This window comes from Streptomyces sp. NPDC058576, assembly GCF_042718715.1.
In the GTDB taxonomy this organism is placed as follows: Bacteria; Actinomycetota; Actinomycetes; order Streptomycetales; family Streptomycetaceae; genus Streptomyces.
In genome coordinates this window covers 1-52,542 of the sequence record NZ_JBHXPF010000051.1, presented here as the reverse complement: position 1 = coordinate 52,542, position 52,542 = coordinate 1, and the positions used below count along the sequence as shown (strand labels likewise).

At 72.8% G+C, this 52,542-nt stretch carries 43 protein-coding genes and 1 pseudogene; 25 read left to right on the top strand and 19 right to left on the bottom strand.

Translation table 11 applies throughout. The features are described from left to right. Nucleotides 1–57: 57 nt before the first annotated feature. Both ACFWRV_RS28295 and glyA read right to left on the bottom strand, forming a co-directional pair. Complete coding sequence (locus ACFWRV_RS28295) at nt 58–384, bottom strand: hypothetical protein (protein WP_384338556.1); 327 nt, start codon at nt 382–384, stop codon at nt 58–60. Nucleotides 385–498: 114 nt separating this feature from the next. Next, on the bottom strand, nt 499–1,809 hold the full coding sequence (glyA, locus tag ACFWRV_RS28290; RefSeq protein ID WP_384338555.1) for a serine hydroxymethyltransferase: 1,311 nt from the start codon (nt 1,807–1,809) through the stop codon (nt 499–501). Nucleotides 1,810–2,100: 291 nt separating this feature from the next. Here glyA and ACFWRV_RS28285 point away from each other — a divergent pair, with 291 nt between their 5' ends. Further along, the gene (locus tag ACFWRV_RS28285; protein ID WP_384338554.1) at nt 2,101–3,873 is read left to right on the top strand and encodes a hypothetical protein; all 1,773 of its coding nucleotides are present in this window, start codon (nt 2,101–2,103) and stop codon (nt 3,871–3,873) included. A 134-nt stretch (nt 3,874–4,007) separates the two neighbouring features. Here ACFWRV_RS28285 and ACFWRV_RS28280 read toward each other — a convergent pair whose 3' ends face one another. Then, entirely contained in the window at nt 4,008–5,165 is a 1,158-nt protein-coding gene (locus tag ACFWRV_RS28280) for a Ku protein (protein WP_384338553.1), read from the bottom strand. 94 nt (nt 5,166–5,259) lie between these two features. Between ACFWRV_RS28280 and ligD the strand changes: the two genes are divergently transcribed. From ligD to ACFWRV_RS28230, 10 genes are all read left to right on the top strand, one after another. After that, on the top strand, nt 5,260–6,150 hold the full coding sequence (gene ligD, locus ACFWRV_RS28275; protein WP_384338552.1) for a non-homologous end-joining DNA ligase: 891 nt from the start codon (nt 5,260–5,262) through the stop codon (nt 6,148–6,150). Between the two features lie 297 nt (nt 6,151–6,447). Then, nucleotides 6,448–8,724, top strand: a complete 2,277-nt coding sequence (locus ACFWRV_RS28270; protein ID WP_384338551.1) for a HEAT repeat domain-containing protein — start codon at nt 6,448–6,450, stop codon at nt 8,722–8,724. Further along, entirely contained in the window at nt 8,721–9,038 is a 318-nt protein-coding gene (locus ACFWRV_RS28265) for a zinc-ribbon domain-containing protein (RefSeq protein WP_065491185.1), read from the top strand. The genes ACFWRV_RS28270 and ACFWRV_RS28265 overlap by 4 nt, the downstream gene beginning before the upstream one ends. Nucleotides 9,039–9,166: 128 nt before the next feature. Further along, on the top strand, nt 9,167–9,919 hold the full coding sequence (locus tag ACFWRV_RS28260) for a hypothetical protein (RefSeq protein WP_384338550.1): 753 nt from the start codon (nt 9,167–9,169) through the stop codon (nt 9,917–9,919). Beyond that, nucleotides 9,916–11,298: an ATP-binding protein gene (locus ACFWRV_RS28255; protein ID WP_384338549.1), complete on the top strand. Its 1,383-nt coding sequence runs from the start codon at nt 9,916–9,918 to the stop codon at nt 11,296–11,298. Before ACFWRV_RS28260 ends, ACFWRV_RS28255 begins: the two co-directional genes overlap by 4 nt. Before the next feature lie 93 nt (nt 11,299–11,391). Then, nucleotides 11,392–11,892 carry an SH3 domain-containing protein gene (locus ACFWRV_RS28250; RefSeq protein ID WP_384338548.1) on the top strand — a complete coding sequence of 167 codons (501 nt, stop codon included), beginning with the start codon at nt 11,392–11,394 and terminating at the stop codon, nt 11,890–11,892. 191 nt (nt 11,893–12,083) lie between these two features. After that, the gene (locus tag ACFWRV_RS28245) at nt 12,084–13,463 is read left to right on the top strand and encodes an FtsW/RodA/SpoVE family cell cycle protein (RefSeq protein ID WP_384338547.1); all 1,380 of its coding nucleotides are present in this window, start codon (nt 12,084–12,086) and stop codon (nt 13,461–13,463) included. After that, nucleotides 13,460–14,917, top strand: a complete 1,458-nt coding sequence (locus ACFWRV_RS28240; RefSeq protein WP_384338546.1) for a peptidoglycan D,D-transpeptidase FtsI family protein — start codon at nt 13,460–13,462, stop codon at nt 14,915–14,917. Before ACFWRV_RS28245 ends, ACFWRV_RS28240 begins: the two co-directional genes overlap by 4 nt. 165 nt (nt 14,918–15,082) lie before the next feature. Then, the gene (locus ACFWRV_RS28235) at nt 15,083–16,204 is read left to right on the top strand and encodes an amidase family protein (protein WP_384338545.1); all 1,122 of its coding nucleotides are present in this window, start codon (nt 15,083–15,085) and stop codon (nt 16,202–16,204) included. After that, entirely contained in the window at nt 16,201–16,686 is a 486-nt protein-coding gene (locus ACFWRV_RS28230; RefSeq protein WP_384338544.1) for a DUF3291 domain-containing protein, read from the top strand. Before ACFWRV_RS28235 ends, ACFWRV_RS28230 begins: the two co-directional genes overlap by 4 nt. 72 nt (nt 16,687–16,758) lie before the next feature. Here ACFWRV_RS28230 and ACFWRV_RS28225 read toward each other — a convergent pair whose 3' ends face one another. The 3 genes and pseudogenes from ACFWRV_RS28225 to ACFWRV_RS28215 form a co-directional block, all read right to left on the bottom strand. Further along, nucleotides 16,759–17,661, bottom strand: a complete 903-nt coding sequence (locus tag ACFWRV_RS28225) for a hypothetical protein (RefSeq protein ID WP_384338543.1) — start codon at nt 17,659–17,661, stop codon at nt 16,759–16,761. Nucleotides 17,662–17,764: 103 nt separating this feature from the next. Then, a pseudogene (locus ACFWRV_RS28220) lies at nt 17,765–18,657 on the bottom strand (ADP-ribosylglycohydrolase family protein). A 65-nt stretch (nt 18,658–18,722) separates the two neighbouring features. Then, entirely contained in the window at nt 18,723–19,835 is a 1,113-nt protein-coding gene (locus tag ACFWRV_RS28215; RefSeq protein WP_384338542.1) for a ferritin-like domain-containing protein, read from the bottom strand. A 237-nt stretch (nt 19,836–20,072) separates the two neighbouring features. On the opposite strand from ACFWRV_RS28215, the gene ACFWRV_RS28210 reads away from it, so the two are divergent. The 5 genes from ACFWRV_RS28210 (at nt 20,073) to ACFWRV_RS28190 (ending at nt 26,757) form a co-directional block, all read left to right on the top strand. Then, nucleotides 20,073–21,008, top strand: coding sequence for a diiron oxygenase (locus ACFWRV_RS28210; RefSeq protein WP_384338541.1), 936 nt, complete (start codon nt 20,073–20,075; stop codon nt 21,006–21,008). Nucleotides 21,009–21,042: 34 nt separating this feature from the next. Continuing rightward, nucleotides 21,043–21,819, top strand: a complete 777-nt coding sequence (locus ACFWRV_RS28205) for a TetR/AcrR family transcriptional regulator (protein WP_384338540.1) — start codon at nt 21,043–21,045, stop codon at nt 21,817–21,819. A 4-nt stretch (nt 21,820–21,823) separates the two neighbouring features. Further along, entirely contained in the window at nt 21,824–22,099 is a 276-nt protein-coding gene (locus ACFWRV_RS28200; RefSeq protein WP_384338539.1) for a hypothetical protein, read from the top strand. Nucleotides 22,100–22,224: 125 nt separating this feature from the next. Then, on the top strand, nt 22,225–25,266 hold the full coding sequence (locus ACFWRV_RS28195; RefSeq protein WP_384338538.1) for a PQQ-binding-like beta-propeller repeat protein: 3,042 nt from the start codon (nt 22,225–22,227) through the stop codon (nt 25,264–25,266). Between the two features lie 171 nt (nt 25,267–25,437). Next, the gene (locus ACFWRV_RS28190) at nt 25,438–26,757 is read left to right on the top strand and encodes an NlpC/P60 family protein (RefSeq protein WP_384338537.1); all 1,320 of its coding nucleotides are present in this window, start codon (nt 25,438–25,440) and stop codon (nt 26,755–26,757) included. A 73-nt stretch (nt 26,758–26,830) separates the two neighbouring features. Here the strand turns inward: ACFWRV_RS28190 and ACFWRV_RS28185 are convergent, their stop codons facing one another. The 5 genes from ACFWRV_RS28185 to ACFWRV_RS28165 are packed head-to-tail and all read right to left on the bottom strand — an operon-like array spanning nt 26,831 to nt 32,999. After that, complete coding sequence (locus tag ACFWRV_RS28185) at nt 26,831–28,066, bottom strand: styrene monooxygenase/indole monooxygenase family protein (protein ID WP_384338536.1); 1,236 nt, start codon at nt 28,064–28,066, stop codon at nt 26,831–26,833. A gap of 50 nt (nt 28,067–28,116) precedes the next feature. After that, complete coding sequence (locus tag ACFWRV_RS28180) at nt 28,117–28,788, bottom strand: ATP/GTP-binding protein (protein WP_384338535.1); 672 nt, start codon at nt 28,786–28,788, stop codon at nt 28,117–28,119. Next, nucleotides 28,769–29,185: a DUF742 domain-containing protein gene (locus ACFWRV_RS28175; protein ID WP_006127542.1), complete on the bottom strand. Its 417-nt coding sequence runs from the start codon at nt 29,183–29,185 to the stop codon at nt 28,769–28,771. The genes ACFWRV_RS28180 and ACFWRV_RS28175 overlap by 20 nt, the downstream gene beginning before the upstream one ends. Further along, entirely contained in the window at nt 29,182–29,673 is a 492-nt protein-coding gene (locus ACFWRV_RS28170; protein WP_384338534.1) for a roadblock/LC7 domain-containing protein, read from the bottom strand. Before ACFWRV_RS28170 ends, ACFWRV_RS28175 begins: the two co-directional genes overlap by 4 nt. Next, complete coding sequence (locus tag ACFWRV_RS28165) at nt 29,670–32,999, bottom strand: nitrate- and nitrite sensing domain-containing protein (RefSeq protein ID WP_384338533.1); 3,330 nt, start codon at nt 32,997–32,999, stop codon at nt 29,670–29,672. The genes ACFWRV_RS28170 and ACFWRV_RS28165 overlap by 4 nt, the downstream gene beginning before the upstream one ends. Before the next feature lie 364 nt (nt 33,000–33,363). Between ACFWRV_RS28165 and ACFWRV_RS28160 the strand changes: the two genes are divergently transcribed. Then, a complete protein-coding gene (locus tag ACFWRV_RS28160; RefSeq protein ID WP_384338532.1) occupies nt 33,364–34,158 on the top strand; it encodes a hypothetical protein in 795 nt (264 codons plus the stop codon). A 32-nt stretch (nt 34,159–34,190) separates the two neighbouring features. Here ACFWRV_RS28160 and ACFWRV_RS28155 read toward each other — a convergent pair whose 3' ends face one another. Then, nucleotides 34,191–34,673 (bottom strand): MarR family winged helix-turn-helix transcriptional regulator, encoded by a 483-nt coding sequence (locus ACFWRV_RS28155; protein WP_384338531.1) that lies wholly within the window; start codon nt 34,671–34,673, stop codon nt 34,191–34,193. Nucleotides 34,674–34,915: 242 nt separating this feature from the next. On the opposite strand from ACFWRV_RS28155, the gene ACFWRV_RS28150 reads away from it, so the two are divergent. Continuing rightward, nucleotides 34,916–35,668, top strand: coding sequence for a polysaccharide deacetylase family protein (locus ACFWRV_RS28150; protein ID WP_384338557.1), 753 nt, complete (start codon nt 34,916–34,918; stop codon nt 35,666–35,668). Between the two features lie 111 nt (nt 35,669–35,779). Here ACFWRV_RS28150 and lon read toward each other — a convergent pair whose 3' ends face one another. Further along, nucleotides 35,780–38,212 carry an endopeptidase La gene (lon, locus tag ACFWRV_RS28145; RefSeq protein ID WP_384338530.1) on the bottom strand — a complete coding sequence of 811 codons (2,433 nt, stop codon included), beginning with the start codon at nt 38,210–38,212 and terminating at the stop codon, nt 35,780–35,782. 279 nt (nt 38,213–38,491) lie between these two features. Between lon and ACFWRV_RS28140 the strand changes: the two genes are divergently transcribed. The 5 genes from ACFWRV_RS28140 to ACFWRV_RS28120 all read left to right on the top strand — a co-directional run bounded on the left by ACFWRV_RS28140 (nt 38,492) and on the right by ACFWRV_RS28120 (nt 45,620). Next, nucleotides 38,492–39,211 (top strand): spermidine synthase, encoded by a 720-nt coding sequence (locus tag ACFWRV_RS28140; protein ID WP_384338529.1) that lies wholly within the window; start codon nt 38,492–38,494, stop codon nt 39,209–39,211. 235 nt (nt 39,212–39,446) lie between these two features. Then, complete coding sequence (locus ACFWRV_RS28135) at nt 39,447–40,184, top strand: response regulator transcription factor (protein ID WP_006127534.1); 738 nt, start codon at nt 39,447–39,449, stop codon at nt 40,182–40,184. Further along, the gene (locus ACFWRV_RS28130; RefSeq protein WP_137233469.1) at nt 40,181–41,257 is read left to right on the top strand and encodes a HAMP domain-containing sensor histidine kinase; all 1,077 of its coding nucleotides are present in this window, start codon (nt 40,181–40,183) and stop codon (nt 41,255–41,257) included. The genes ACFWRV_RS28135 and ACFWRV_RS28130 overlap by 4 nt, the downstream gene beginning before the upstream one ends. Nucleotides 41,258–41,539: 282 nt before the next feature. Then, the gene (locus ACFWRV_RS28125; protein ID WP_384338528.1) at nt 41,540–45,313 is read left to right on the top strand and encodes a multifunctional oxoglutarate decarboxylase/oxoglutarate dehydrogenase thiamine pyrophosphate-binding subunit/dihydrolipoyllysine-residue succinyltransferase subunit; all 3,774 of its coding nucleotides are present in this window, start codon (nt 41,540–41,542) and stop codon (nt 45,311–45,313) included. 121 nt (nt 45,314–45,434) lie between these two features. Beyond that, complete coding sequence (locus ACFWRV_RS28120) at nt 45,435–45,620, top strand: DUF6104 family protein (RefSeq protein ID WP_003966321.1); 186 nt, start codon at nt 45,435–45,437, stop codon at nt 45,618–45,620. A gap of 18 nt (nt 45,621–45,638) precedes the next feature. Here the strand turns inward: ACFWRV_RS28120 and ACFWRV_RS28115 are convergent, their stop codons facing one another. Continuing rightward, the gene (locus ACFWRV_RS28115) at nt 45,639–46,469 is read right to left on the bottom strand and encodes a hypothetical protein (protein ID WP_384338527.1); all 831 of its coding nucleotides are present in this window, start codon (nt 46,467–46,469) and stop codon (nt 45,639–45,641) included. 163 nt (nt 46,470–46,632) lie between these two features. Between ACFWRV_RS28115 and ACFWRV_RS28110 the strand changes: the two genes are divergently transcribed. After that, complete coding sequence (locus tag ACFWRV_RS28110) at nt 46,633–47,490, top strand: DUF4097 domain-containing protein (RefSeq protein WP_384338526.1); 858 nt, start codon at nt 46,633–46,635, stop codon at nt 47,488–47,490. 1 nt (nt 47,491) lies between these two features. Beyond that, nucleotides 47,492–48,541, top strand: coding sequence for a helix-turn-helix transcriptional regulator (locus tag ACFWRV_RS28105; RefSeq protein ID WP_384338525.1), 1,050 nt, complete (start codon nt 47,492–47,494; stop codon nt 48,539–48,541). Nucleotides 48,542–48,578: 37 nt separating this feature from the next. On the opposite strand, the gene ACFWRV_RS28100 is transcribed toward ACFWRV_RS28105, so the two are convergent. The 5 genes from ACFWRV_RS28100 to ACFWRV_RS28080 all read right to left on the bottom strand — a co-directional run bounded on the left by ACFWRV_RS28100 (nt 48,579) and on the right by ACFWRV_RS28080 (nt 52,402). Continuing rightward, nucleotides 48,579–49,163, bottom strand: coding sequence for a Clp protease N-terminal domain-containing protein (locus tag ACFWRV_RS28100; protein ID WP_384338524.1), 585 nt, complete (start codon nt 49,161–49,163; stop codon nt 48,579–48,581). Continuing rightward, on the bottom strand, nt 49,163–49,372 hold the full coding sequence (locus ACFWRV_RS28095; RefSeq protein ID WP_006127526.1) for a sigma factor-like helix-turn-helix DNA-binding protein: 210 nt from the start codon (nt 49,370–49,372) through the stop codon (nt 49,163–49,165). The genes ACFWRV_RS28100 and ACFWRV_RS28095 overlap by 1 nt, the downstream gene beginning before the upstream one ends. Nucleotides 49,373–49,403: 31 nt before the next feature. Beyond that, nucleotides 49,404–49,943 carry a GNAT family N-acetyltransferase gene (locus tag ACFWRV_RS28090; RefSeq protein WP_384338523.1) on the bottom strand — a complete coding sequence of 180 codons (540 nt, stop codon included), beginning with the start codon at nt 49,941–49,943 and terminating at the stop codon, nt 49,404–49,406. Further along, on the bottom strand, nt 49,921–51,345 hold the full coding sequence (locus ACFWRV_RS28085) for a cellulase family glycosylhydrolase (protein WP_384338522.1): 1,425 nt from the start codon (nt 51,343–51,345) through the stop codon (nt 49,921–49,923). Before ACFWRV_RS28085 ends, ACFWRV_RS28090 begins: the two co-directional genes overlap by 23 nt. An 88-nt stretch (nt 51,346–51,433) precedes the next feature. Then, nucleotides 51,434–52,402 (bottom strand): zinc-binding dehydrogenase, encoded by a 969-nt coding sequence (locus tag ACFWRV_RS28080; protein WP_384338521.1) that lies wholly within the window; start codon nt 52,400–52,402, stop codon nt 51,434–51,436. Between the last annotated feature and the right edge of the window lie 140 nt (nt 52,403–52,542).

Here is a 52,542-nt window from a genome sequence, read left to right as displayed (position 1 = left end):
GGCACACGGTTGTGTGCCGGCCCCCCTCGGCGCTCTCACCCGTTCACGAGCGGGTGCTCACGGCAGGGTGGGGGGCTCGGCGGCCCGCTCCCCCTCGGTGACGTCGGCGAACGAGAGGTCGAGGGCACACTCCGCCGGGATCTCGGCGGCAGAGGTGGCGCACTTCTCGGGTCCCGCCACGCTCTGCCCGTTCAACTCGGGGCCGTCCGCTTGGCGCTCGCCCGTTTCGATCTTCCCCTCCTGGCCGCCTGCGGGGGCCGGCGCGGTGGCGGGGGCGGCTGGCCGGTCGGCGTCCGTGGCATCCGGCGAGGACGAACAGGCCGCTGCGCCGACCGTGGCGCACAGGACGAGTGCGGCCGAGGCCGCGACGGTACGAAGTCGCATGACAGTCCCCCCTACGCGGATGCCCGGAGATCCGGATCATCAGTCGATCCACGGTGCCACAGAGGGTGGTTGGGAGGGCGGAGAACAGGTGAAGAAGGCGCACAGAGTGGCTCGTCAGAACACGGGCAACCCCGGTGCCGGGTAGGCGTCCATGAGGTCCTTCACCTCTTCCCGCACCTTCGTGATCGCGGTCTCGTCGCCCGTGCGCGCCGCTTCGACGGCCGTGTCGATCCAGGCGGCGACCGTGCCCATCGCGGAGGCGGGGACGCCCCGGGAGGTGAGTGCCGGGGTGCCGATCCGGATGCCGGAGGGGTCGAACGGCTTACGGGGGTCGTAGGGGACGGTGTTGTAGTTGACGACGATGCCGGCCCGGTCGAGGGCCTTGGCCGCGGTCTTGCCGGGGACGTCCTTGTTCGTGAGGTCGATCAGCAGGAGGTGGTTGTCGGTGCCGCCGGAGACCAGGTCGAAGCCGCGGGCGGCCAACTCCTCGCCCAGCGCGCGGGCGTTGGCCACGACCTGGTGGGCGTAGGAGCAGAAGCCGGCGGTGGCGGCTTCGCCGAGGGCGACGGCGATGGCGGCCGTGGTCTGGTTGTGCGGGCCGCCCTGGAGGCCGGGGAAGACCGCGCGGTCGATGGCGCGGGCGTGTTCGGCGGTGGAGAGCAGCATCGCGCCGCGCGGGCCGCGCAGGGTCTTGTGGGTGGTGGTGGAGACGACGTCCGCGTGACCGGCGGGCGAGGGGTGCGCGCCGCCCGCGATCAGGCCGGCGATGTGCGCGATGTCCGCGACCAGGACCGCGCCCGTCTCGCGGGCGATCTCCGCGAAGCCCGCGAAGTCGATCGTGCGGGGGACGGCCGTGCCGCCGCAGAAGATGAGCTTGGGCCGTTCGGCCAGGGCCAGGTCGCGGACCTCGTCCAGGTCGATCCGGCCGGTGTCGCGGCGGACGCCGTACCGGACGCCGCGGAACCAGCGGCCGGTGGCCGAGACGTCCCAGCCGTGCGTGAGGTGACCGCCCATCGGGAGGGACATGCCGAGGACGGTGTCGCCGGGCTGGAGGAAGGCCAGGTACGCGGCGAGGTTGGCCGGGGAGCCGGAGTACGGCTGGACGTTGGCGTGGTCCATCCCGAAGAGGGCCTGGGCGCGGCGGACCGCCAGCGTCTCGACCTGGTCGATGATCTGCTGGCCCTCGTAGTACCGCTTGCCGGGGTAGCCCTCGGAGTACTTGTTCTGGAGCACGGTGCCCGAGGCTTCGAGCACGGCGGCGGAGACATAGTTCTCACTGGGGATCAGGCGCAGGGTGTCGGCCTGGAGCCGCTCCTCCGCGCCGATCAGGACGGCCAGTTCCGGGTCGGACGCGGTGAGGGCCGGATGGCGTGGCGCGGCGGCGGGGGTGGCTGTGCCGGTGGCGGTGATGGTCCGGGCGGTCATGGAAGAAGTCCTTCCGGGTCGGCCGCTGTACGCGGCGTGGACCCGGATGCCCAGGCGGACGGCTCTCCGGAGATGACGCCCCGGGCGCACCCGGGGTGTGCCGCTTCCTCGTGGTCGGTTCCACGGAGCGCCCCTGCCGGGGCACGCGCCAGTCGCGGCGTTCGGCAGTTTAGGGGGTGAGGCGGGGCGGCGGTGGCCCGACGCACGAAGAGGCCGCCGCGAACGTGCGTGATCGGTGACAGAACGGGGCAGATTCCCGGTGACTTTTCGGCTCGGCGGTGGGGGGACCGTATGGAGTCCGGTGATCGGTATGCGGCTGCGGGGCAGGGAGGAGCCGGCGGGGCAGGGTTCGGCGGGGACGTGCCGCCGCCTCCGGACGGGCCGCCCGCGTTCGGGTCGTCCGGGTTCGGGTCGTCCGGGTTCGGGTCGTCCGGGTTCGGGTCGTCCGGGTTGGGGCCACCGCCCTCCCGTCCACCGACCGTCGGGCCGCCGCCGCCCGGTGCTCCGTTACGGGCGGTCGCCGTCGCGTTGCTCAATCTGACCGGGCTCGGGCTCGGTTACGCCCTGTTGGGGCGCTGGGCTCGGGCCGCCGTGTGCTGGGCGGCCGCGGCGGTGCTGCTGTGGGTGGCGTTGCCGGCCGATCCGGACGGGGTGCCCGGGGGCGTGCTCGTCGGGTATCTGCTCGTTCTGGTGCTCGCCGCCGTCGACGGGGGCCGGATCGCCCGGCGTTCGGTGCTGGGCGGGGCGTGGCGGCCCGGTCTGGCGGTGGGGCTGGGCGTGGTGCTGCTGGCCGTGCCGGCGGGCGGGGCGGTGGTGTACGGCTCCGCGCGGGACGAGGCGCGGGAGCAGATGCTGCTGGAGAGGCTGGAGGCCGGGGACGAGCGGGTCGCCACCGCCTCGCAGCAGCCGTTCGGTGCGGCGAAGGGCGAGTACGGGAAGGCCCTCGACGTCTATCGCACGCTCGGCGAGGACCACCCCGACTCGCGGGCCGCGAAGCTCGTCCCGGATCGCCTGAAGGCGTACTACGACGCGGTCTCCGCCCCGTACGCGAGAAAGCGGCACTGCGAGGCCGTCGCGCCGTTGACCCATCTGCGGACGCTGCCGGACTCGGTGGACGGAAAGCTGCTGGGTGACCTGGCCGCCTGGCCCGACGAGCCGCTCGCCGAGTCGCTGTACGCGTGCGGTGTCTCGCGCCTCGGCGGGTCGGGCGGCGGCAGTGGGGACGGCGGCAGCGGTGATGGCAGTACGGAGCTGGGCGAGCTGTTGCGTACGTTCCCCGATTCCGTCTCCGCGCGGCAGGTCGGGCCGGCGATCGGCGAGCGGATCACGACCCAGGTCGCGGCGTTGAAGGGGGCCGAGCCGTGTGCGGCCACCCAGGTGCTGCGCGGCCTCGGCGCCACTGCCTCGCAGCTTCCCTCCGAGGGAGTGAAGGCGCTGAGCGCCGATGCCGACCAAGGCGTCGTGGACGGGGTGTACGCCTGTGGAGTCGACCAGTTCAAGGACGAGAAGTTCGGCGACGCGCGCACCACGCTGACCGACTTCGCGCGGACGTACCAGAGCGACGGGCGGGTGCGGCAGGCGCGGAACATCGCGATAGCCGCGGAGATAGCCGACGACCGGCCGGCCGCGGGCAAGCGGCTGCCGCCGTCGAAGCGGCCCGGCGGGGCCCGGATGGAGCTGGTCATCAGCAATGACGCGCCGAACACGGTCGAGGTGCTCTACACCGGCCCGGTCACCGGCACCGTCAGCCTGAAGGCTTGCGCCGGGTGCGAACGGTACAGCGCCTCAGAAGGGCCGCGACGGGCCTGCAAGGCGAGCGGCAGGAGCTACCCGAAGGCGCGGCTCCAGCTTCCCGCCGGGGAGTACCACTTCCTCTACAAACACGGCACGGGCGCGACCGCCGGCGTGGACAGCTACTCCTCGGGGTCGAAGGTCCAGCCGGGCTACACGTACACCAGCTGCACCTACGTCATCGAGCGGGATCCGTTCGGGCTGGACCTGCCGCTCCTGCCGGATCCGGTCGAGCCGGTGTTCAGCCCTGGGGGCGGGGGTTCTTCCCGATGACGCTGCCGTCCGGTTCGGCGGTGAGGAAGGCGCCGCCGTGGGCGTCGGAGACCTGGTCGCGTAGTTCCGGGGGGCGGATCGCCTCGCCTCCCGGATGCGGATCGTCCTGCCTCCCGGCTCCGCCCGTCCCGCCGTCAGGCCGAGGCGCGTTTGCGGGAGGACGCCGTCTTCTTCGCCGAGGTGCCGCCGCTCGACGACGTCCGCTTCTTCGCAGCGGTCTTCGACGCGGTCTTCTTCGCGGTCGTCCGGCCCCCGCCGCTCCCCCCGCTACCGGCGGACTTCTTCGCCGTCGACGTGGACTTCTTCGCGCCGGTGGACTTGGGCGCGGACTTCTTGGTCGTGGAGCTGCCGGAGCGGGTGACCGTCTTGCCGGTCGGCGTGCGGTGCGTCGTCTTCTTCGTGGTCTGCGCGGACGACTTCCCCGACGTCTTCCCGGCGGACTTTCCGGACGTCTTCTCGATGGGGTGGACGTCGGCGATGTCGCCCTCGTCCTCCGTCCCGGCTCCCCCCTCGCCCCGGGACTTCCTGGCCGCCCGCACGCTGTTCTCCAGGGCCGCGACCAGGTCGATGACCTTGCCGCCGCCGGCGTCCTCGGACTCGGCCGGGCGCGCGCTCTCACCGGAGGCCTTGGCGGCGATGAGTTCCTCCACCGCCTCCCGGTAGTCGTCGCGCAGGCTGTCCATGTCGACCTCGCCGAGCGTGTCCATCAGGGCGTCCGCCAGGTCGAGTTCGGCGTCCCGGACCGTGACGTCGCCGTCCGGGGCGACACCCTCGGGGGCGCGGATCTCGTCCGGCCACAACAGGGCGTGCATGGCGATCACGTCGTCCACCACGCGGAGCATGCCGAGCCGTTCGCGGCCACGCAGGGCGTACTTGGCGACGGCGACCTTGTTGCTGCGCCTGAGGGCCTCGCGGAGCAGGGTGTAGGGCTTGGCGGCCGGGACGCCGTTGGCGGAGAGGTAGTACGCCGCGTCCATCTGGAGCGGGTCGATCTGGTCCGCGGGTACGAAGGCGACGATCTCGATCGTCTTCGCCGTGGGCAGCGGGAGCTGGGCGAGGTCCTCGTCGGTGATCGGGATCATGGTGCCGTCGGCGTCCTCGTAGGCCTTGCCGATGTCACCGCCGGCGACCTCCTCCTCGTCCAGTTCGCAGACCTTGCGGTACCGGATCCGGCCACCGTCGGCGAGGTGGATCTGCCGGAAGTGGATCGAGTGGTTCTCGGTGGCGTTGACCAGCTTGATCGGGATGCTGACCAGCCCGAAGGAGATCGCGCCGTTCCAGATGGACCTCACCGTTCACCCCTGCCGATCGTGATGGACTCTCGACCATGAAGGACTCTTGGGCGCTTAGAAACGCTTTGGCATGATTTCGTGTGACTCTTATCGTATGACGCCGATCACCGAGGTGGAGGGGCGACGGGTCTCGCTCAGCAATCTCGACAAGGTCCTGTATCCGGCCACCGGAACGACCAAGGGCGAGGTGCTGCACTACTACGCGGCCACCGCGGGCGGTGTGATCCTGCCTCATCTGCGCGACCGGCCCGTGTCCTTCCTGCGGTATCCGGACGGGCCGGGCGGCCAGCTCTTCTTCACCAAGAATCCGCCGCCCGGTACGCCCGCCTGGGTGGGGACCACCCCGGTCCCCCGGAGCGAGGACCCGGGCGCCCGGCAGGTGGTCGTGGGCGATCTGGCCTCGCTGATGTGGGCGGCGAACCTGGTGGTGGAGTTCCACACCCCGCAGTGGCGTGACGACGCGCCGGAGATCGCCGACCGGATGGTCTTCGACCTGGACCCCGGCTCCCCCGCGACCGTCGTGCAGTGCTGCGCGGTGGCGCTCTGGCTGCGGGAGCGGCTGGCGGCGGACGGGCTGCTCGCGTACGGGAAGACGTCCGGGTCCAAGGGGCTGCACCTGCTGGTTCCGCTGGAGCCGACCCCGTCCGGCGAGGTGTCCGCGTACGCGAAGCGGCTCGCCGTGGAGGCGGAAGAGGCCCTCCCTGGGCTCGCCCTGCACCGGATGAAGCGCGCTCTGCGGCCGGGCAAGGTGTTCGTCGACTTCAGCCAGAACGCCGCGTCGAAGACGACCGCCACGCCCTACACCCTGCGCGCCAGGCCCGAGCCCACCGTCTCGGCCCCGGTCACCTGGGACGAGATCGCGGGGTGCCGGGAGGCCGGCGCCCTGGTGTTCCGCGCCGAGGACATGGCCGCCCGGCTGGACCGGCTCGGCGACCTCCTCGCGCCGCTGAACGACCCGGAACAGGCACGTCCGCTGCCCGCGTGACACCCCCGGGAGACGTCCTGAGCCCCCCGGAGCCTCCGGGAGACCCGCCGGGACGTTCCCGGAGGCGGCACCGTTCACCGGGATCTCCCACGGACCTCACGGCCGAAACGTCTTGATGGGGTCATGACCTGGTTACGGGCCGAGGAAAGGCCACAAGTGGCGGGTGGATTGTCGGACCGGTGGTGCACACTCTGCGCAGGCGCTTTCTACGGGGCGCGCCGGGAGGGGTGTGACGGACAGGGCGCGGCACGGGGCGCTCCGGTCCGGGCGCTGTCGTGGTCGTGGGGAGGGGATGGCGTGTTCTCGGGGATCGACGAGGTCGACTGGGCCTCGATGGAGCATGCCTACGGGCCTGCCGACGATGTGCCGGAGCTGCTGCGGGGGCTGGCGTCCGACGATCCGGCGGAGCGGGAGGCCGCGCTCGACGGCATGTACGGCGCGGTGCACCACCAGGGCGATGTGTACGCGTGCACGCTCGCGTGCATCCCGTTCCTGTTCGAGCTGATCGTGGCCCCGGGGGTGCAGGACCGGGGCAGTGTCGTCGAACTGCTCACCAGCATCGGCGGCTTCGACCTCGACGAGGACGACGAGGCGGAGATCGACGAGGACGAGATCGAGGGCGCCGCGAACTACGCGATGGCGGCGGCGGCGGTCACCGCGGGCGCGGGGGTGTTCTTCGAGCTGATCGCCGACGAGGACCCCGGGGTGCGGCTCGCGGCCCCGCTGGCGCTCGCCACGCTGCACCGGCACCCCGTGCGGGTGCTCGCGCTGCTGCGGGAGCGGCTTCCGGTGGAGCCCGACGAGGAGGTACGGCTCGCCCTCGTGGAGGCGGCCGGGCGGGTCGCGCTGCGGCACCGGCCGCTGGCGGGACGGGTCGCGGAGTGGCTGGGCCGGCTGGCGTCCCGGGCGCACTCCCCGAGGCTGCGGCTCGCGGCCCTGGCCCAGCTGGCGCGCTGTTCGCCCGACGGGCTGCCCGACGACGTGGTGCCGGTGGTCTCGGGGCTGCTGCGCGAGATGCGTACGGCGCCGGAGGAGTGCGCCGCCCCGGAAGGCGACGCCGCACGGGAAGGAGCCGATCCGGGCCCCGGCCGGACCCCCGACGCGGAGTCGTTCGAAGCGGAGGCGTTCGAAGCGGAGGCGTTCGAAGCGGAGGCGGTGGACGCGCAACCGGTCGACTCGGAGCCGGTGGACGCCGAGCCCGTCGACGCGGAGCACGTGACCGCGGCGGAGACCTGTCGGGGCGAGCACGTCGCGACGCCGACGCTCGTGGGGCAGCTGCGGTCGCTCTCCGCCCAGGAGAACGCCGGACGCGGCGCTCCCTGGGCCGCTGATCTGCTGCGCACCCTGCACGTCGGCCTGGACGACCGGGTCGGCGACCGCACAGCGCTGCTCGCCGACCAGTTGCGCAGCCCCGACCGTCGGCAGCGCATCGACGCTGTACGGATGAGCGGCGGGCTGATACGGGCCTGGCGCGGCCCGTACGAGGAGTTGGTGGCGCTCGTCGGCGAGCAGCTCTCCGACCCCGAGCCCCGGCTGGCCGAGGCCGCGTCCCATGTGCTGGAGGAGCTGTTCGGCCTCGCCGCGCCCGCCGCGGACGCCCTGGCCGCCCGGCTGGCCGCCGACCCCGGGAGCTGGGTGAAGACCTGGGCCAGCGGTCCGCCCGGGCTCGGCTCGACCGTGAAGGCCCTGGCGCGGCTCGGCGACGCCCGTGCGGTGCCCGCGCTCGCGGCGGCCCTGGAGCTGCCGCAGGTGGCGCACGACGTGGGGTTCGCGGTGGGCCACCTGGGGGCGGTGGCCCGGCCGCTCGCCGGGGCGCTGCGGCGCAGGCTCGCGGAAGTGGTTCTGGACGAGGGCGCCTACGACCGGGCGAGCCCGCTGCTGGCCGGGCTGACCGGGCTGCGCGCGGGCGAGGCCGCCCCCGAGGTGCTGCGGGTGCTGCGCGGGGCGCCGGAGTACCGGGGCGAGTGGCTGCGTACGGCGGCGCTGCGGGCGCTGGGGTCGTTCGGGCCCGCCGCGCGGGAGGCCGTCCCGGAGCTGCGGGCGCTGATCCGCCGCCCGGGGACGGCCTCCGCGACGGAGGCGGCCGAGGCGCTGTGGGCGGTCTCCGGGGACGCGGAGGCGGTGTTGCCGGTGCTGATCGAGGGCCTCCAGTCGGACCAGGTGCACGACCGGCGGGCGGCGGCGGTGGCGCTGGGGGCCCTGGGGCCGCGTGCCGCGGTGGTCGCGCCAAGGCTGCGCGGGCTGCTGGCACACGAGGAGCTGTGGCTGCGGGTGGATGCGGCGATCGCGCTGTGGGAGGTGTCCGGCCGGTCGCGGGAGACCACCGACGCTCTGCTCACCGCCTGGGAGCAGAGCCGCCATGTCCGGGTCCGGGTGGCAGAATGCCTGGCACGGATGGGGCCGGTCCCGGAGGGGTCGGCCGCGGCACACGTCCTGCGGAGCGAACTCGCCTCCGTACGCCGTCACAACGCGATGGACGGCGGGTACGGCAGTCATGACATCCACGAGGACGAAAAGCTCCTGGCGCTGTGCCGACAGGCACTCCGGGGGACGGGGAAAGGGACCACGACATGATCATTTTCGGTACCAAGGGCTACCTCTACCAGCTGGCCGTCCTGACGATGGTGTGCGGCTGGTGCGGCAATCCGGCGGCGCACACCCTGCGCAAGCGGGTCACGAAGTTCACGCTGTTCTTCGTGCCGCTGTTCCCGTTCTCGACGAAGTACGCCACGCAGTGCACGTTCTGCGGCGGGGAGCGGCAGATACCCAAGGAGGAGGCGGACCAGCTGCTCGCCCAGGCCGCGGCCGGGCAGGACGGCAACGCCTACGGTCAGGCCCCGCAGCAGCCCGGCGTCACGCCGCCCGGGCAGAACCCGTACCAGCGCTGACCCGTACCGGCGCTGACCCTGCGGCGAACGTAGAGCCACGCACCGTTACACGATGGTGCGAACCGGGCATTGCGCGCGGACGTCCGATTAGGGTGTGAGATCGCTGTCGTCGGAAGAGGAGGCGAGCCGTGCGCCCGCACCGCGCCCCGGCGGCGACCCGCACCGCCGTGTCCGCCGTCGCCGCGCTCGCCCTGCTGTCCGGCTGCGGCGCGGCCGGCGGGCTGAAGAGCGCGGGGGACGCGCCGTCGGCCGTCGAGCCCAAGAGCCTCTGGCCGGATCTGCCGCCGGCCTCCGCCGCCCCGTACGACTACGGCGAGGGCGAGACCGCCCGCATCCCGGGGATCCGGGTGACCGGCGGTGATGTGCGGCGGCTGGACCCGGTGGCCGTGGCTCAGGCCGGTCTGAAGGCGAAGACGGACCGGGACAGCGGCCTGGACGAGCTGCCGGACGGCACGGTCCGGCAGATCCAGGCGTGCCGGACCGCCCCGGACGACTGCCCGGTCCTCCCGCCGTACTACCGCGATCTGACCGGCGACGGCAGAGACGAGCTGGTGCTCGGCATCCGGATGCCCGACCGGCAGCTCGCCGTGCGCGTCTACATGCCGGACGGGGGCGGGCTGACCCGGATCATGTCCACCTACGACGCCGTGATCAGCGTGGAGCTGGCGGGCCGGGACCTGATCATGCGGGCGCCCTCGGTGATCCCGGGGTACGAGTACCGCACCGCGTGGTCCTGGGACGAGCGGCAGCGCGCGATGCTGGCCACCCGTGACGAGATCCTGCGGACGCCCGAGCACCGGAAGGCGCCGGGGGCGACGCGCCCGCCGACGCCCTCCGCCTCCTCCCGTACGCCTTCGGAATCCACCGCGGGGGCGCGATGAGACGTCGGCGCCGGTTCCGCTCGCCCTCCTGGACGGCGAGCCTGACCTGGAAGTCGGCGGTCCTCCTGACCGCCATGTGCTGCACCCTGGCCGCCCTCCTCGGCCTCCTGGTGCACACCGCGGTCACCCGGCAGACGGTCGAGCACGCCCGCGAGAAGGCGCTGAGCCGGCTGGAGGTCGTCACCGACGCGTACGAGGCCGGGGAGCCGCTGCCCCGGGGCTCCGGCATCGACCCGCCGGGCCTGCCCGCCTCGCTGCGCGCCCTGGCCGCCGACGGCGAGCGGGGCACCCTCGTCGCGGACGGACCGCACCCGCCGGGCGACCCGGACGGGCAGGGCGGCCCCGCCATGTGGGCGGCGGGCCCGGCGGACGGGCGGGCGCTGGCCACCTGGACGGACTACAGCCACAGCGCCCGCACCATCGGCGGGCTGGACCGGGCGATCATCGGCTCCTCGCTGCTGGCCATCGCCGCCACCCTGCTCGTCGGGCTGTTCGCCGTCGGCCGGGTGACCCGCAGGCTCCACCAGAGCGCCCGGGTGGCCCGCCGGATCAGCGCGGGCGACCTCGACGCCCGGGTGGCGGACCCACGGACCGCGCGTCCGGTCCGCGCCCAGGACGAGGTGGCGATCGTGGCGGGCGCGCTCGACACGATGGCCTCGACCCTCCAGCGCAAGCTCCAGACCGAGCAGCGGTTCACCGCCGACGTGGCGCACGAGCTGCGCACCCCGCTGACCGGTCTGTCGGCCGCCGCCGAACTGCTGCCGCCGGGCCGCCCGGCGGAGCTGGTGCGCGACCGGGTGAAGGCAATGCGGGCGCTGACGGAGGACCTGCTGGAGATCTCCCGCCTCGACGCCCGTACCGAGCAGGTCGACCTCGCCGTGCACGACCTCGCGCCGGTGGCGGAGCGGGTCGTGCGGGCGTCGGGCACCGACACCGAGGTACGGGTGAGCGGCGCGGCGCGGGTGGAGACCGACCGGCGGCGCCTGGAGCGGGTGATCGGCAACCTGGTGGCCAACGCCCATCGGCACGGGGGTCCTCCGGTGGTGCTGAGCGTGGACGGCCCGGTGGTCTCCGTGACGGACCACGGCCCCGGGTTTCCGGCGTATCTGCTGGACGGCGGGCCGCAGCGGTTCCGCACGGACGGCGCGGGCAAGGGGCACGGTCTCGGGCTGACCATCGCCCTCGGCCAGGCCCAGGTCATCGGCGCCCGGCTGGACTTCGACAATCCGCCGGACGGCGGCGCGCTCGCCCGGTTGACCCTGCCGGAGTACGTGAGGCTCGGTGACGGCGACGGTGACGGGAATCCCGGTGGTGACGGGGGTCCGGAGGGCCCGGACGACCCGGACGGCTCAACGAGGAGCGCCCCTCACGCATCGTGACGCGTTGCAGACCGTGAGTGGCGAATTTAGCGTGACGATCACGAGCCCAGCTCGTGTCCCCCACGGTCCCTTTCCTCATCGCATGGAGGCAGCATGTCCCCCCTGTCCCGCTCCTCGCGGCTCCGCCGGCTCGGTCTCTGCGTCGCCACCGGCACGCTCGCGGCGCTCACGGCCGCCGCTCCCGCCGCGCTGGCGGCCGACCCCCAGCCCGTCGGCCAGCGTACGGAGGCCACCGCTCCGGACCCGATGTCCGACGAGCTCTCCGCCTCGGCGCTGCAGCGCGAGCACGAGGCGCAGCAGAAGGAGGCCCGCCAGGAGGCGCAGGCCCAGGGCCAGGCGCGGCCCCAGGCGGCCAAGCGGACCTACAAGGGACGGGTCATCGCCAAGCCGTACCTGCTGCTCCGTGACAAGCCGACCCGCAGCAGCCGCGTCGTCGGCTCGGTCAAGTACGGCTCGTACGTCAACATCTTCTGCAAGACGCAGGGCGACAAGGTAGACGGCAACAACCGCTGGTACCTGCTGACCGACGGCACCTGGGCCTGGGGCTCGGCCCGCTACATCGAGAACATCGGCTCCGCGCCGAAGTGGTGCTGACCTCGCGTCACCCGTACCCCGCCCATCCGCCCGCCCGCGAAGCCCGGCCGTGTCGCCGCGCGCTTCGCGGGCGGGCGCGTGCGCGGAGGGGGCTCCGACGTGGGCGGGGACCCGGCGCGAGACGGGGGCCTGACATGAGCAAAGGTGTGACATAAGGGAAATACCGTCCACCTCTTGCTACGTTGCGGGGCATGACCGCAACGACGGCGGACGCTCCCCCGCCCGAGCTCCGCCTGCCCAAGCGGCGCGGGGTGGAGCTCGCCCTCCTCGTCGGGGCCGTCCTGATCTCTGTCTTCGGCTATGCGGCGGTCGGCCTCGCCCACGACAGCGCCGTGCCCCCCGATGTCGCCGGGTACGGCGCCGGGCTCGGGGCGCTCGCGCTGCTCGCCCATGTGGCGGTCCGCTTCCGGGCCCCGTACGCCGATCCGCTGCTGCTGCCGATCGCCGTCCTGCTCAACGGTCTTGGCCTGGTGCTGATCTACCGGCTCGATCTGGAGACCCCCAGGGACCAGGCCGCACCCACCCAGCTCGTCTGGTCGACGCTCGGCGTCGCGCTGTTCACCGCCGTGGTGGTGCTGCTGCGGGACCACCGGGTGCTCCAGCGGTACGCGTATCTCTCGGTGGCCGCGGCGCTCGTGCTCATGACCGTGCCGATCTTCTTCCCGGCGGTGAACGGGGCGAAGATCTGGATCCGGATCGGCGGACTCTCCTTCCAGCCCGGGGAGTTCGCCAAGATCCTGCTCGCCGTGTTCTTCGCCGCCTATCTGGCCGGCAACCGCAACGCGCTCGCGTACACCGGCCGCACGGCGTGGAAGCTGCAACTGCCCTCCGGCCGGGTGCTCGGGCCGATCGTGGCGATCTGGCTGCTGAGCGTCGGGGTGCTGGTACTGGAGCGTGACCTCGGCACCTCGCTGCTGTTCTTCGGGCTCTTCGTGATCATGCTGTACGTGGCGACGGGCCGGACCGGCTGGATCGCGGTCGGCCTGCTCCTGGCCGCCGTCGGGGCCTTCGTCGTGGGCTCCTTCGAACCGCACGTCCACAGCCGGGTGCAGGACTGGCTGGACCCGTTCGCCTCGATCGACGCGGGGCAGGGCCCGGGCCAGCTCGCCCAGTCGCTGTTCGCGTTCGCCGCGGGCGGGATGCTGGGTACCGGGCTCGGCGCCGGCCAGTCCATCCTCATCGGCTTCGCCGCCAAGTCCGACTTCATCCTGGCGACCGCGGGCGAGGAGCTGGGACTGAGCGGGCTGACCGCGATCTTCCTGCTCTACGCGCTGCTCGTGGCGCGCGGCTACCGGGCCGGGCTCGCCCTGCGCGACCCGTTCGGGCAGCTGCTCGCCATCGGTCTCGCCTCGATCCTGGCGCTCCAGGTGTTCGTGATCGCGGGCGGGGTCATGGGGCTGATCCCCCTGACCGGGATGGCGATGCCGTTCCTGGCGCAGGGCGGCTCGTCCGTCGTCACCAACTGGATCATCGTGGCGCTGCTGATCCGGGTCAGCGACGTCGCGCGCAGACCTCACCCGGAGCAGGTGGAGACCGGGGTCATCGCGGCGGCCGGGGAGGAGGACCGGTGATCCGCTACATCCGGCGGGCCGCCGCCTTCTGTCTGCTGCTGCTCGTGGCGCTGCTGGTCAACGCGGCCCGCGTCCAGCTCTTCGAGGCCGACGAGCTGGACGACAACCCGGCCAACCGCCGCAGCTCCATCGCCCGTTACGACCAGCCGCGCGGCAACATCCTGGTCGGCGACCGGCCCGTGACCGGCAACAAGGAGACCGGCGAGCAGCTCAGCTTCGAGCGCACCTATCTGCACGGCCCGCTGTACGCGCCGGTGACCGGATACGCCTCGCAGACGTACGGCACCACGCTGATCGAGAACGCCGAGGACGCCGTGCTGTCCGGTACGGACTCGCTGCTGGCGCCGGTGCCCTTCTGGAACGAGTTCACGCGGGGGCGGCAGCCGGGCGGCGATGTCGTCACCACGATCAAGGCGTCGATGCAGCAGGCCGCCTACGAGGGGCTGCGCGGGCGGCGGGGCGCGGTGGCGGCCCTGGATCCGTCGACGGGCGCGATCCTGGCCCTGGTCTCCACCCCGTCGTACGACCCCGAGCGGCTGTCCGGGACCGGCTCCGCGGTGACCGACGCGTGGACCCGGCTGAACGCGGCCAAGAGCCTGCCGATGCTCAACCGGGCCATCCGGCAGACCTATCCGCCGGGCTCCACCTTCAAGATCGTGACGGCGGCCGCGGCCCTGGACGCCCGCGAGGTGACGGACGCCGACGCGGCCACGGACACCCCGTCGCCCTACGTCCTGCCGGGGACGCGGACGACGCTGCCGAACGAGGCGAGGGGCTGCGAGGAGGCGTCTCTGGCGGACGCGATCCGGGTCTCCTGCAACACCGTGATGGCCCATCTCGGGGTGGAGGTCGGCCTGGACGGGATGGTGGAGACGGCGGAGAAGTTCGGCTTCAACGACACCGGGCTGCGCATCCCGTCCGGGGTGGCGCGGAGCAACTTCGACACGGACATGAGCGAGGACCAGCTGGCCCTGTCCTCGATCGGGCAGTTCAACACGACGGCGACCCCGCTCCAGATGGCGATGGTCGCCTCGGCGGTGGCCAACGGCGGGGATCTGCGCCGTCCGCATCTGGTGGACCGGGTGACCACGAACGACGGGGACACCGTCCGGCAGCAGGGGTCGGAGTCGTACGAGCGGCCGATGAACCCGGCGACGGCCGTGCAACTCCAGCGGATGATGGTCGAGGTGGTGGAGAACGGCACCGGGTCGAACGCGGCGATCGACGGGGTGACGGTCGGCGGCAAGACGGGCACCGCCCAGCACGGCGTCGACAACTCCGGTCTGCCGTACGCCTGGTTCATCTCCTGGGCCCAGGCCCCCGACTCCGGCCGTCCCGCCGTCGCGGTGGCGGTGGTGGTGGAGGACGCCGCCGCCGACCGGGCCGACATCAGCGGAGGCGGCAGCGCGGCCCCGATCGCCCGGGCCGTGATGGAGGAGGCGTTGGAGGAGTGACCCGCCCGGCGTCGGGCGGTGCGGGCAGACTGGGGCCATGACGCGTACGACCTCCGCCGTGGCCAGGGCCTGTGTGACCCTTCGCGTCGTCGTCCGCAGGGCGGCCGCGCGGCGTCAGGTGCGTGCTCTCGGCGTGCCGGCCCCGGGCCGTCGTACCGGACGTACGTGGCTCTGGGGTCGCTGCGGCGAGAGTGCGTGCACGGCGTGGTGAGGCGGACGGGAAGGGTCGGCCAGGCCCTGCGGCGGATCGAGGAGCTGGACCCGGCACTGCACGCGTTCGTCGAGGTCTGGCCGGGCGAGTCGCTCGCCCGGGAGCGGGAGGCCGTGGCGCGGCGACTCCCGCTGGGCGGGCTGCCGTTCGCGGTGAAGGGCCCCTCCGGCATCCGGTCGTACGCGGCTCGCCGGCTGATCGCGGCGGGCGGGGTCCCGGTCGGCGCGACGTCGGTGCCCGGGCCCGGCACCTACTGGCAGACCTGGGGGCAGGGGGCGCACGGCCGTACGGTCAACCCGTGGCGGGCGGACCGTACGCCGGGCGGATCGTCGGCCGGGGCGGCGGTCGCGGTGGCGGCGGGGATGGTGGAGCTGGCGACGGGCAGCGACGGGGCCGGGTCCGTGCGCATCCCGGCCGCCTGGTGCGGGGTGTTCGGGCTGAAGACGACGAGGGGGCTGCTGCCCTCCCCCGACCGGTCCGGGCTGGCCTCCGCCGGTGTGCTGGCGCGGTCGGCGGCCGGGGCGGAGCGGTATCTCCGCCATGTCCTGGACGGGTACGAGCCGCCCGCCGCCCCTGCCCTTCCGCTGCCCGCCGTCTACAGCGAGGACCTCGGCTTCGCCGACGTCGACCCGGAGGTTGCGGGCATCGTCCGGGCGGCCGTGGACCGGCTCGTCGCGGCGGGAACCGTACGCCTGCTGGACGCCGACTGCGCTCTGCTCGACCCGGTGCGGGCCTGGCAGGCGGTACGGGGCGGGACGCCCGGGGACCCGGAGGCAGTGGCGGTCCGGCGGGCGAACGACGGCCGGCTCGATGACCTCTTCGCCGCCGCGCCCCTGTTGCTGAGCCCGGTCACGCCGAACCGGCCGCACGGCCACGAGGGTCCGGGCGACCTCTACTCCACCGCCCTGACCTGGGCGTTCAACCTCAGCGGCCATCCGGCGGCCAGCCTGCCCGCCGGATTCACCGGAGACGGCTGTCCGGTGGGGCTCCACCTGGTGGCGCGGCGCGGGGCGGACGTCTCGCTGCTCGGAATGGCCCGCGCGGTGGAGAACACCCTGCCTACCGTGCGGTCATGACCTTCATGGAGACGAAAAACGGCAGCGGGAACCACGAGTTGGCCCAGGTGAACATCTCCCGGCTCAGCTTCCCGCTGGATTCACCGCAGTTGAAGGACTTCGTCGACGGGCTGGACCCGGTGAACGCGGTCGCCGACCGGGCCGAGGGGTTCGTCTGGCGGCTGCGCTCGGACTCCGGGAACGCCACGGACGTCCCGGTCTTCGGGGACGACTGGATGATCATCAACATGTCCGTGTGGCGGGACGCGGAAGCGCTCACCGCCTTCATGTACGCCGGGCGGCACCGGGAGCTGATGCGCCGGCGCCGCGAGTGGTTCGAGCAGATCCGGGAGGCGATGACCGCCCTGTGGTGGGTGCCCGCGGGGGAACGCCCGACGGTCGCGGACGCCGAGGAGCGCCTGCTCCACTTGCGCGAACACGGCCCGACCGAGCGGGCGTTCACCCTGCGCACCCGTTTTCCGGCGCCGGCCGGGGTGCTCTGATCCACGCCGGGCGGACGGCCTGGGCCGGTGACGGGCCCGGCCCCGGCCCGGTCGCACCCGGACCGCGACGGGTCAGCCGGCCGGCCGCCGGATCTCCTCGCGGATCTCCTCGCGGATCTCGGCGGTCTCGGCCGCCGCCGCCTCCAGGTCGATCGCCGTGGCGTCCTCGACGGCCGTCTCGGGACGGATGATCCCCACGGACGCCCCCGTGTTGTCGTCGCCCCAGGCGCACATCGGGATGTTCGCCCTGACGCCGTTCTGGTTCGACTGGAGCACCTGGCACTTCAGCGTGATGTCGTGACCGGCGGGGGTGAACTCCTTCGGGGGGACGGCGACGGTCGCGCCCTGCCCTTCGGCCCCGCCCTCCATCATCTTGCCGCTCATCGCCTCCGGCTCGGTGAACCGCCCGTACATCCCGGAGATCACCAGGGCTCCGCCCTCGGCCGAGCCGTACTGGCCGACGACGGCCTTCGCGTCCCGGACGGAGGGGTCGTACATGTCCTCGATCTTCTTGCCCTCGGACGACGACAGGTCCTGGGCCAGGGTGAACTCGCCGTCCAGCACCTTCTGCCGCAGGACGAGCTGGTACTCGGCCTCCGGGAACGCCGCGTCGGCGGTCCTCCCGACCAGCTGGGAGACCCCGTAGGTGATGCCGCCCGCCGCCAGGACCGCGCCGGCCACGATCCCCACGATCAGCACGGGCCGCTTCCTGCGCGGCGGCTGCGGTCCGTGGGGCGGCCAGCCGGGAGCGCCCCCACCGGGTATGCCGGGCTGCTGCCCCCAGCCGGGTTGCCCCCAACCGCCGCCCTGCTGGGGCGGGGCAGGAGGCTGCTGCGGGTAGCCGTAGGGCTGTTGCGGCTGTCCGTAGGGCTGTTGCGGCGGTGCCCCCGGAGCGGCGGCGGGCGGGCCGTAGGGGCTCTGCGGGGGCGTGGGCGGCGGCGGCGGCCCGTACGGGCCCTGCGGCGGGGTGGTCATGCGCTCACGGTACGACACGTGCGCGAACGGAATTTCGACGCGGCCGGTATGGGTACCGGGCCGCGACGGACCGCCCTCTTCCGGGCCGGACGCCCCGCGCACCTCACCCCAACGGCTCGCGCCTGCACAGCCATTCCTCCGGCGCCCCCGCCACCCCGGTCGCCGCCCCGACCACTCCCCCGTGATGGCGCACGTGGTGTCGACGTCGCCGAGGCCCTCCGCGGTCGCCCAGAGCGCCGCTTCCAGGTCGTCCCGGTGGCGGGCCGCGGTCCACAGCGCGAAGGGCACGGTGTCGTCGGCCCGGATGCGCTGCCCGTTGCCGAGGAGGTCCGCGGCCTTCCACGGTTGCGTGGTGAACGGCGTCCGGGCCGCGCGTCGCACACCGTCGCGCAACGGCCCTTCGGGCGTCCGGCCGGCGACCGCGTCCAGCGTCAGTTCGCCGCGGGCGGAGAGCGCCGCCGCCACCGCGACGGCCACCGCGCCCGCGACACCGTCCGGGTGGGCGTGGGTGACGGCGGCGGAGAGCGCGGCCTGCTCCACGACCCGGTCCAGGTCCTCGTGGAAGCGGGCGCCGAGCGGGGCGACCCGCATGGCCGCGCCGTTGCCGAGGCTGCCGCCGTCGAAGAGTTCGGGGGCCAGGGTGCGCCAGTCGGCCGGGGACACGAGCAGGTGGGGCAGCAGGAGATGCATGCCGTGGCCGTATCCGCGGGCCTGGTCGGCGTCGAAGGCCAGCGCGTAGCAGAGGGCCAGGTGGTCCTGGTCGACGTGGCCGCGCTCGTCCAGGCAGCGGTTCAGGGCGAGCGCGAGGGCCGTGTCGTCGGTCCAGTGCCAGCGAGGCTCCGGCGGGGTGCGGCGGGCCCGGATCTCTCTCACGGCCTGGCGGGGCTCACGGAAGAGGGGGAACCAGCGCTCCCCGAACGCGTCGCCGAGCGCGAGGGCTTCGAGACTGCGACGGGCGGCCGCGTGACCGGCGGCGGTTGCGGGCGGGTGCGTCATCATGCCTGCATCGTGGCTGCCGTGGCCCGGTCCCGTATATCCATTATCGGTCCGCCCTCGGCCGCTCAGGCGGCGTCGGACGCGCCCTCCTCGACCGCCTCCGCGACCTCCGCCACCCGGGCCTCCTCCTCCGCGGCGAAGCGTTCGCGGTCCAGTTCCTCGGCTATCTCCTCGTCCTGCGACATCAGCAGGTCGAGGTTGGAGTCGCCGAGTTCGAGGACGCCCATGTCGACGTACGCCTTCTGGAGCCGCGGGCCCCACAGGCCGATGTCCTTGACGCACGGGACGATCCGGCTGAACAGAAGCTTGCGGAAGAGCTGGAGGAACTCGGAGTGCTCCGAGAGGTCCTTCGCCTCCTGCTTGCCGATGCCGAAGTTCTCCAGGACCTCGACGCCGCTGAGCCGGTCGCGCATCAGGTAGCAGCCCTCGATGACGAACTCCTCGCGCTCGCGCAGTTCGGCGTCGCTGAGCTGCTGGTAGTAGTCGCGCAGCGCCATCCGCCCGAAGGCGACGTGCCGGGCCTCGTCCTGCATCACGTACGCGAGGATCTGCTTGGGCAGGGGCTTGGTCGTGGTGTCGCGGATCATTCCGAAGGCGGCCAGCGCCAGACCTTCTATCAGGACCTGCATGCCGAGGTAGGGCATGTCCCAGCGGGAGTCGCGCAGGGTGTCGCCCAGCAGCCCCTGGAGGTTGTCGTTGACCGGGTAGAGCATGCCGATCTTCTCGTGCAGGAAGCGGCCGTAGATCTCGGCATGCCGGGCCTCGTCCATGGCCTGGGTGGCGGAGTAGAACTTGGCGTCCAGGTCGGGGACGGACTCGACGATGCGCGCCGCGCACACCATCGCACCCTGCTCGCCGTGCAGGAACTGGCTGAACTGCCAGGAGGTGTAGTGCTTGCGCAGCTCGCCCCGGTCCTTCTCCGTCATCTTCGCCCAGTGCGGGGTGCCGTACAGGGTGAGCGCCTCGTCGGGGGTGCCGAGCGGGTCGGTGGGGTCGACCTCCAGGGACCAGTCGATGCGCTTGTTGCCGTCCCACTGCTTGTCCTTGCCCTTCTGGTAGAGGGCGAGAAGGCGTTCGCGGCCGTCGTCGTAGTCCCAGCTGAACCGGGCGGCTCCGGTGGCGGGGACCTGCCAGATCCGTTCGGCCGGCGGGGTGGTGTAGAGGTCATGGGTGGACACGGACGGCTCCTTCGCCTCGACTGGCTCGACGTGATCGACAAGTTCCGTGACTCAGCGGGCAGTTGAGCGCGTACGCCAGCCGCCTCCCCGGCAGGTTCACACGTTGGTAGACATCGGGTCAACAAGTCGCACGGAGTCGCGCGCAAGGGATTGACTGCCTTGCTGACAGGCAGTCTCATAAGGAGCGACCGTCGGTAACTTCCGTGCCCGGCAATCCCTGTGTGAGGTGCTTCCGCCATGACGACCGTCACCGCTCGCGATGCGACCGTGCTCCGCGACGCGCTCGGGCCGCTCCGCGACCGCGAGCAGATCGCCCTGCGGCTGCTCGAATCCTCGGCCAAGCACTCCTTCGACCCCGACACCGAACTCGACTGGGACGCGGCCGTCGAGGAGGGCAGGTGGTTCTGGCCGCCGGAGCTGCTCTCGCTGTACGGAACCCCGATGTGGGACCGCATGTCCGAGGAGCAGCGCCTCGACCTCTCCCGGCACGAGGGGGCCGCGCTGGCCTCGCTCGGCATCTGGTTCGAGATCATCCTGATGCAGCTGCTGGTCCGGCACATCTACGACAAGCCGGTGACCAGCAACCACGTCCGCTACGCGCTCACGGAGATAGCCGACGAGTGCCGGCACTCGATGATGTTCGGCCGCATGATCGACTGGGGCGGCGCCCCGACGTACCCGGTGCCGCGCGTCTACCACAACCTCGCGCGGGTCCTGAAGACCGTCTCCACCACCCCCGGTTCGTTCGCCGCGACCCTGCTCGGCGAGGAGATCCTCGACTGGATGCAGCGCCTGACCTTCCCGGACGACCGCGTGCAGACCCTGGTGCGCGGCGTGACCCGGATCCACGTCATCGAGGAGGCCCGGCACGTCCGGTACGCCCGGGAGGAACTGCGCCGCCAGATGGTGACCGCCCCGCGCTGGGAGCGCGAACTGACCAAGGTCAGCTGCGGCGAGGCGGCCCGGGTCTTCTCCGTCTGCTTCGTCAATCCGCAGGTGTACGAGAACGTCGGCCTGGACCGCCGCGAGGCCGTCGCCCAGGTGAAGGCGAGCGGCCACCGCAGGGAGGTCATGCAGACCGGCTCCCAGCGGCTGACGGACTTCTTCGACGACATCGGCCTGCTCAACGGCGTCGGCCGCCGGCTGTGGCGAAGCTCCGGTCTGCTGGCCTGAGGTGTACCGCGGGTCAGCGCTTAGGCTCAGTGGCATGACCTCCACCGCCGCAGTCCCGCCGCCCCGGGCGACGTACCGCAGGCTCAGCGTCGAGGAGCGGCGCGCCCAGCTGCTGCTCGCCGCGCTCGGCCTCTTCGCCCACCGGGCGCCCGACGAGGTCTCGCTCGACGAGGTCGCGGTGGCGGCCGGGGTGTCCCGGCCCCTCGTCTACCGCTACTTCCCGGGCGGGCGGCAGCAGTTGTACGAGGCCGCGCTCGGCTCGGCGGCCGACGAGCTGACGCTGTGCTTCACCGAACCGCCGGTGGGCCCGCCGACCGAGCGGGTCGCCCGGGTCCTGGACCGCTATCTGCGCTTCGTCGACGAGCACGACACCGGGTTCAGCGCCCTGCTGCGCGGCGGCAGCGTCGTGGAGACCTCCCGTACGACGACGATCGTGGACGGGGTGCGCCGGGCGGCGGCCGACGAGATCCTGCGCCACCTCGGGCGGTTCGGCGGGTCCGGCGAGCGGCCCGCCGGGCCGAGGCTGCGGATGATGGTGCGCAGCTGGATCGCGGCTGTCGAGGCGGCCTCGCTGATCTGGCTGGACGACGGGAAGCAGCCGGCCGCGGCCGAGCTGCGCGGCTGGCTGGTCGACCACCTGATCGCCCTGCTCGCCGCGACCGCCGCCACGGACCCGGAGACCGCGGCGGTGGTGAACGACCTGTTGGCCCTGGAGACCTCCGACGGCCCGGCCGGGCAGCTGGCGGAACGGGTGATTCCGGTCGTCGCCGAGGCGGCACACCTGCTGCCCGCGTCCACTGCGTCAGACTGACCGGGTGAAGAGCGAGAACACCCCTTTCCGCGGCGGCCCCCTGGACGGCCGGATCCTGCCGATCCTGCTGGGCCCGACCGGCCACCCGCCGAAGTGGTACGAGGTCCCGGTGCCCTCCCCCGACGGCGGCCCCGCCGCGGTGTACGCCTACCAGCGGGTCCCGGCCGGCTACACCAAGCGGCTCGGACTCCAGCGCGGCTGGGTGTACGAGTACGCCCCCGGCGGCCGGGAGCACCGCGCGCTCAAGTGGCCCTGGTCCAAGCCGCCGAGCCGGGACTGAGCGGCGGGCGGGCCACGACTGTGCGGCGGAGGGGCCGTCCGCGGGGCCGCAGGCCCTAAGATCGACGGTCAGGCGCCGGGGACGGGCCATCCGGTCGCCGTACAACGGTCACAAGGGGGTGCGCCATGGAGGCGCTGCGTCAGGACGATCCACGCCGCTTCGGCCGCTTCACCGCGCTGGCCCGCTTCGACGAAGGCGCGAGCTCCGTGCGGTACGTGGCCCGGGACGCCGCGTCCGGCGAGGTGGCCCTCATCACCGCCGCACGCCCCGAGCTGGCCGCGGTACCGGTCTTCAGGCGCCGCTTCCAGGCCGAGGCCCGCACCGCCGAACGTCTCGCGGGCGGCTGGGTGGCCCCGCCCCTGGACACCGGCGATCCGGCGGAGACGCCCGCCGACGGGACGGAACCGCTGTGGACGGCGGCGGGTTACGTCCCCGCACTGCCGCTGGCGGAGGCGATCGGCATCGCCGGTCCGCTGCCCGAGCGGGCCCTGCGGATACTGGGCGCGGGCATCGCCGAGATCCTCTCCCGGGTGCACGCCGCCGGCTCCGTGCTCCAGGGACTGGCCCCCAGCACGGTGCTGCTGGCCGCCGACGGCCCCCGCCTCACCGCTTTCGGCCCGCTGGGCGCGGCCGCCTCGGCGGAGGCCCGGCCAGGCGGCCAGCTCTCGGTACGGCTGGGCTATCTGACGCCCGAGCAGATCGAGGGCAAGGAGGTCTCGGCCGCCTCCGACCTCTTCGTCCTGGGGCTGCTCCTGGCGTACGCGGCGACCGGGACGACCCCGTTCACGGAGGGCCCGGCCGAGGAGGCCGCCCGCCGGATCGCCGAGGACGAGCCCGAACTCGACTCCGTACCGCAGGAGTTGCGCGAGCTGGTCGCCAGCTGCCTGGCGAAGGACCCGGCCGAGCGCCCCACGGCCGGCGCGGTCGCCGCCGAACTGGCCCTGGAGGGCGCGGCGGGCCTCGCCCGGGGCGGCTGGCTGCCCGAACCGCTCGCGGCGGCGGTCGCGGACCAGGAGGCGCGGGTCCTGGCGCTGGAGGCGCCGGAGGAGGAAGCCGGGGTGGCCGCTGTCGGGGAGGCCGAGAAAGCGGACACGGCCGGCCGGGCCGACACCCCTTCCGCTCCCGAGGACGCCCGGCCCGAAGACCCCCGCACGGCCCAGGAGCCGGTGAGCGTGCACAAGGCCCCGGAGCCCGAGGACGCCCGGCCGCCGGATGCGCCGGTGTCCCCGGTGGACGCGCCCGCGCCGCCTAAGGAAGCCGCCACGGCCCCGGAAACCGTACAGAGCCCCGCGACCCCGGGACCGCAGGACACCCGGCCGTCGGACCCGCCGGTGTCCCCGGTGGACGCGCCCAAGCCGCCTAAGGAAGCCGCCACGGCCCCGGAAGCCGTACAGAGCCCCGCGACCCCGGGACCGCAGGACACCCGGCCGTCGGACGCGCCGGTGTCTCCGGTGGACGCGCCCGCGCCCCGGGACCCCGCCGGTGCGCCGGTGCCCGCGTCCGCCTCCCCGGGCGACGGGGACATCGGTGAGGGCGAGGACCGGGGCACCACCCGGTTCCTCAACACCGGGCCACGGCCGCCGCGGAACGACCGCCCGACCACCCAGCTCGCGCTTCCCCACCAGCTCACCGCGCCCCAGGCCCCCGGCGCCCTCCCGGCGGGCCACCCCGCGCAGCCCGCCCTGCCCGCCGCACCCGTCGCCCCGCGGCAGCCGGGCCACACGTACGGCGGACCCGCCCCGTATCCCGCCGCCGCCCTCCCGGCCGGGCCCGCGGGTCCGGGCGGCCCCGGCGGCGGCCCGATGGTGTCGTTGCCGCTGCCGCCCGCACCGGCCCCGGCGCCCGACCCCGGCGCGAGCCGCCGGACCCTGCTGACCATCGCGGCGGCCGCCGTCGGCGGGCTGATCGTGGGCGGCGGTTCGGTCGCCGCGCTCGGCTCCGGGGACACCGCGGCGGCGACGGACGACAAGCCCGCGCCCAAGCCCCGCCGTACGATCCCGGGGCAGGCCCCCGAGCCGCGCTGGATCTACGCGCACCCGGCATCCGAGTCGGCCCCGCTCACCACTGCCGTCTGGCAGGACAAGCTGCTCGTGGTGACCAGCGAGAGCCAGGCCAGCGCCGTGGACCTGCGCACCGGCAAGCGGGTGTGGCAGCGCGCGGACGCCGCGGAGGGGCAGGCCGCGCTGGCGGCGGGCGCCGATCTGGTCTTCGTGGCGAGCCCGACGGAGTTCCTGTGGCTGTCGCCGAAGAACGGCAAGGTCGCGCACCGCGTGCGCTACACCGACGCCTTCGAGGACCTGCCGGATCTCACCGTCGGGCGGCTGGCCGGCAGTTCCGGGCCGGTCATCTGGTTCACCGGGTCGCACACGGTCACCGTGAAGGCTCCGAAGCCGAAGAAGGGCAAGAAGAGGGGCAAGGACAAGAAGGTCGTCGAGGCCTACTTCTTCGCGTACGACATCGTGCAGCGCAAGGAGCTGTGGCGGACCTCCGTGCCGGCGGGCCGCGACCCCGGCACCCCCGCCTACCGGGTGGTCGCGGAGCGCTCCGCCGACGTCCTCGTACGACAGGACGCGGTCAGCCTGACGGCGGCCGAGGTCAAGAAGGCGAAGGGGAAGGGGTCGGTCCGCTCGTTCGACCAGAAGACCGGCAAGCTGCTGTGGACCAAGCAGTACGGCGCGGCCTCCCCCCAAGCGGCCACCGCGGGCGACGAGGACGGGACGCTGTACGCGGCGGTCGGCACGGATCTCCAGGCCTTCGAGGCGGACACGTCCAAGCCGCTGTGGCGCGTCGAGGGCGGCGACGACTCGGTGTTCGGCACCCCCCTGGTCGCCGGACCCCTGATCCACACCACCGAACGCAACCGGCTGATCGGCGCGGTGGAGCGGGAGAGCGGCCGGCTCGTGTGGCGGCGCTCCACGGAGGTGCCGGGCATCGGGAACGCCCCGTCGCTCACCCTGAGCGGCAGCGAGAAGACCCTGATCGCGGCCGACGCCGTCCAGGTCACGGCGTTCTCGGCGGCCGACGGCGAGCGACTGTGGAAGTTCCAGGACATCGGGTCGGCCGGTCCGAAGGGGGCGACGGTCAGCGCGTGGTACCGGGTGCTCGCCGTCGGGGAGACCGCCGTCGTCCAGCGGGGCAGGACCTTCTACGCCTTCCCGGTGGCCTGAGCCCCGGGCCCTTCGCCACGAGCACCACGGCCACCGCCGTCCGGGGGGATCTCAGGACGGCGCGCCTTTCGGTGCTTGCATCACCTGACGACGAGTGACCGGATGAAGGGGATTCGCTCACTTTTGGACGAGCCTGCTGCCGGGCTGCGTCTCCGTAACGGAGGTGATGTCGTGTCAGGCAGGCTCCTGCGCGCGGTCTGCACGACCGCGCTGGCCGCGGCGCTCACGGTCTCCCCCGCCACCGCGTCGGCCGAGCCGGGCCCCGTACCGTCCGAGGATTCCGCACCCCGCGCGGAGGAGACGGCCGACACGGACGCGACGGAGGAGGCCGACGGGACGGACGCGGCGGAAGCGGAGGAAGCCGACGGGACGGACGCGGCGGAAGCGGAGGAAGCCGACGGGACGGACGCGGCGGAGGTCGACGCCGAGACCGCCCTCGCCGCCCCCGAGGCGCCCAAGAGCGTCGTCGCCCTGCTGCGTGAGCTGCAGACCCGCTACCGGGCGGCGGAGGAGGCGAGCGAGACCTACAACGCCACCGCCGAGAAGCTGAAGCAGCGCACCGCGCAGGTGAAGAAGGTGAACGCGGGCCTGGCGAAGGCGCGGGCCGCACTGGAGGTCAGCCGCGGGGACGCCGGGCGGCTGGCCAGGGAGCAGTACCGGGGGCGCACCGAGTTCTCCGCGTATCTCCGGCTGCTGCTGGCCCACGACCCCCAGCGGGCCCTGGACCAGAGCCATGTCGCGGGGCGGCTGGCCGCGAACCGCGCGGCGACGGTGGACCGGCTCACCGATACCGCCCGGCGGGCCGACACGCTCGCCGCCGCCTCCCGCAAGGCCCTGGACCAGCAGAAGAAGCTGGTCGCGCGGCAGAAGAAGCAGCGCGATGCCGTGAACGGCAGGCTGAAGGAGGTCGAAGGGCTGCTGGCCACGCTCTCCGAGGAGCAGATCGCCCAGCTCGCCGGTCTCGAACAGCAGGGTGTGGAGAAGGCTCAGCGCGAGCTGGTGGCCTCCGGGGCGCTCAGCTCCGCCCGGCCGCCCACCCGGCAGGGCGGCGACGCCGTGGCGTACGCGGTCCGGCAGATCGGCAAGCCGTACGTGTGGGGGGCCGAGGGTCCCGATACCTTCGACTGCTCCGGGCTCACGTCCCAGGCCTGGTCGGCGGCGGGGCGGGGAATCCCGCGCACCTCGCAGGAGCAGTGGAAGGAGCTCCCGAAGGTACCGGTGTCGGCCCTGCGCCCCGGGGACCTGGTGATCTACTTCCCGAAGGCGACCCATGTGGCGCTGTACATCGGCGACGGCCTGGTGGTGCAGGCGCCCCGCCCCGGCACGAAGGTCAAGGTCTCACCGCTGGCGTCGAACCCGCTGCTGGGAGCCGTACGCCCCGACCCGGGCGGCGCGCCGCTGTCCGCGTACACGCGCCCGGAGCTGCCCGAGGGCGCCCGCGACGGCGCGGACACCGGCTACAGCGCGGACACCGCGCCGGACAGCCCGTAGCAACGGCCGCGCAAAGACCCCGGCGGCCGGACCGGCGGTGCGGGTCCGGCCGCCGAGGCGGTGATCGGGAGGCTCAGGCCCCGGCGACCGAGGCCAGGTAGGCGTTCGTCTTCTCGGGCTCGTAGAAGAAGTTCTCGAAGTCCGCGGGGTCGTTGAACCCGTTGGCGAAGCGGTCCGCGACCGGCTGGAGCTGACCGGCGGCGCCGATCAGGTTCAGCACGTGCTCCGGCGGGGCGCCGAGCATCGCGTTGGTCCACTTCGTGACGTGCTGCGCGGTCTCCCAGTAACGGTCGAACGTGGACTGCATCCACGCCGCGTCGAACTCCTTCTCCCCGTGCTCGATGATCGAGTCCAGGTACGCGTTCGCGCACTTGGAGGCCGAGTTGGAGCCCTGGCCGGTGATCGGGTCGTTGGCCACGACGACGTCCGCGACGCCGAGTACCAGGCCGCCGCCGGGCAGCCGGCCGATCGGCTTGCGGACCGTGGGGGCGTAACGGCCGGCGAGGGTGCCGTTGGCGTCGGTCAGCTCGACCTTGGTGGCGCGGGCGTACTCCCACGGCGTGAACCTCTCCATCAGCTCCAGCGTCTTCGCCAGGTGCTCGGAGGGGTCCTTGATGCCCTGGAAGGCGTCCAGCGGACCGCCCGGGACGCCCTCCCAGAAGAGGATGTCGGCGCGGCCGGAGGTGGTGAGCGTCGGCATCACGAACAGCTCGCCGACGCCCGGCACCAGGTTGCAGCGGACCGCGTCGAACTCCGGGTGCTCCGGGCGCGGGCCCATCCCGTGGACGTACGCCACGGCCAGCGCTCGCTGCGGGGCGTCGAACGGCGAACGGGCCGCGTCCCGGCCGAACATGGACACCAGCTCGCCCTTGCCGGCCGAGACCATCACCAGGTCGTAGGTGCGGGAGAAGTAGTCCAGGTCGGAGACGGCCGCGCCGTGGATGACGAGCTGCCCGCCGCGCTGGGCGAAGGTCTCCATCCAGCCGGCCATCTTCACGCGCTGGTCGACGGACTGGGCGAAGCCGTCCAGCTTGCCGACCCAGTCGATGGCGCGGGAGGAGTCGGGGGCGGCGACCGAGACGCCGAGGCCCTCGATCCTCGGTGCCTGGGACTCCCAGAAGTTCAGCTGGTAGTCCCGCTCGTGCTGGAGCGCCGTGTGGAACATGCACTGCGTCGACATGACCCGGCCGGTGCGGATCTCGTCGGCGGTGCGGTTGGACATCAGGGTGACTTCGTAGCCTCTGGACTGCAGCCCCAGGGCGAGCTGGAGCCCGGACTGGCCGGCTCCGACTATGAGTATCTTCCGCATCGCGGCTCTCCGTTGTCTCTGAAATTCGAGGAGGTCTAGGACACCGGGCCCTAGGCGGGGGTGACGTCGAGAGCGTGGCCCACCAGGGCGAGCAGCGACTCGACGACCGTGATCCTGTTACGCGCGTCCATGATCACTATCGGTACCTGCGGGGGTACGGTCAGGGCCTCCCTGACGTCCTTCGCCTCGTAACCCGGCGTCCCCTCGAAGTGGTTGACCGCCACGATGTACGGCAGGCCGCAGCTCTCGAAGTAGTCGAGCGCGGGGAAGCAGTCCTCAAGACGCCGCGTGTCGGCGAGGACGACCGCGCCGATCGCCCCACGCACCAGGTCGTCCCACATGAACCAGAAGCGCTGCTGGCCCGGGGTGCCGAAGACGTACAGGACGAGGTCGTCCTCCAGCGTGAGCCGGCCGAAGTCCATCGCCACGGTGGTGGTGGTCTTGTCGGGCGTCGCGGAGAGGTCGTCGGTCTCCTCGCTGGCCTGGGTCATCAGCGCTTCGGTCTGCAGCGGCGTGATCTCGGAGACCGAGCCGACGAACGTCGTCTTGCCGACGCCGAATCCGCCCGCCACCACGATCTTGGTGGCGGTGGGCGCGCGGGTGTGGTCGAGCTGCCAGGCCTGGAGAGACTCCTCGGCCTGGTCCGAGGGCCGTGACGCCGGGCCCCGGGGCCCCTGCTGGCGCGGGGCGAAGAGCGGCGCCTCAGAGACGGCGGAGTCCATTGAGCACCCTTTCGAGCAGTGCGCGGTCGGGCTGACCGGTTCCGTGACCGGTTCCGTACACGCGGATCTTTCCTTGGTCGGCCAGGTCGCTGAGGAGCACCCGGACGACTCCGAGCGGCATCTTCAGCAGGGCCGAGATCTCCGCGACCGTACGCATCCGGCGGCAGAGTTCGACGATGGCCTGGAGCTCCGGCATGACCCGCGAGGCGAGGTTGCCGTTGGTGAGCTCGCGGCGCTCCTCGGGTGCTTCGAGGGCCGCGACGAACGTCTCGACCAGCAGGACGTGCCCGAACCGGGTGCGGCCGCCGGTGAGGGAGTACGGGCGGACCCGGGCGGGGCGCTTGTCGGCCCCGCGGACGGGGAGCCGGGGGGCGGGTTCTGCGGCGGCGGTGGTCACTGGGCGCTCTCCAACGATGTGCGCAGCTCGCTGCGGAGTTCGGGGGTGAGTACGTGTCCGGCCCGGCCGACGAAGAGGGCCATGTGGTAGGCGACGACGCTCATGTCGCAGTCCGGGGTGGCGTGGACGCCCAGGAGGGAGCCGTCGCTGATCGACATGACGAAGACGCTGCCCTCGTCCATGGCGACCATCGTCTGTTTGACGCCGCCGCCGTCCATCAGCTTCGCGGCTCCGACGGTCAGCGAACCGATGCCGGAGACGATCGTGGCCAGGTCGGCGCTGGACCCCTTGGGCCCGTCCGACATCCCGGCGGCCTGTGCGGCCGCCTTCGCGGTCAGATGGCCGGGGTCGGAGGAGAGCAGCATCAGGCCGTCGGACGAGACGACGGTGACCGAGTGGACCCCTGGCACCTCCTCCACGAGATTGCTCAGCAACCAGTGAAGGTTCCGGGCCTCGGTACTCAGCCCGAATGTGCTGGGCGCAGTCAACTGCGTGCCTCCTCGACTGTGTCCCCCGTCTCTTCGTTCCGGCCGTCCGCCCGGCCGCCGGTCTCGGCGTCCCGTGCGGTCCTTGCGTTCCGTGTGTCCTGTGCGGTGCCTGTGGTGGGTGCGGTGGTGGTCTCGTGCCCGGCGCGGTCGGTGGGTACGCCTCCGGGGGCGGCGACGGCGATACCGCCGGTCCCGGCGATCTCCGCCTCGACGTCGCGCCGGCCTTCCTTCGCCGCCTGGTGGAAGCTGCCGAGCCGGCGGCGCAGGGCGTCCCGGTCGAGGCTGCCGGTGCGCCCGGGGGCGGGGGTCGTGTCGGGCCGGGCCCCCTTGGGGGTGCGCTTCGGCAGCCCCTTGTCGGTGATCCGCCCGGCCTCGGGGCGGCGGGGACCGGGAACGGTGTCGGCGGGGGCGTCAGCCCCTTCGGCGCGGGGCGCGGGGCGGAACGCGGGCCCGTCCGGGTCCTGGTCGCCGGGGCCGGTCTCGGCCGGGCGCTCGTGGCGGTCGGGGCCGATGGCGTACGGGTCCGCTGTCGCCGGGGCGGCCGGGCCCGGCAGGGTCTCCGGGACAGCCGGGGCGACCGGGTCGGCCGGGGGCTTCGGCAGTCGGACCTGCAGCGTGATCTCGGAGTCCGGCCCGGCGTCCGGCCCGGCGTCCGGCCCGGCGTCCGGCCCGGCGTCCGGCCCGGCGTCCGGCCCGGCGTCGGGTCCGGTTGCGGCGGCGGCCTCGGCTTCGGGCTCGGCTTCCGTGACAGGCTGCTGGGCTGCCTGCTCCGGCTCCGGCTTCTGCTCCCGCTCCTGCTTCTGCTCCTGCGGCGTTACGGCGGTGGCTTCCGGGGTCTCGTCGTCGACTCCGGCGTCCTCGCCCGTGGCGTTCTCACGGATCGTCCGCTCGGCGGCGGCGATCATCGGGTCGACTGCGGGCAGAGCCTCGGTCACCGGCTCGGTCACCGGCTCCCGGGCGTTCTCCGCGTCGCGGTCCGACGGGTCCGACGCGGCCTCGGCGAGCGGCTCGGCGGCCGGGTCGGCCGCCGGCGCCTCGGGCTCCGGGGCCGGCGTCGCCTCGGCTCCGGCGGGCGCACCCGGCTCGGGCAGCGCGGCGGGCAGCGGTGAACGGCTCGGCAGGGCGTTGGAGTTGGCCTCCGCCACCGAGCCCGGCAGGTTGAGCGTGGGCGCGTCACCGGGCAGCTGCACGGCGGGCGGCGACGCGGCGGGCAAGGTCTTGGGCAGCAGGGCCTGCGGCAGGACGACGACGGCCGTCACACCACTCCCCTTCTGCTCGCGCAGCTGGACCCGCACTCCGTGCCGGGCGGCCAGCAGCGACGTAACCTGGAGACCGAGTCCGGCCCCGGTCATGTCGACGTGCCGTTCTCCCGGCTCGAACGAGGCCGGGTCGGCCAGCCTGGCATTCAGCTCGCCCATCCGGACCGTCGACATGCCGATGCCCTCGTCCGACACGGAGAGCATCACCTCGCCGCTCTCCAGCAGCCAGCCGGACAGCTCGACATGGGAGTCGGGCGGCGAGAAGGAGGTCGCGTTCTCCAGGAGTTCGGCCAGGAGGTGGGACAGGTCGTCGGCGGCGAACCCGGCGATCTGGGCGTGCGGCGGCAGGGACTGGATGGTCACCCGCTCGTACCGCTCGATCTCGCTGACGGCCGCGCGCGCCACGTCGACCAGCGGGATCGGCCCGGGGTGGCCGTGACCGTGCTCGGCGCCGGCGAGGACGAGCATGTTCTCGCTGTGGCGGCGCATGACCGTGGCCATGTGGTCCAGCTTGAACAGCGTGCCCAGGCGCTCCGGGTCCTGCTCGCGCTCCTCCAGGCCCTCGATGACGCCGAGCTGCCGCTCGACCAGTCCGAGGGTGCGCAGGGAGAGGTTGACGAAGGTGTGGTTGACCGTGTTCCTCAGCTGCTCCAGCTGGGTGGCCAGCTCGGCGGCCTGCTTCTGGAGTTCGGCCCGCTGGGCGACGAGGGTCTCCCGGCCCGTGATGAGCTTGGACCGCTCGCCGGTGAGGCTCTCGACGCGTCCGCCGAGGTCCTGGTGCAGGGTGGTGAGCCTGCCGTGCAGGGTGTTCATCGACCGTACGACCTGGGCGAACTCGTCGTTGCGGCCGGTGTAGCGGACCGGTTCGGCGCTCTCGGGGTCCTCGGCGAGGCGGGCGGCGCCGATGCGCAGGACGGCGAGCGGCTGGGTGAGGGTGCGGGCGACGGCGGTGGAGACGCCGACGGCGAGCAGGAAGCAGCCGCCGAGCAGCGCGATGCTCAGTTCGAGGGCAGTGACGTCGTCGTCGCGCAGGCCTTCCAGGTGCCGGACCTGGCCCGTCGTCAGAGCGGACTCGACGCTGCGCATCCGGTCGACGCGGGCGGAGAGCGCGGCCTCCAGCTTCTCGGGGCTGACCCCACGCTCCGCGTCCGAGAGCTCGGGGCGGTCGGTGAGGCGGGTGAGGTACTTCTCCGCGTTGTTGACCTCGGATCCGGTGACGGTGGCGGAGAGCTTGTCGCGGGCCTCGGGGTCCGCCGCCTGGTCGAAGTCGGCGAGCGCGGCCAGTTCCCGGACGCGGGCCTGCTGGGCGGCGGCGCTCAGCGCGTCGCGTTCGCGGTCGGCCCGGGCGACGCCCTCGTCCTGGGTCTGCACGGGCAGCCCGGTGAAGGGGTCGGTCTGCGGGGTCGTGGGCTCGGGGCTCGGCACGGCGAGCGCGGCGAGGAGGAGCCCGCGGGTGGCGGAGGCCTGTTCGGACGCGCCGCCGAGGGTGAGCGGGGCCCGGGTCGCGTCGGCGGCGCGCGGCGGGGTCTTCTCCGCCAGTTCGGCGGCGATGCCGTGCAGCTTGGCGATGAGGTCGGAGTACGCCTGGTGCGCCTCCAGGGCCGAGCCCTTGCCGGTCAGCGCGGAGCGGCGCAGTGAGGGAACCGTCGAGAGGTCGCGGCGCAGGGCCGCGGGGGCCGCCTCGTGGATCTCGTCGATCTGCTGGTCGACGCGGGTGCTGCGGGCGGCGCGGTTCTTCGCGCCGTCGTCGCCGTCGGCCTGCTCGTTCCGGCCGTCGGCGATGTACGCGGTGACGGAGTCACGCTCGTCGGCTAGGGAGTGCCCGAGGGTGACCGCCTGCTGGTTCAGCTCGGCGAGGGTGACCAGCCGCTGGGACTCGTTCAGATCGCTGGAGGCCCCGAGCACGGCGGGGGCGCCCGCCGCCACGACGATGACGCCGACGACCGCGACCCCGGCGACCAGTCGGCTGCGCACCCGCACGGTCCGCTTGTCCGCACCGGGCGCCGGAGGCGTCGCCCCGGAACCGTCGCGCGTCGTGCCCTTGCTCCGCGGCCGCTTCTTCTGCACCGGTGCTCGCAATCTTGACTCGTCCACCCTTGAAGCAGAGGTGACGCACGGTCACATGGAAGGGCGCCCCGCTCCTGGTACGGCTTCTGACCATTCCAGCGCTTTTGAGAGGGGGGCGCGCATCAACCGCTCCGCCACTCGAAGGAGTGAACATCACTCTGGAGTTGGCGAACAAGTCTCCCCAGGCGCACCTCTGACCATGCGTGGACCACCGGGTGGAACTTCCGCTCCGCCTTTGGCAGGATGCCCGCCCGCACGTGGTTCGGAGCCGGTCCTTCCGCCTGGCTCGCCCGCGTTGACCTGCTGGTGAGGGCCCTGTCCGGTCGCGTGCGGGGCTGGTGAAGGGCTCGTGCAGACTGGCGGCATGCGCATCGAACTCGCCACCGCGCCCGGCAGCCCCGAACGCCCCAACGAGGACTGGGCCTCCGGGACCCTTCCCGCGTCCGGCCAGGGCGGTGCGCTGGTCCTGCTCGACGGCGTCACGCCGCCGCGGGGGGACGACGGTTGTGTGCACTCGGTCCCGTGGTTCACCGCACGGCTGGGCGGCGCGCTGGTGGAACTGTCCGGTTCCCGCCCCGACCTGACCCTGACGGAGATCCTGGCCGCGGCCATCTCCCGTACAGCCGACGCCCATCGGGTCACCTGTGACCTTTCTCACGTGCGTACGCCTCAGGCGACGGTGGCCCTGGCGCGTTGGAGCGAACACCGGATCGAGTACCTGGTGCTGTCCGACTCGGTCCTGTTGCTGGAGTCCCGCGACAGCGCGGTCCGGGCGGTCCTCGACGACCGGCTGAACCGGCTCCCGCCGGGCTCGCTCGCCTCGAACGAGATCGCCGATGCCACGGTGCGCAACAAGGAGGGCGGCTTCTTCACGGCCGCCGCCGACCCGTCGGTGGCCTCGCGGGCGGTGACGGGCAGCATCCCGGCGGCCGGCGTACGGGCCTTCGCCGCGCTCACGGACGGCGCGGCTCGCTGGACGGAGGTGTTCGGCGAGGGCGACTGGGCGGGCGCGCTGGGGCTGCTGCGGAAGGCGGGGCCGCAGGGGCTGATCGACCGGGTGCGGGAGCTGGAGCTCGCCGACGCGGAGGCGGGGCGCGTACGACTGGGGCGCGGCAAGACGCACGACGACGCCACGGCGCTCCTGGTGGAGCTGGACTGACCGGGGAAGGCTGACCCGGATTCGGCGCCGGGTCAGCTCTCGGCGCGGGCGTTCAGCTGGTGCAGGAGCCGGGCCAGCTCGGCGACCTCGGCCCGGTCCCAGTCGGCCAGCTTGCGCACGTAGCGCCCGCGGCGGGCGTCCCGGACGCTGCGGAAGCGGGCCAGACCGTCGTCGGTGAGGTGGACGAGCCAGGCGCGCCCGTCGGCCGGGTCGGGTTCGCGGGCCACCAGTCCGAGGTTCTCCAGGGAGTGCAGCTGGCGGCTCATGGTGGCCTTGCCGACGCCGAAGTAGGCGGCCAGCTCGGTGGCCCGCTGCCGGCCCGCCGCCTCCAGGCGGACGAGCAGGCCGTAGGCGGCGGGCTCCAGTTCCGGGTGGACCTCCCGGGCCATCTCGCCCGAGCTGGCGCGCGCCCGGCGCAGGAACACGGCCAGCTCACGCTCCAGCGCCAGAAACTCGTGGTCGACGCCCTGTGCGTCCGGGGTGCCCGGCTCCGGCTCGCTGTCGTTCCCGCGCACGTCAGTACCCCTCGTACGGTTTCCTGCCGATGAAAGCTTCCTCCGCGACCGGTCGACGCCGCAGCTCGGCCAGTATTTCGCAGGAGTGGGCCGACGGCGGCAGCCCGGCCCCGGATCCCGGGCTTCCCGGCGCCTCGAACCCCACTATGCACTCGATGTATACGCACTATGTATAGTCATCGGCGTACCGCACGCCTGTGCGGATTTCCCGCACAGAGGAGTGATGTGTCGTGCCCGGAAAGATGCCGTTGTCGAGACGGGGGTTGGCCACGGCGCTGGTGACGGCGCTCACACTGACGCTGGGCGGCTGCTCGATGGACACGACCGCCCCCGGCTCGGCACGCGGGGAGGCGGCGTCCGACGCCAAGGGCGCGTTCGGGCCCGCGGACTGCCGCAAGGCCAAGTGCATCGCCCTGACCTTCGACGCGGGCCCGGGCGAGGACACACCGAGGCTGCTCGACATCCTCAAGGAGAAGAAGGTGCACGCCACCTTCTTCCTGCTCGGCAAGCACCACGTCGTCAAGCACCCCGAGGTGGTGCAGCGCATCGAGGACGAGGGCCACGAGGTCGCCAACCACACCTGGACGCACGAGATCCTGACCGACCGGAAGCCGGACGAGATACGCGCCGAGCTGGAGAAGACGCAGCTGGCCATCGAGAAGATCACCGGCAAGAAGCCCCGGCTGATGCGGCCGCCGCAGGGCCGGACCGACGACACGGTCTCGGAGATAGCCGAGGACCTGGGGCTTTCCCAGGTGCTGTGGAGCGCCACCGCCAAGGACTACTCGACGAACGACTCCGCGCTGATCAAGAAGCGGATCCTGGACCAGGCGAGCAAGGACGGCGTCATCCTGCTGCACGACATCTACAAAGGCACCGTTCCCGCCGTGCCCGGGATCATCGACGCGCTCCAGAAGGACGGCTACACCTTCGTGACCGTCCCCGAGCTGATGGCTCCCGCCGAGCCGCGGCCGGGCACGATCTACCGCCCCTGAGCGCCCCGGCCGGCCATCACGGCATGCGGAACGGCCCGCCCCCGTTGACTCGGGAAGCGGGCCGTCCGTACCGGTCGCGCACCTGTCACCGCGTCCGTCACAGCGTGGTGCTCAGGCCGCGGCCGGGATCTTGTCCCCGGCCCTGCCGCCGGTCCTGGCCGAAGCCGGGCTGAGGGCGATCTCCAGCACCTGGCGGACGTCGGTGACCGGGTGGACGTCCAGCTTCTCCAGCACCTCGGCCGGGACGTCGTCCAGATCGGCCTCGTTGCGCTGGGGGATCACCACGGTGGTGATGCCCGCCCGGTGGGCGGCCAGCAGCTTCTGCTTGAGGCCGCCGATCGGCAGCACCCGTCCGGTCAGCGACACCTCTCCGGTCATCGCCACATCCGTACGGACCAGGCGTCCGGAGAGCAGCGAGGCGAGGGCCGTCGTCAGCGTGATGCCGGCGCTCGGGCCGTCCTTGGGAACCGCGCCCGCCGGGAAGTGGATGTGCACGCCCCGGTCCTTGAGGTCGGCGACCGGAAGCTCCAGCTCCGCGCCGTGCGACCGCAGGAAGCTCAGCGCGATCTGCGCCGACTCCTTCATGACGTCGCCGAGCTGACCGGTCAGGGTCAGTCCGGACGCCCCGGTCTCCGGGTCGGCGAGCGACGCCTCGACGAAGAGGACGTCACCGCCCGCCCCGGTCACCGCGAGCCCGGTGGCCACGCCCGGCACCGCGGTACGGCGCCCGGCCGGGTCCTGGGCGGACTCGGGCACGTGGTGCGGACGCCCGATCAGGCCGCGCAGGTCCGCGTCGGTCACCGTGAACGGCAGCTCGCGGTCGCCCAGTTCGTGCTGGGCCGCGACCTTGCGGAGCAGCCTGGCGACCGACCGCTCCAGATTCCGCACGCCCGCCTCGCGGGTGTACTCGCCAGCCAGCTTGCGCAGCGCCGACTCCTCCAGGGCGACCTCGTCCTTCTCCAGTCCGGCCCGCTCCAGCTGGCGCGGGAGCAGGTGGTCCCGGGCGATGACGACCTTCTCGTCCTCGGTGTAGCCGTCCAGCCTGACCAGCTCCATCCGGTCGAGCAGGGCCTCCGGGATGGCTTCGAGCACGTTGGCGGTGGCCAGGAAGACGACGTCGCTGAGGTCGAGCTCGACCTCCAGGTAGTGGTCGCGGAAGGTGTGGTTCTGCGCCGGGTCGAGGACTTCGAGGAGGGCGGCGGCCGGGTCGCCCCTGAAGTCGGAGCCGACCTTGTCGATTTCGTCGAGCAGGACGACCGGGTTCATCGAACCGGCCTCCTTGATGGCCCGCACGATGCGTCCGGGGAGCGCGCCGACGTACGTACGCCGGTGGCCGCGGATCTCCGCCTCGTCCCGGACGCCGCCGAGCGCGACGCGGACGAACTCGCGGCCCATGGCGTGCGCGACGGACTCGCCGAGCGACGTCTTGCCGACGCCGGGCGGCCCGACGAGGGCGAGGACGGCGCCACCGCGACGGCCGCCGACGACGCCGAGCCCGCGGTCGGCACGGCGCTTGCGCACCGCGAGGTACTCGGTGATGCGTTCCTTCACATCGGCCAGACCGGCGTGCTCGGCGTCCAGGATCTCCCGGGCGCCGCGGATGTCGTAGGCGTCCTCGGTCCGCTCGGTCCAGGGCAGTTCGAGGACGGTGTCCAGCCAGGTACGGATCCAGGAGCCCTCGGGCGACTGGTCGCTGGAGCGCTCCAGCTTCTCGACCTCCTTGAGCGCGGCCTCGCGGACGTGCTCGGGCAGGTCGGCGGCCTCGACGCGGGCCCGGTAGTCGTCGGACGCGTCGTCCGGGTCGCCGTTGAGCTCGGACAGCTCCTTGCGTACGGCGTCGAGCTGGCGGCGCAGCAGGAACTCGCGCTGCTGCTTGTCGACGCCGTCCTGGACGTCCTTGGCGATGGACTCGGCCACGTCCTGCTCGGCGAGGTGCTCGCTCAGCCACTGGATGGCGAGCTTCAGCCGGGCGACCGGGTCCACGGTCTCCAGGAGCTGGACCTTCTGGGCGGTGGTGAGGAACGGCGAGTATCCGGAGTTGTCGGCGAGCGCGGAGAGGTCGTCGATCTGCTGGACCCGGTCCACCACCTGCCAGGCGCCGCGCTTCTTCAGCCAGCTGGTGGCGAGTGCCTTGTACTCCTTGACCAGCTCGGCGGCGGATCCGGGGAGCGGGTCGGGGGCGGCCGTCTCCAGCACGGTCCCCTCGACCCAGAGCGCCCGGCCGGGACCGCTGGTCCCGGCGCCGATCCTGACCCGGTCACGGGCCCGGATGAGAGCGCCCGGATCGCCGTCCGACAGGCGTCCGACCTGCTCGACGGTGCCGAGGACACCGGTCCCCGTGTAGGTGCCGTCGATCCGCGGGACCAGCAGCACCTGGGGCTTGCCGCCGCCGGGGCGGGCGGCGGCCTGCGCGGCCTCGACGGCGGCGCGCACCTCGGTGTCGGACAGGTCCAGCGGCACCACCATGCCGGGCAGGACGACCTCGTCGTCGAGCGGCAGCACGGGCAGGTCGATCGGTGTGAACGCCTCGGACTCGTTAGTCATGATCTCCCCTTCGGCAGGTAAGTTGAGCTATGTGGGCTCAATGCTCGTGAGTCGCCGAATGTTCCCCAGCCGCTGTTCGCTCTGAGCGATCAGGTGGCGCGGCCCCTGCGGACCGGGCGTCGCGCCCCTCCCGCCGGGCGGGCCCCGCACGTAGGGGAGCGCCACGGAGCGGACCGTTGTTCCCTTCCCCCGGAGCGGAAACACACTGGCCTCGATCGCGGGCGGCGGACAGGATGGTCGGACACCGACTGCTACGACCGGAGACCGGAGAGCCACATCATGCTCGCGAAGGCCGCCCCCGAACCGATGGAATCGCTGCCGACCCGCCTGCCCGACACCCCCGTCGTCCTCGACCGCCGCGAGGGCCCGTTCGGTGAGGTCGTGCTGCGGGAGCGCGGGGAGCACTTCGAGATCATCGCCAACGGCTGCTTCCTGATGGACACCTCCGACGGGCGCTCCGAGCGGCTGCTGATCGACGCCGCGCTGACCGCGCTGCCTGCCGGGCGGACCGGCCCCTCGGTGCTCATCGGCGGTCTGGGCGTCGGGTTCTCCCTGGTGCGGGCCGCCAACGAGGGGCGCTGGGGGCGGATCACGGTCGTGGAGCGGGAGCAGGCGATCGTGGACTGGCACCTCGCCGGGCCGCTGGACCGGATCTCCGGGCCGGCGCTGGCCGATCCCCGGACCGGGATCCTGCACGCGGACCTGGTGGCCCACCTCCGTACCACCACGGAGCGTTACGACGCACTGTGCCTGGACATCGACAACGGGCCCGACTGGACCGTCACGGAGGGCAACGGGAGCCTCTACTCCCCCGCCGGTCTGGCGTCCTGCCACGACCGCCTGACCCCGGGCGGAGTCCTCGCCGTCTGGTCCGCGCAGCCGTCGCCCGCCTTCGAACGGGCATTGCGGAATGCCGGGTTCAGCGGGGTTAGGACGGAAGAAGTGGCCGTTGCCCGAGGTGTGCCCGACGTGGTCCATCTCGCACTGCGGGCCCTCTGAACCCCCCTCCCGGTATGCACGGCCCGGCGGTGGCACGGTCCAACCGGCACAAGGCCGACGATCCGGCCGCCCGCCCGGCGGCAACTCGCGCCTTCGGGGCAACACCCTGCGTAGCCGGGAGCACTCCGCTGCCTTTACGCTGCTGACCGGCACACGGGATCACTCACGAAATCCACGAGCGAAGACCGTGCCTCGCGGGGGAATGGCTCCCGCGAGAACGGGCAGGGGCGGGGCGATGGAACAGACACACACCACCCACAACGGCGTCGCGGCCACCCCGGGGGCTCAGCGCCGGGTGCTGGTGGTCGAGGACGACGCCACGATCGTCGACGCCATTTCCGCCCGGCTGCGGGCGGAGGGCTTCCTCGTGCAGACCGCGCTGGACGGCCCCGCGGCCGTAGACGCGGCAGAGGCCTGGCAGCCCGACCTGATGGTGCTCGACATCATGCTCCCGGGCTTCGACGGCCTGGAGGTCTGCCGTCGGGTGCAGGCGGCGCGTCCGGTGCCGGTGCTGATGCTCACCGCACGCGACGACGAGACCGACATGCTGGTCGGGCTCGGGGTCGGCGCCGACGACTACATGACCAAGCCGTTCTCCATGCGGGAGCTGGCCGCCCGGGTGCACGTGCTGCTGCGCCGGGTGGAGCGGGCCGCGCTGGCCGCCGTGACCCCGCGCAGCGGGATACTGCGTCTGGGCGAGCTGGAGATCGACCACGCGCAGCGCCGGGTCCGGGTGCGCGCCGAGGACGTCCATCTCACGCCGACCGAGTTCGACCTGCTGGTCTGCCTCGCCAACACCCCGCGCGCGGTGCTCTCCCGGGAGCAGTTGCTGGCCGAGGTGTGGGACTGGGCGGACGCCTCGGGCACCCGTACGGTCGACAGCCACATCAAGGCGCTGCGCCGGAAGATCGGCGCGGAGCGGATCCGTACCGTGCACGGCGTGGGTTACGCCCTGGAGACTCCGGCGCCATGACCTGGCCAGGGCCCGGGATGCGGCCCTTCTCCATCAAGGCCAAGCTGGGCACGCTCGTCGTGGTCTCGGTGTTCATCACGACCGGGCTGCTGATCGTCGCCCTGCGGACCCGGACGGAGTTCCAGTTCATCACCGTGTTCTCGGTGATCGCCACGCTGCTGATCACCCAGTTCGTGGCGCACGGTCTGACCGCGCCGCTGGACGAGATGAGAGCGGTGGCCCGGTCGATCTCGCACGGCGACTACACCCGCCGGGTGAGCGGCGCCGGGCGGCGGGACGAGCTGGGCGACCTGGCGCAGACGATCAACCGCATGGCGGACGATCTGGAGGCGGAGGACCGGCATCGAAAAGAGCTGGTCGCCAATGTCAGCCATGAGCTGCGCACCCCCATCGCGGCGCTGAGAGCCGTGCTGGAGAACGTGGTGGACGGGGTGTCCGCCGCCGATCCCGAGACGATGCGCACCGCGCTGAAACAGACGGAGCGGCTCGGCCGGCTGGTCGAGACGCTGCTGGACCTGTCGCGCCTGGACAACGGGGTCGTCGCACTCAAGGCCCGCCGTTTCGAGGTGTGGCCGTACCTGTCGGGCGTACTGAAAGAGGCCAATCTCGCCGCCTCCCAGCGACGCCTGTCGTCGGGTTCGGGCAATCACTCCCGTACGGACGTCCACCTGCACCTGGACGTCTCGCCCCCGGAGCTCACCGCGCACGCGGACGCGGAGCGGCTGCACCAGGTGGTCGCCAACCTCATCGACAACGCGGTCAAGCACAGCCCGCCGCACGGCCGGGTGACGGTGCTGGCCCGGCGCGGGGCGTACCCCGAGTCGCTGGAGCTGGAGGTCATGGACGAGGGGCCCGGCATCCCGGAGGCGGAGCGCCACCGGGTGTTCGAGCGCTTCAACCGGGGCCAGGCGCCGTCCCCGCACGGTCCGGGCAGCGACGGCGGTACGGGGCTGGGGCTGGCCATCGCCCGGTGGGCGGTCGATCTGCACGGCGGCCGGATCGGAGTGGCCGAATCCGCTCGGGGTTGCCGGATCCAGGTCACTCTCCCGGGAATCCCCGAGCAGCGCGGTTGACGGCCCGGTTGGCATAGGGTCGAACCGGAAGGGCACGTTCATCAGTGTCCAGCCAGCAAGGGACCTCAAGGGGATGCGGTCGCAGGATCGTCTCCCCGGTCCTGCGTACCCGAAGTGCAGTGGAACCTCGCTTGTTTCCCGCCATTTCCTGCGCCGAAACCCGCCCTTCGATGTGATGTGCACGACGAAGCACCGGCCCGGCCTGCAAGGAACGGTTCGGGGGGCGTAGCCTTGATTTCCGCTGTCCATCACCTTGTGAAGCGGAAGAGGGCGGTTGCCGCCGTGTCGTCTCAGTCCCCCAGTAACTCGAGCATCTCGACCGACCAAGCCAGCCCGGGCACCAACCCGGCCGCGGCTTTCGGCGCCAATGAATGGCTCGTCGACGAGATCTACCAGCAGTACCTCCAGGACCCCAGTTCGGTCGATCGCGCCTGGTGGGACTTCTTCGCCGACTACAAGCCGGGTGCCTCCGGCACGGCGGACAAGCCCGTTCCCGGCGCCGGGGCCTCGGGGGCCCCGGTGACCGAGGCCGCCGCACCGGCCGCGCCCGCTCCGGCTCCGGCGAAGGCGGCGCCCGCCGCCGCTCCGGCCGCCCCCGCGCAGCCGGCCCCGGCCAAGGCCGCCCCCGCTCCGGCGAAGACCGCGCCCGCCGAGGCGAAGCCCGCGGACGAGGCCACCGAGGCCCCGGCCGGCCCGGAGTACGTGACGCTGCGCGGCCCCTCGGCCGCCGTCGCGAAGAACATGAACGCCTCGCTGGAGCTGCCGACGGCCACGTCCGTCCGCGCGGTCCCGGTGAAGCTGCTCTTCGACAACCGCATCGTCATCAACAACCACCTCAAGCGCGCCCGCGGCGGGAAGATCTCCTTCACGCACCTCATCGGGTACGCGATGGTGCAGGCCCTCAAGGCCATGCCGTCGATGAACTACTCCTTCGCCACGAAGGACGGCAAGCCGACCCTGGTCAAGCCGGAGCACGTCAACCTGGGTCTGGCCATCGACCTGGTGAAGCCGAACGGCGACCGCCAGCTGGTCGTCGCGGCCATCAAGAAGGCCGAGACGCTCAACTTCTTCGAGTTCTGGCAGGCGTACGAGGACATCGTCCGGCGCGCCCGCATCGGCAAGCTCGGCATGGACGACTTCTCCGGCGTCACCGCCTCGCTGACCAACCCCGGCGGCATCGGCACCGTCCACTCGGTGCCCCGCCTGATGCCCGGTCAGGGCCTCATCATGGGCGTCGGCGCGATGGACTACCCGGCGGAGTTCCAGGGCACCTCGCAGGACACCCTCAACAAGCTCGGCATCTCGAAGGTCATGACGCTCACGTCGACCTACGACCACCGGGTCATCCAGGGCGCCGCCTCCGGCGAGTTCCTCCGCGTCCTGTCCCAGCTGCTGCTCGGCGAGAACGAGTTCTACGACGAGATCTTCAAGGCGCTGCGCATCCCCTACGAGCCGGTCCGCTGGCTCAAGGACATCGACGCCTCGCACGACGACGACGTCACCAAGGCCGCGCGGGTCTTCGAGCTGATCCACTCCTACCGGGTCCGCGGCCACGTCATGGCCGACACCGACCCGCTGGAGTACCACCAGCGCAAGCACCCCGACCTGGACATCACCGAGCACGGCCTCACCCTGTGGGACCTGGAGCGGGACTTCGCGGTCGGCGGTTTCGCCGGCAAGACGATGATGAAGCTCCGCGACATCCTCGGCGTGCTGCGTGAGTCGTACTGCCGCACCACCGGCATCGAGTTCATGCACATCCAGGACCCGAAGCAGCGCAAGTGGCTCCAGGACCGGGTCGAGCGCCCGCGCCCGAAGCCCGAGCGCGAGGAGCAGCTGCGCATCCTGCGCCGGCTGAACGCGGCCGAGGCGTTCGAGACGTTCCTGCAGACGAAGTACGTCGGCCAGAAGCGGTTCTCGCTGGAGGGCGGCGAGTCCGTCATCCCGCTGCTCGACGCCGTCCTCGACTCCGCCGCCGAGGCCCGCCTCGACGAGGTCGTTATCGGCATGGCCCACCGCGGCCGGCTGAACGTGCTGGCGAACATCGTCGGCAAGTCGTACGCCCAGATCTTCCGCGAGTTCGAGGGCAACCTCGACCCGCGCTCGATGCACGGCTCCGGCGACGTCAAGTACCACCTGGGCGCCGAGGGCACCTTCACCGGTCTGGACGGCGAGCAGATCAAGGTCTCGCTGGCCGCCAACCCCTCGCACCTGGAGGCGGTCGACCCGGTCCTGGAGGGCATCGCCCGCGCCAAGCAGGACATCATCAACAAGGGCGGCACGGACTTCACGGTCCTGCCGGTCGCGCTCCACGGCGACGCGGCCTTCGCGGGCCAGGGCGTCGTCGCCGAGACGCTCAACATGTCGCAGCTGCGCGGCTACCGCACCGGCGGCACCGTGCACGTGGTGATCAACAACCAGGTCGGCTTCACCGCCGCCCCGGAGTCCTCGCGCTCCTCGATGTACGCCACCGACGTGGCGCGCATGATCGAGGCGCCGATCATCCACGTCAACGGCGACGACCCGGAGGCCGTGGTCCGCGTCGCGCGGCTCGCCTTCGAGTTCCGGCAGGCGTTCAACAAGGACGTCGTGATCGACCTCATCTGCTACCGCCGCCGCGGTCACAACGAGGGCGACAACCCGGAGTTCACCAACCCGCAGATGTACACCCTGATCGACAAGAAGCGCTCGGTGCGCAAGCTCTACACCGAGTCCCTCATCGGTCGCGGCGACATCACGCTGGAAGAGGCGGAGCAGGCGCTCCAGGACTTCCAGGGTCAGCTGGAGAAGGTGTTCGCCGAGGTCCGCGAGGCCACGTCGCAGCCGGCCGCCCCGCACGTCCCGGAGCCGCAGGCCGCGTTCCCGGTGGCCGTGGAGACGGCCGTCTCCGCGGAGGTCGTCAAGCGGATCGCCGAGTCGCAGGTCAACATCCCCGAGTCGATCACCGTCCACCCCCGCCTGATGCCGCAGATGCAGCGTCGCGCGGCCTCGGTGGAGAACGCCACGATCGACTGGGGCATGGGCGAGACCCTGGCCATCGGTTCGCTGCTGATGGAGGGCACCCCGGTCCGGCTCGCCGGTCAGGACACCCGCCGCGGCACGTTCGGCCAGCGCCACGCGGTCCTGGTCGACCAGGTCACCGGCGAGGACTACACCCCGCTGCTGTACCTGGCCGACGACCAGGCCCGGTACAACGTCTACGACTCGCTGCTCTCGGAGTACGCGGCGATGGGCTTCGAGTACGGCTACTCGCTGGCCCGTCCGGAGTCGCTGGTCATCTGGGAGGCCCAGTTCGGTGACTTCGTCAACGGCGCGCAGACCGTCGTGGACGAGTTCATCTCCTCGGCCGAGCAGAAGTGGGGCCAGACCTCCGGCGTCACGCTGCTGCTGCCGCACGGCTACGAGGGCCAGGGCCCGGACCACAGCTCCGCCCGCCCGGAGCGCTTCCTCCAGATGTGCGCGCAGGACAACATGACGGTCGCGATGCCGACCCTGCCGTCGAACTACTTCCACCTGCTGCGCTGGCAGGTGCACAACCCGCACCACAAGCCGCTCATCGTCTTCACCCCGAAGTCGATGCTGCGTCTGAAGGCGGCGGCCTCGTCCATCGAGGAGTTCACCACCGGCGGCTTCCGCCCGGTGATCGGCGACGCGTCGGTCAAGGCAGAGGACGTCCGCAAGGTCGTCTTCGTCTCCGGCAAGCTGTACTACGACCTGGACGCCGAGCGGGTCAAGCGCGGCGACACGGAGACGGCGATCATCCGGCTGGAGCGGCTGTACCCGCTGCCGGGTGCGGAGATCCAGGCCGAGATCGCGAAGTACCCGAACGCCGAGAAGTACCTCTGGGCGCAGGAGGAGCCGGCGAACCAGGGTGCGTGGCCGTTCATCGCGCTCAACCTGATCGACCACCTGGACCTCGCGGTCGGCTCGGACGTGCCGCACGGCGAGCGCCTGCGCCGCATCTCGCGGCCGCACGGCTCGTCCCCGGCGGTCGGCTCGGCCAAGCGTCACCAGGCGGAGCAGACGCAGCTGGTCAACGAGGTCTTCGAGGCCTAGGACCGGTAGCTCCACCAGCTGTTCGTACGTCACCGGGACCCGGTTCCGCGCTTGTCGCGGGGCCGGGTCCCCGGCGTATCCGGCGTTTCCGAGGGCGTACGGGCCCCGATATCCTGGCCGCATGTACTTCACGGACCGTGGCATCGAGGAACTGGAGAAGCGGCGCGGCGAGGAGGAGGTCACCTTCGAGTGGCTCGCCGAGCAGCTGCGGACGTTCGTCGATCTGAACCCCGATTTCGAGGTGCCCGTGGAGCGCCTCGCGACCTGGCTGGCCCGGCTGGACGACGAGGACGACGAGGACGCGTAACTCCCGGTCCCAGGGTTGCTAGGAGGCGTCCGCGCCGGCCCTGGCCCGCTCGTACGCGAATCCCAGTGCGCCCTGTGCGAGGAGCATCGCGCCGGCCGCCGCCCAGCCGCCGCTGCGGCGTCGCGCGCCCCACAGCAGGAGCGGGAGTCCGGCCGCGAGCTGGACGGCGGCGACGGCCCGGGCGCGGGGGCCGCGTACCCACGGGCCGACCCGGCTGCTCTCGACCGCGTCCAGTTCGACCCGTACGGCATCGCGCCAGCCGGACCACTCGACGCGCTCCACCTCGCGCTGCACGGCCGCGACGCTGCGCAGCCGGTCGGCGCTCTCGCCCGGTGAGAGCCCGGCGGGCAGCGTCAGTCCGGTGCGGGTGAGGACGGCGAGCAGGCCGCGCAGCCGGGCCTCGGCGTTCGCCTCCGGATCGGGGCGGGTCAGCTCCTCCAGTGCCTGCACGTCCAGCACCGGGTCGAGGCCGAGCCGGGCGGCGAAGGTGCGCGTCGCCTCGTCCTCGCCCACCGGGGTGCCGTCGGTCAGCCACACGTAGCCCACGGGCCGGCGGAACCCGGCGGCGAGGGTGTATCCGGCCCGGTCGGCGTCCCACCACAGGGCGAGCACCGGCCAGGTGGAGCCGACGGCGAGCGCGGTGGCCCAGCCGCCGAGGACCCGGTCGACCGGCTCGGCGTCCTGCTCGGCGCCCCCGGTCCGCCAGGGCTTCCCCTCCGGGACGAGCACGCTCCACTCCTCGCCCGCGCGGACCAGCAGCATCTGCTCGCGCAGCAGGTGGGCGAGCGGCCGTACGGTCTCGGGGTCGGCCCGGCACAGCAGGAGGGCCCCGGTGGATGTCGCGTTCATGGCTCACACGCTAGGGCAATTTGCACACGTTTGATCGCTTTGCGGGCAGGAGGCTGACCACCGCGGGGGCCCGGCGGCCCTTGACTTCACCCATCCGCGATATATCGTGTTCTGAACGAGACGCGATATGTTGCGTTGCCACGCCTTCCGGGAGGTCACATCCATGCCTGTGTCGACATGGACCATCGATGAGCCGCGGAAGCTCTCCTTCGACGATCCGGTGGCGGCGCTCCAGGTGCGCATCGTCGACGGCACGGTCAACGTGGTCGGGACCGATGAGCCGGACGCCCGGCTGGAGATCTCCGCGATCGAGGGCCCGCCGCTGATCGTGACCCAGGAGGACGGCCGGCTCACCGTGGCCTACGAGGACCTGCCCTGGCAGGACTTCCTGCGCTGGTTCGACCCCAAGGGCCGCCGTCGCAGCGCCGTCGTCTCGCTCGTCGTGCCCGCCGCCTCCTCGGTCGAGGTCGGCGTGATCGGCGCCGGGGCCGTCGTCTCCGGCATCAGCGGCCGCACCGAGGTCCGCGGGATCACCGGGGACTCCACGCTCGTCGGGCTGACCGGCGCGGTGCGCGGGGAGTCCGTGTCGGGCAGCCTGGAGGCCCAGAGCGTCACGGGGGACCTGCGCTTCCAGTCCGTGGCCGGGGATCTGACGGTGATCGACGGGGCGGGGGCCTCGGTCCGGGCCGAGTCGGTCAGCGGTGACATGGTGCTGGACGTCGACCCGTCCGGGAGGCCCACGGACATCCGGCTGACCACGGTGTCCGGCGAGATCGCGATCCGGCTGCCGCACCCGGCGGACGCGAAGGTCGAGGCGAACACCGCGAGCGGGGCCGTCTCCAACGCCTTCGAGGACCTGCGGGTCGGCGGGCAGTGGGGCGCGAAGAAGATCACCGGCACGCTGGGCGCCGGAACGGGGACCCTGCGGGCGACGACCGTCTCCGGTTCGATCGCCCTCCTGCGCAGGCCGCCCGCCGAGGACGACGCGTACGCCGCCGAGCCGACCGGAAAGGTTCTCTGACATGCCCCCCGTATTCGCCCACGGCCGCCTGCGCCTCTATCTCCTCAAGCTCCTGGACGAGGCTCCCCGCCACGGCTACGAGGTCATCCGCCTGCTGGAGGAGCGCTTCCAGGGCCTGTACGCCCCGTCCGCCGGCACGGTCTACCCGCGGCTGGCCAAACTGGAGGCCGAGGGCCTGGTCACCCATGCCACCGAGGGCGGCCGCAAGGTGTACTCGATCACCGACGCCGGACGCGAGGAGCTGGCGGGCCGCAGCGCCGAACTGGCCGACCTGGAGCTGGAGATCCGCGACTCGGTCTCCGAGCTGGCCGCCGAGATACGCGACGACGTGCGGGGCGCGGCGGGCCGGCTCCGCAGCGACATGCGGGCGGCGGCGTCGGAGTCCCGGCACGGCACGGCGACGGGGGCCGAGAGCCGCACGGGCCGGAGCAAGGGCGCCCCGTCCTCCCCCTTCGGCGACTTCGGGGACTTCGGCAATCTGGGCGACCTCGGCGACAGCGAGGCGTGGCGCACGGCCAAGGAGGAGCTGCGCCGGGCCAAGCAGGAGTGGAAGGAGCAGGCCCGCCGGGCGAAGGACGAGTCCCGGCGCGCCCGCGAGGACGCGCAGCAGGCCCGCCGCCAGGCCAAGGAGGCCCAGGACAAGGCGCGCGAGCAGATGCAGACCGCCGCCCGGCAGGTGCAGGAGCACTTCGCCCGGGGCGACTGGCCCTCCGGGGTACGGGAAGGCCTCGCGGAGATCACCGGCCAGCTCGGCGGCTTCGCCCGGTCCGGTGCCTGGCCCCCGTTCGGCAAGCCCGAGCCGGAGGCCGCCCCGCCCGTCCAGGACCCGGATCCCGGTGCGGACTGGGGGCAGGACGTGCCGCCGACGGGCGACCCGGCGCGCGATCTGGACCGGCTGCTGGACCGTTTCCGCGACGGCATCCGGGACGCGGCCCGCGACCACGGGGTGACGGAGACCCGGCTCGGGGAGGCCCGCCGCCACCTGGGCGCGGCGACGGCGCGGATCGAGGCGCTGCTGACGACGGAGGACGAGGACGGCGAGAAGGCCTGAGGGTGGGTGGGGTGGTGCGGGAGCACCACCCCACCACTCACCCGGCCTGGGCGTGCCCCTGGCCCCCGTCGGCGTCACGGCCGTACAGCGCGCGCTGTACGGCCGCGTAGGTCGCTCCGTGCTCGGCGAGGACGTCGGCGACGACCCCCGGCTTCGCCGTGAGGGCCAGGAGCAGGTGCTCCTCGCCGATGGACCGGTCGCCGCGCCCCAGGGCGACCCGTAGCGAGTTCTCCAGGACCGTCTTCGCACCCGAGGTGAAGGGGCGGTGCCCGGACCACCACCACCGGCGGTTGCCGCGGCCGCGGTCCAGGGCCCCCTCGCCGTGGGCCCCTTCGACCCGGGACACGATCGCGCCGATGTCGATCCCGATGCCGGCGAGCGCGTCGGTGTCGGCCCTGGTCAGGCCGCCGCGCCGGCGGGCCTCGGCGAAGGCGGCGTCCAGCGAGGCGCGGCGGTCCTGGAGGCCGAGGGCGGCGACGGCGAACGCGGCCCGGCCGCCGTCCTGTTCCAGCAGCGCGAGCAGCAGGTGTTCCTCGGTGACCGCGTCGGCCCCGGCCCGCTCGGCGTGGGCCACCGCGCCCTTCACGGTGGCGCGGGCCCCTCGGGTGAATCGCTCGAACATCAACGCCTCCCGTACTTCTTGTGCACGGCCTGCCGGCTGACGCCCAGCTCGGCGGCGATCTCCTGCCACGACCAGCCCTGAACACGGGCGCTTCTGACTTGTACGGCTTCGAGCTGCTCCAGCAGCCGCCGCAGCGCGGCCACCGCCCGCAGCCCGACGCGCGGGTCGCGGTCACCGGCGCGTGCGGCCAGATCCGTTGCTTCGGTCATGATGTCAACTTACATTGACATGACCCTTCCGTCAATCAAAGTTGACGTCGTCGTCGGCCAGGCGCGCGTGCCGCTCGACGTCGTACCGGACGTCGCCGTACCGCAGCTTGGCCCGCTCGATGCCCTCGGGCGCGAATCCCGACCGGGTCGCGACCCGGCAGGAGGCCTGGTTGTCGGTGCGGTGGCCCAGCTCCAGCCGGTACAGCCCGAGCTCGTCGAAGGCCCAGCGCGCGAGCGCCCGCACGCCGGCCGGAGCGACGCCCCGGCCGCGCGCCTTTGGCGTGGTCCAGTAGGAGACCCAGCCGCTGTCATGGGTCCGGTTGACGACGTTGACGGCCACGCAGCCGAGCGCCTCCCCCTCCTCCCCCACGACGGCCCAGGAGTAGCCGGTGCGCGCCCCCCGCTCCCGCGCGCGGTCCGCGATCCAGGCCAGCGCCCCGGACCGGTCGCCCACGGGCCGGTCCGTCTGGCGGTCCATCTCGGCCGGGGCGAAGGCGCGCAGCACCGCCGGGGCGTCGTCGGGCAGCCACGGGCGCAGCAGAAACCCCTCAGGGGTGGTCAGTTCGTCCATGCGGGCCAGCTTCCCGCACGGTCACCACCACCTCGGCCCCGGGCCACGCCAGCACGACGGGCCACCCCCCGCGCGACGGCTTGCCGAGGACGCGCGCCGGGCCGGTGACGGTGACCCGCCAGCCCCGGGCGGAGGGCGGCAGGGACAGCTCGGTGACGCCGGGGCGGGCGAAGGCCCGGTAGGCGAGGCGGTAGGTGCGGGTGTCCGCGTCGTACGTGTCGGAGCGGACGGCGCCCGCGACGGCCGGGGCGTACGGGGTCGCCGTCAGCTCCTTGTTCGTACGGAAGCGGCCCCGCTCGTCGACGGCGCAGTAGCCCCCGCCGTAGCACCAGACGTACCCCGCCCAGCCGGAGCCGTAGCGGTTCAGCGAGTCGACGGCGTCGCGGTAGAAGCGGCCCATGGCGGGGAGGGCGTTGTTCAGCGGCCCCCACTCGCCGACCACGACCGGCATCCGGTACCGGGCCGGATAGGCGGTGACGGCGGCCTCGTACGCCTCGATCCAGCCCGCCTCCGGGTCGTAGTCCGCGCCCGCCTCCATGGCGGTGTTGTAGAAGTGCGGGGCGTACACGGTCCGCCGGTCCTCGATGCGGCCGAGCCCCGTGGGCACCCCCTCGCCGACGATGGGGGTGGGCTCGACGAAGAGCCAGGTGTCGCGGTCCTTGGCCCGGACGGCGCGGGCGAGCCGGTTGTACATCGGGGTGAGGTGCTGGGCCTCGATCCGGCGGGCGGCGGTCGGCAGGTCCTCGCCCTCGCGCAGCTCCCCCATCGGCTCGTTGATCAGGTCGTAGCCGATGACGGCCGGGTGGTGGCCGAAGCGTGCGGCGAGGACCTGCCACATGGCGGCCTGGGCGCGCTGGAGGTCGGGGTCCTCGTAGAGGTGGGTGAAGGCCCGCTGGACGGCGGGCTGGAAGTACTCGGAGAACCAGTCGTCGGGGTTGGGGGTGAACGGGAGCCCATCGGTCCTGGTGGCCCATTCCGGGATGCCCCGGTGCCCGAACGCGGGACCGAAGACGTCCTGGTGGGCGTCGATGAGGACATGGACGCGGTGTTCGCGCGCCCAGTCCAGGATGCGTTCGACGCGCCGGAGGTAGCGCTCGCTGTACCGGCCGCGCGTGGGCTCCAGATCGTCCCAGAAGACCAGCAGCCGGGCGAAGTTGAAGCCGTTCGCGCGCAGATCGCGGAAGTGCCGTTCGGTGATGGCGGTGAGGGCGTCCTCGCCGCGGTTCGCCTTGTCCTCGACGTTCCAGCCGCGCAGGGTGAGAGTGCGGCCCCGGTCGTCGGTCAGGGACGGGATGGAACGTTCGTACGTCGACGGGTCGGCGGCCTGGACGGACGCGGGGTGCGCCGAGGCGGCGGGAGCGAGGGCCCCCGCCGCGAGCACGGACGCGACGACAACTGCCATGAGTGCTCTGCCCATTCGCATGAGCGGCATCCCATCAGCAAAGCTGACACTTGTTCAAGTATGCGTTACCGACGAGTTCTTGGTGGATCTAGGAGGTCGGTGTGAGCACGATCTTCCCGAAGAGATCGCCCGACTCCAGCCGCCGGAACCCCTCCCGGGCGCGGTCCAGCGGCAGCACCTCGTCGATGACCGGCCGCACGCCGGTGGTGGCGCAGAACGCGAGCAGGTCCTCCAACTCGTCCTTGGACCCCATGGTGGAGCCGACGACCTTCAGCTCCAGGAAGAAGATCCGGGTCAGCTCGGCGTGCGTCGGCCGGTCGCCGCTGGTGGCCCCGGAGATGACGAGGGTGCCACCGGGGCGGAGCGACTTCACGGAGTGGGACCAGGTGGCGGCCCCCACGGTCTCGATGACGGCGTCCACCCGCTGCGGCAGCCGGGCGCCGGGCTCGTACGCCTCCAGCGCGCCGAGTTCGACCGCCCGCTCACGCTTGGCCTTGTCCCGGCTGGTGGCGAAGACCCGCAGCCCGGCGGCCTTCCCGAGCACGATCGCGGCGGTGGCGACCCCGCCGCCGGCGCCCTGGACGAGCACCGAGTCACCGGGCCGCACCCCGGCGTTGGTGAACAGCATCCGGTACGCGGTGAGCCAGGCGGTCGGCAAGCAGGCGGCCTCCTCGAAGCTGAGCTCCTTCGGCTTGGGCAGCACGTTCCAGGTGGGGACGGAGACCTGTTCGGCGAAGGTGCCCTGGTAGCGCTCGGTGAGGATGGAGCGCGGCTCCTTCGGGCCGACGCCGTGCCCGGACTGCCCGATGACGGAGTGCAGGACGACCTCGTTGCCGTCCTCGTCGACGCCGGCCGCGTCGCAGCCGAGGATCATCGGCAGCCGGTCCTGCGAGAGGCCGACGCCCCGGAGGGACCAGAGGTCGTGGTGGTTGAGGGAGGCGGCCCGGACGGTGACGGTGCTCCACCCGGGACGCGCCTCGGGGGCCGGGCGATCGCCCAGCTCCAGGCCGTCGAGGGGCTGGTCGGGGTCGATGCGGGCTGCGTAGGCGGCGAACATGGGTCGACGATAGGCGGGGCGGGGGGACCCGCGTAACCGCCTACGCGTGTGACGCACGCCAACCGGGGTGCGCCCGCAGCCTGCGCCTGCGGCGGCCCATCAAGCCCTTCCAGGGGAAACCAAGCCCCTCCGGCGATTGA

Bases quoted from the DNA above. Each gene is read 5' to 3' on its own strand.
- glyA (WP_384338555.1), bottom strand. From the start codon at position 1,809: ATGACCGCCCGGACCATCACCGCCACCGGCACAGCCACCCCCGCCGCC.
- ACFWRV_RS28100 (WP_384338524.1), bottom strand. From the start codon at position 49,163: ATGTTCGAGCGATTCACCCGAGGGGCCCGCGCCACCGTGAAGGGCGCG.
- ACFWRV_RS28105 (WP_384338525.1), top strand. From the start codon at position 47,492: ATGCCCCCCGTATTCGCCCACGGCCGCCTGCGCCTCTATCTCCTCAAG.
- ACFWRV_RS28080 (WP_384338521.1), bottom strand. From the start codon at position 52,402: ATGTTCGCCGCCTACGCAGCCCGCATCGACCCCGACCAGCCCCTCGAC.
- ACFWRV_RS28160 (WP_384338532.1), top strand. From the start codon at position 33,364: ATGCGCATCGAACTCGCCACCGCGCCCGGCAGCCCCGAACGCCCCAAC.
- ACFWRV_RS28250 (WP_384338548.1), top strand. From the start codon at position 11,392: ATGTCCCCCCTGTCCCGCTCCTCGCGGCTCCGCCGGCTCGGTCTCTGC.
- ACFWRV_RS28225 (WP_384338543.1), bottom strand. From the start codon at position 17,661: ATGACCACCCCGCCGCAGGGCCCGTACGGGCCGCCGCCGCCGCCCACG.
- ACFWRV_RS28150 (WP_384338557.1), top strand. From the start codon at position 34,916: ATGCCGTTGTCGAGACGGGGGTTGGCCACGGCGCTGGTGACGGCGCTC.
- ACFWRV_RS28210 (WP_384338541.1), top strand. From the start codon at position 20,073: ATGACGACCGTCACCGCTCGCGATGCGACCGTGCTCCGCGACGCGCTC.
- ACFWRV_RS28265 (WP_065491185.1), top strand. From the start codon at position 8,721: ATGATCATTTTCGGTACCAAGGGCTACCTCTACCAGCTGGCCGTCCTG.
- ACFWRV_RS28115 (WP_384338527.1), bottom strand. From the start codon at position 46,469: ATGAACGCGACATCCACCGGGGCCCTCCTGCTGTGCCGGGCCGACCCC.
- ACFWRV_RS28090 (WP_384338523.1), bottom strand. From the start codon at position 49,943: ATGGACGAACTGACCACCCCTGAGGGGTTTCTGCTGCGCCCGTGGCTG.
- ACFWRV_RS28140 (WP_384338529.1), top strand. From the start codon at position 38,492: ATGCTCGCGAAGGCCGCCCCCGAACCGATGGAATCGCTGCCGACCCGC.
- ACFWRV_RS28185 (WP_384338536.1), bottom strand. From the start codon at position 28,066: ATGCGGAAGATACTCATAGTCGGAGCCGGCCAGTCCGGGCTCCAGCTC.
- ACFWRV_RS28245 (WP_384338547.1), top strand. From the start codon at position 12,084: ATGACCGCAACGACGGCGGACGCTCCCCCGCCCGAGCTCCGCCTGCCC.
- lon (WP_384338530.1), bottom strand. From the start codon at position 38,212: ATGACTAACGAGTCCGAGGCGTTCACACCGATCGACCTGCCCGTGCTG.
- ligD (WP_384338552.1), top strand. From the start codon at position 5,260: ATGACGCCGATCACCGAGGTGGAGGGGCGACGGGTCTCGCTCAGCAAT.
- ACFWRV_RS28120 (WP_003966321.1), top strand. From the start codon at position 45,435: ATGTACTTCACGGACCGTGGCATCGAGGAACTGGAGAAGCGGCGCGGC.
- ACFWRV_RS28195 (WP_384338538.1), top strand. From the start codon at position 22,225: ATGGAGGCGCTGCGTCAGGACGATCCACGCCGCTTCGGCCGCTTCACC.
- ACFWRV_RS28130 (WP_137233469.1), top strand. From the start codon at position 40,181: ATGACCTGGCCAGGGCCCGGGATGCGGCCCTTCTCCATCAAGGCCAAG.
- ACFWRV_RS28085 (WP_384338522.1), bottom strand. From the start codon at position 51,345: ATGGCAGTTGTCGTCGCGTCCGTGCTCGCGGCGGGGGCCCTCGCTCCC.
- ACFWRV_RS28285 (WP_384338554.1), top strand. From the start codon at position 2,101: ATGGAGTCCGGTGATCGGTATGCGGCTGCGGGGCAGGGAGGAGCCGGC.
- ACFWRV_RS28110 (WP_384338526.1), top strand. From the start codon at position 46,633: ATGCCTGTGTCGACATGGACCATCGATGAGCCGCGGAAGCTCTCCTTC.
- ACFWRV_RS28205 (WP_384338540.1), top strand. From the start codon at position 21,043: ATGACCTCCACCGCCGCAGTCCCGCCGCCCCGGGCGACGTACCGCAGG.
- ACFWRV_RS28180 (WP_384338535.1), bottom strand. From the start codon at position 28,788: ATGGACTCCGCCGTCTCTGAGGCGCCGCTCTTCGCCCCGCGCCAGCAG.
- ACFWRV_RS28230 (WP_384338544.1), top strand. From the start codon at position 16,201: ATGACCTTCATGGAGACGAAAAACGGCAGCGGGAACCACGAGTTGGCC.
- ACFWRV_RS28255 (WP_384338549.1), top strand. From the start codon at position 9,916: ATGAGACGTCGGCGCCGGTTCCGCTCGCCCTCCTGGACGGCGAGCCTG.
- ACFWRV_RS28295 (WP_384338556.1), bottom strand. From the start codon at position 384: ATGCGACTTCGTACCGTCGCGGCCTCGGCCGCACTCGTCCTGTGCGCC.
- ACFWRV_RS28095 (WP_006127526.1), bottom strand. From the start codon at position 49,372: ATGACCGAAGCAACGGATCTGGCCGCACGCGCCGGTGACCGCGACCCG.
- ACFWRV_RS28135 (WP_006127534.1), top strand. From the start codon at position 39,447: ATGGAACAGACACACACCACCCACAACGGCGTCGCGGCCACCCCGGGG.